Annotated in this window: 59 protein-coding genes and 1 other RNA gene (2 of these 60 running past the window's edge); 38 read left to right on the top strand and 22 right to left on the bottom strand. The window is 47.8% G+C overall.

What is annotated here, in order from left to right; genetic code table 11:
- The 5 genes from B9Y93_RS17360 to B9Y93_RS17335 all read left to right on the top strand — a co-directional run.
- Nucleotides 1–75 carry the 3' portion of a cupredoxin domain-containing protein gene (locus B9Y93_RS17360; RefSeq protein ID WP_085496408.1) on the top strand. The gene continues 303 nt to the left of window position 1, outside the view, so 75 of the gene's 378 nt are visible here — the last part of the coding sequence; its start codon lies off the left edge, out of view; it ends in the stop codon at nt 73–75.
- A gap of 166 nt (nt 76–241) precedes the next feature.
- On the top strand, nt 242–667 hold the full coding sequence (locus B9Y93_RS17355; RefSeq protein ID WP_085496406.1) for a DUF86 domain-containing protein: 426 nt from the start codon (nt 242–244) through the stop codon (nt 665–667).
- 94 nt (nt 668–761) lie between these two features.
- Nucleotides 762–1,433 carry a helix-turn-helix transcriptional regulator gene (locus B9Y93_RS17350; protein WP_085496404.1) on the top strand — a complete coding sequence of 224 codons (672 nt, stop codon included), beginning with the start codon at nt 762–764 and terminating at the stop codon, nt 1,431–1,433.
- 355 nt (nt 1,434–1,788) lie between these two features.
- Entirely contained in the window at nt 1,789–2,235 is a 447-nt protein-coding gene (locus tag B9Y93_RS17340) for a hypothetical protein (protein WP_088549549.1), read from the top strand.
- 64 nt (nt 2,236–2,299) lie between these two features.
- Complete coding sequence (locus B9Y93_RS17335) at nt 2,300–2,725, top strand: YtxH domain-containing protein (RefSeq protein WP_085496398.1); 426 nt, start codon at nt 2,300–2,302, stop codon at nt 2,723–2,725.
- Between the two features lie 80 nt (nt 2,726–2,805).
- Here B9Y93_RS17335 and B9Y93_RS17330 read toward each other — a convergent pair whose 3' ends face one another.
- Nucleotides 2,806–3,123 carry a hypothetical protein gene (locus B9Y93_RS17330; RefSeq protein WP_085496396.1) on the bottom strand — a complete coding sequence of 106 codons (318 nt, stop codon included), beginning with the start codon at nt 3,121–3,123 and terminating at the stop codon, nt 2,806–2,808.
- A 385-nt stretch (nt 3,124–3,508) separates the two neighbouring features.
- On the opposite strand from B9Y93_RS17330, the gene racE reads away from it, so the two are divergent.
- A complete protein-coding gene (gene racE, locus B9Y93_RS17325; protein WP_085496394.1) occupies nt 3,509–4,318 on the top strand; it encodes a glutamate racemase in 810 nt (269 codons plus the stop codon).
- A 248-nt stretch (nt 4,319–4,566) separates the two neighbouring features.
- Here the strand turns inward: racE and B9Y93_RS17320 are convergent, their stop codons facing one another.
- Nucleotides 4,567–5,130 (bottom strand): GNAT family N-acetyltransferase, encoded by a 564-nt coding sequence (locus B9Y93_RS17320; protein WP_085496392.1) that lies wholly within the window; start codon nt 5,128–5,130, stop codon nt 4,567–4,569.
- Between the two features lie 257 nt (nt 5,131–5,387).
- Between B9Y93_RS17320 and B9Y93_RS17315 the strand changes: the two genes are divergently transcribed.
- The 5 genes from B9Y93_RS17315 (at nt 5,388) to hisC (ending at nt 9,009) form a co-directional block, all read left to right on the top strand.
- Entirely contained in the window at nt 5,388–6,599 is a 1,212-nt protein-coding gene (locus B9Y93_RS17315) for a M14 family zinc carboxypeptidase (RefSeq protein WP_085496390.1), read from the top strand.
- A 215-nt stretch (nt 6,600–6,814) separates the two neighbouring features.
- The gene (locus B9Y93_RS17310; protein ID WP_085496389.1) at nt 6,815–7,087 is read left to right on the top strand and encodes a hypothetical protein; all 273 of its coding nucleotides are present in this window, start codon (nt 6,815–6,817) and stop codon (nt 7,085–7,087) included.
- 116 nt (nt 7,088–7,203) lie between these two features.
- Nucleotides 7,204–7,425, top strand: coding sequence for a YuzB family protein (locus tag B9Y93_RS17305; RefSeq protein WP_085496388.1), 222 nt, complete (start codon nt 7,204–7,206; stop codon nt 7,423–7,425).
- A gap of 126 nt (nt 7,426–7,551) precedes the next feature.
- Complete coding sequence (locus B9Y93_RS17300) at nt 7,552–7,818, top strand: hypothetical protein (RefSeq protein WP_085496386.1); 267 nt, start codon at nt 7,552–7,554, stop codon at nt 7,816–7,818.
- Nucleotides 7,819–7,956: 138 nt separating this feature from the next.
- A complete protein-coding gene (hisC, locus tag B9Y93_RS17295) occupies nt 7,957–9,009 on the top strand; it encodes a histidinol-phosphate transaminase (RefSeq protein WP_085496384.1) in 1,053 nt (350 codons plus the stop codon).
- Between the two features lie 76 nt (nt 9,010–9,085).
- Here the strand turns inward: hisC and B9Y93_RS17290 are convergent, their stop codons facing one another.
- Together B9Y93_RS17290 and B9Y93_RS17285 are read right to left on the bottom strand one after the other, a co-directional pair.
- Entirely contained in the window at nt 9,086–11,062 is a 1,977-nt protein-coding gene (locus tag B9Y93_RS17290; RefSeq protein ID WP_085496381.1) for an LTA synthase family protein, read from the bottom strand.
- Between the two features lie 87 nt (nt 11,063–11,149).
- Complete coding sequence (locus tag B9Y93_RS17285; protein WP_085496379.1) at nt 11,150–12,307, bottom strand: THUMP domain-containing class I SAM-dependent RNA methyltransferase; 1,158 nt, start codon at nt 12,305–12,307, stop codon at nt 11,150–11,152.
- An 86-nt stretch (nt 12,308–12,393) separates the two neighbouring features.
- Between B9Y93_RS17285 and B9Y93_RS17280 the strand changes: the two genes are divergently transcribed.
- The 3 genes from B9Y93_RS17280 to B9Y93_RS17270 all read left to right on the top strand — a co-directional run bounded on the left by B9Y93_RS17280 (nt 12,394) and on the right by B9Y93_RS17270 (nt 15,941).
- On the top strand, nt 12,394–13,029 hold the full coding sequence (locus B9Y93_RS17280) for an O-methyltransferase (protein WP_085496377.1): 636 nt from the start codon (nt 12,394–12,396) through the stop codon (nt 13,027–13,029).
- Between the two features lie 178 nt (nt 13,030–13,207).
- Nucleotides 13,208–14,551: a sodium-dependent transporter gene (locus tag B9Y93_RS17275; RefSeq protein ID WP_085496375.1), complete on the top strand. Its 1,344-nt coding sequence runs from the start codon at nt 13,208–13,210 to the stop codon at nt 14,549–14,551.
- A 43-nt stretch (nt 14,552–14,594) separates the two neighbouring features.
- On the top strand, nt 14,595–15,941 hold the full coding sequence (locus B9Y93_RS17270) for a sodium-dependent transporter (protein ID WP_085496374.1): 1,347 nt from the start codon (nt 14,595–14,597) through the stop codon (nt 15,939–15,941).
- Between the two features lie 262 nt (nt 15,942–16,203).
- Here B9Y93_RS17270 and B9Y93_RS17265 read toward each other — a convergent pair whose 3' ends face one another.
- The 4 genes from B9Y93_RS17265 to B9Y93_RS17250 all read right to left on the bottom strand — a co-directional run bounded on the left by B9Y93_RS17265 (nt 16,204) and on the right by B9Y93_RS17250 (nt 21,125).
- Nucleotides 16,204–17,418, bottom strand: coding sequence for an MFS transporter (locus B9Y93_RS17265; protein ID WP_085496836.1), 1,215 nt, complete (start codon nt 17,416–17,418; stop codon nt 16,204–16,206).
- Nucleotides 17,419–17,483: 65 nt separating this feature from the next.
- Nucleotides 17,484–18,566: a Ger(x)C family spore germination protein gene (locus B9Y93_RS17260; RefSeq protein ID WP_085496371.1), complete on the bottom strand. Its 1,083-nt coding sequence runs from the start codon at nt 18,564–18,566 to the stop codon at nt 17,484–17,486.
- A 3-nt stretch (nt 18,567–18,569) separates the two neighbouring features.
- Nucleotides 18,570–19,709, bottom strand: a complete 1,140-nt coding sequence (locus tag B9Y93_RS17255) for a GerAB/ArcD/ProY family transporter (RefSeq protein ID WP_085496369.1) — start codon at nt 19,707–19,709, stop codon at nt 18,570–18,572.
- A 6-nt stretch (nt 19,710–19,715) separates the two neighbouring features.
- Complete coding sequence (locus tag B9Y93_RS17250; protein ID WP_176228969.1) at nt 19,716–21,125, bottom strand: spore germination protein; 1,410 nt, start codon at nt 21,123–21,125, stop codon at nt 19,716–19,718.
- A 231-nt stretch (nt 21,126–21,356) separates the two neighbouring features.
- Here B9Y93_RS17250 and hemE point away from each other — a divergent pair, with 231 nt between their 5' ends.
- From hemE to B9Y93_RS17230, 4 genes are all read left to right on the top strand, one after another.
- A complete protein-coding gene (gene hemE / locus B9Y93_RS17245) occupies nt 21,357–22,418 on the top strand; it encodes a uroporphyrinogen decarboxylase (RefSeq protein ID WP_085496364.1) in 1,062 nt (353 codons plus the stop codon).
- The gene (gene hemH / locus B9Y93_RS17240; RefSeq protein WP_085496362.1) at nt 22,415–23,362 is read left to right on the top strand and encodes a ferrochelatase; all 948 of its coding nucleotides are present in this window, start codon (nt 22,415–22,417) and stop codon (nt 23,360–23,362) included. Before hemE ends, hemH begins: the two co-directional genes overlap by 4 nt.
- Before the next feature lie 18 nt (nt 23,363–23,380).
- A complete protein-coding gene (hemG, locus tag B9Y93_RS17235; RefSeq protein ID WP_085496360.1) occupies nt 23,381–24,838 on the top strand; it encodes a protoporphyrinogen oxidase in 1,458 nt (485 codons plus the stop codon).
- Nucleotides 24,839–25,223: 385 nt separating this feature from the next.
- Nucleotides 25,224–26,522 carry a molybdopterin molybdotransferase MoeA gene (locus B9Y93_RS17230; protein WP_085496358.1) on the top strand — a complete coding sequence of 433 codons (1,299 nt, stop codon included), beginning with the start codon at nt 25,224–25,226 and terminating at the stop codon, nt 26,520–26,522.
- 96 nt (nt 26,523–26,618) lie between these two features.
- Here the strand turns inward: B9Y93_RS17230 and B9Y93_RS24935 are convergent, their stop codons facing one another.
- Nucleotides 26,619–27,374, bottom strand: coding sequence for a glycosyltransferase family 2 protein (locus B9Y93_RS24935; RefSeq protein ID WP_244903454.1), 756 nt, complete (start codon nt 27,372–27,374; stop codon nt 26,619–26,621).
- A 1-nt stretch (nt 27,375) separates the two neighbouring features.
- Nucleotides 27,376–28,197, bottom strand: a complete 822-nt coding sequence (locus tag B9Y93_RS24930) for a glycosyltransferase family 2 protein (protein ID WP_244903453.1) — start codon at nt 28,195–28,197, stop codon at nt 27,376–27,378.
- A gap of 182 nt (nt 28,198–28,379) precedes the next feature.
- On the opposite strand from B9Y93_RS24930, the gene B9Y93_RS17220 reads away from it, so the two are divergent.
- From B9Y93_RS17220 to B9Y93_RS17195, 6 genes are all read left to right on the top strand, one after another.
- On the top strand, nt 28,380–29,423 hold the full coding sequence (locus B9Y93_RS17220) for a ThiF family adenylyltransferase (protein ID WP_280522898.1): 1,044 nt from the start codon (nt 28,380–28,382) through the stop codon (nt 29,421–29,423).
- A gap of 32 nt (nt 29,424–29,455) precedes the next feature.
- Nucleotides 29,456–30,727 (top strand): CapA family protein, encoded by a 1,272-nt coding sequence (locus tag B9Y93_RS17215; RefSeq protein WP_085496356.1) that lies wholly within the window; start codon nt 29,456–29,458, stop codon nt 30,725–30,727.
- Between the two features lie 26 nt (nt 30,728–30,753).
- Nucleotides 30,754–31,431, top strand: coding sequence for a fumarylacetoacetate hydrolase family protein (locus B9Y93_RS17210; RefSeq protein WP_244903452.1), 678 nt, complete (start codon nt 30,754–30,756; stop codon nt 31,429–31,431).
- A gap of 1 nt (nt 31,432) precedes the next feature.
- Nucleotides 31,433–32,269 carry a DUF92 domain-containing protein gene (locus B9Y93_RS17205; protein ID WP_085496353.1) on the top strand — a complete coding sequence of 279 codons (837 nt, stop codon included), beginning with the start codon at nt 31,433–31,435 and terminating at the stop codon, nt 32,267–32,269.
- Between the two features lie 87 nt (nt 32,270–32,356).
- Nucleotides 32,357–32,959, top strand: coding sequence for a TetR/AcrR family transcriptional regulator (locus B9Y93_RS17200; RefSeq protein WP_085496351.1), 603 nt, complete (start codon nt 32,357–32,359; stop codon nt 32,957–32,959).
- A 130-nt stretch (nt 32,960–33,089) separates the two neighbouring features.
- On the top strand, nt 33,090–35,021 hold the full coding sequence (locus B9Y93_RS17195; protein WP_085496349.1) for an ABC-F family ATP-binding cassette domain-containing protein: 1,932 nt from the start codon (nt 33,090–33,092) through the stop codon (nt 35,019–35,021).
- A gap of 248 nt (nt 35,022–35,269) precedes the next feature.
- Here the strand turns inward: B9Y93_RS17195 and B9Y93_RS17190 are convergent, their stop codons facing one another.
- The 6 genes from B9Y93_RS17190 to B9Y93_RS17165 all read right to left on the bottom strand — a co-directional run bounded on the left by B9Y93_RS17190 (nt 35,270) and on the right by B9Y93_RS17165 (nt 40,535).
- Entirely contained in the window at nt 35,270–36,304 is a 1,035-nt protein-coding gene (locus B9Y93_RS17190) for an oxidoreductase (protein ID WP_176228968.1), read from the bottom strand.
- Between the two features lie 37 nt (nt 36,305–36,341).
- Nucleotides 36,342–37,430: a M42 family metallopeptidase gene (locus B9Y93_RS17185; protein ID WP_085496347.1), complete on the bottom strand. Its 1,089-nt coding sequence runs from the start codon at nt 37,428–37,430 to the stop codon at nt 36,342–36,344.
- A 61-nt stretch (nt 37,431–37,491) separates the two neighbouring features.
- Nucleotides 37,492–37,827 carry a LapA family protein gene (locus tag B9Y93_RS17180; RefSeq protein WP_085496345.1) on the bottom strand — a complete coding sequence of 112 codons (336 nt, stop codon included), beginning with the start codon at nt 37,825–37,827 and terminating at the stop codon, nt 37,492–37,494.
- 121 nt (nt 37,828–37,948) lie between these two features.
- The gene (gene pepF, locus B9Y93_RS17175; RefSeq protein WP_085496343.1) at nt 37,949–39,745 is read right to left on the bottom strand and encodes an oligoendopeptidase F; all 1,797 of its coding nucleotides are present in this window, start codon (nt 39,743–39,745) and stop codon (nt 37,949–37,951) included.
- A 297-nt stretch (nt 39,746–40,042) separates the two neighbouring features.
- Complete coding sequence (locus B9Y93_RS17170; protein ID WP_085496342.1) at nt 40,043–40,222, bottom strand: hypothetical protein; 180 nt, start codon at nt 40,220–40,222, stop codon at nt 40,043–40,045.
- 79 nt (nt 40,223–40,301) lie between these two features.
- Entirely contained in the window at nt 40,302–40,535 is a 234-nt protein-coding gene (locus B9Y93_RS17165; RefSeq protein WP_085496340.1) for a hypothetical protein, read from the bottom strand.
- A gap of 229 nt (nt 40,536–40,764) precedes the next feature.
- Between B9Y93_RS17165 and B9Y93_RS17160 the strand changes: the two genes are divergently transcribed.
- On the top strand, nt 40,765–40,962 hold the full coding sequence (locus B9Y93_RS17160; protein ID WP_085496338.1) for a cold shock domain-containing protein: 198 nt from the start codon (nt 40,765–40,767) through the stop codon (nt 40,960–40,962).
- A gap of 135 nt (nt 40,963–41,097) precedes the next feature.
- On the opposite strand, the gene B9Y93_RS17155 is transcribed toward B9Y93_RS17160, so the two are convergent.
- Entirely contained in the window at nt 41,098–42,276 is a 1,179-nt protein-coding gene (locus tag B9Y93_RS17155; protein ID WP_085496337.1) for an MFS transporter, read from the bottom strand.
- A gap of 210 nt (nt 42,277–42,486) precedes the next feature.
- On the opposite strand from B9Y93_RS17155, the gene B9Y93_RS17150 reads away from it, so the two are divergent.
- The 6 genes from B9Y93_RS17150 to B9Y93_RS17125 all read left to right on the top strand — a co-directional run bounded on the left by B9Y93_RS17150 (nt 42,487) and on the right by B9Y93_RS17125 (nt 47,964).
- A complete protein-coding gene (locus tag B9Y93_RS17150) occupies nt 42,487–42,801 on the top strand; it encodes a hypothetical protein (protein ID WP_085496828.1) in 315 nt (104 codons plus the stop codon).
- Between the two features lie 159 nt (nt 42,802–42,960).
- Nucleotides 42,961–43,989 carry a tetraprenyl-beta-curcumene synthase family protein gene (locus B9Y93_RS17145; protein WP_085496826.1) on the top strand — a complete coding sequence of 343 codons (1,029 nt, stop codon included), beginning with the start codon at nt 42,961–42,963 and terminating at the stop codon, nt 43,987–43,989.
- A gap of 23 nt (nt 43,990–44,012) precedes the next feature.
- Nucleotides 44,013–44,984: a 6-phosphofructokinase gene (gene pfkA, locus B9Y93_RS17140; protein WP_085496335.1), complete on the top strand. Its 972-nt coding sequence runs from the start codon at nt 44,013–44,015 to the stop codon at nt 44,982–44,984.
- 239 nt (nt 44,985–45,223) lie between these two features.
- Nucleotides 45,224–46,117 carry an AraC family transcriptional regulator gene (locus tag B9Y93_RS17135; protein WP_085496333.1) on the top strand — a complete coding sequence of 298 codons (894 nt, stop codon included), beginning with the start codon at nt 45,224–45,226 and terminating at the stop codon, nt 46,115–46,117.
- Nucleotides 46,118–46,304: 187 nt separating this feature from the next.
- Complete coding sequence (locus B9Y93_RS17130; RefSeq protein WP_085496330.1) at nt 46,305–47,564, top strand: family 16 glycosylhydrolase; 1,260 nt, start codon at nt 46,305–46,307, stop codon at nt 47,562–47,564.
- A 178-nt stretch (nt 47,565–47,742) separates the two neighbouring features.
- Nucleotides 47,743–47,964: a DUF3906 family protein gene (locus tag B9Y93_RS17125; protein WP_240968258.1), complete on the top strand. Its 222-nt coding sequence runs from the start codon at nt 47,743–47,745 to the stop codon at nt 47,962–47,964.
- A 141-nt stretch (nt 47,965–48,105) separates the two neighbouring features.
- On the opposite strand, the gene B9Y93_RS17120 is transcribed toward B9Y93_RS17125, so the two are convergent.
- Entirely contained in the window at nt 48,106–48,933 is an 828-nt protein-coding gene (locus B9Y93_RS17120) for a YitT family protein (RefSeq protein ID WP_085496328.1), read from the bottom strand.
- A gap of 267 nt (nt 48,934–49,200) precedes the next feature.
- Between B9Y93_RS17120 and cshA the strand changes: the two genes are divergently transcribed.
- Nucleotides 49,201–50,823 (top strand): degradosome RNA helicase CshA, encoded by a 1,623-nt coding sequence (gene cshA / locus B9Y93_RS17115; RefSeq protein ID WP_085496326.1) that lies wholly within the window; start codon nt 49,201–49,203, stop codon nt 50,821–50,823.
- Between the two features lie 447 nt (nt 50,824–51,270).
- On the top strand, nt 51,271–51,843 hold the full coding sequence (locus tag B9Y93_RS17110; RefSeq protein WP_097676226.1) for a C40 family peptidase: 573 nt from the start codon (nt 51,271–51,273) through the stop codon (nt 51,841–51,843).
- Nucleotides 51,844–51,957: 114 nt separating this feature from the next.
- On the opposite strand, the gene B9Y93_RS24760 is transcribed toward B9Y93_RS17110, so the two are convergent.
- Nucleotides 51,958–52,077: a YjcZ family sporulation protein gene (locus B9Y93_RS24760; RefSeq protein ID WP_217809699.1), complete on the bottom strand. Its 120-nt coding sequence runs from the start codon at nt 52,075–52,077 to the stop codon at nt 51,958–51,960.
- Between the two features lie 163 nt (nt 52,078–52,240).
- Here B9Y93_RS24760 and B9Y93_RS17105 point away from each other — a divergent pair, with 163 nt between their 5' ends.
- The 3 genes from B9Y93_RS17105 (at nt 52,241) to B9Y93_RS17095 (ending at nt 53,848) form a co-directional block, all read left to right on the top strand.
- A complete protein-coding gene (locus tag B9Y93_RS17105; protein WP_085496819.1) occupies nt 52,241–53,056 on the top strand; it encodes a YesL family protein in 816 nt (271 codons plus the stop codon).
- 72 nt (nt 53,057–53,128) lie between these two features.
- A non-coding RNA gene (ssrS, locus tag B9Y93_RS17100) (6S RNA) lies at nt 53,129–53,309 on the top strand.
- Between the two features lie 146 nt (nt 53,310–53,455).
- The gene (locus B9Y93_RS17095; protein ID WP_085496323.1) at nt 53,456–53,848 is read left to right on the top strand and encodes a DUF1499 domain-containing protein; all 393 of its coding nucleotides are present in this window, start codon (nt 53,456–53,458) and stop codon (nt 53,846–53,848) included.
- Nucleotides 53,849–53,910: 62 nt separating this feature from the next.
- Here B9Y93_RS17095 and tpx read toward each other — a convergent pair whose 3' ends face one another.
- Nucleotides 53,911–54,429 carry a thiol peroxidase gene (gene tpx / locus B9Y93_RS17090; protein WP_085496321.1) on the bottom strand — a complete coding sequence of 173 codons (519 nt, stop codon included), beginning with the start codon at nt 54,427–54,429 and terminating at the stop codon, nt 53,911–53,913.
- A gap of 145 nt (nt 54,430–54,574) precedes the next feature.
- Between tpx and B9Y93_RS17085 the strand changes: the two genes are divergently transcribed.
- Together B9Y93_RS17085 and gltC are read left to right on the top strand one after the other, a co-directional pair.
- On the top strand, nt 54,575–55,177 hold the full coding sequence (locus B9Y93_RS17085) for a rhomboid family intramembrane serine protease (RefSeq protein ID WP_085496319.1): 603 nt from the start codon (nt 54,575–54,577) through the stop codon (nt 55,175–55,177).
- A 71-nt stretch (nt 55,178–55,248) separates the two neighbouring features.
- The gene (gltC, locus tag B9Y93_RS17080; RefSeq protein ID WP_085496317.1) at nt 55,249–56,148 is read left to right on the top strand and encodes a glutamate biosynthesis transcriptional regulator GltC; all 900 of its coding nucleotides are present in this window, start codon (nt 55,249–55,251) and stop codon (nt 56,146–56,148) included.
- Nucleotides 56,149–56,258: 110 nt separating this feature from the next.
- Here gltC and B9Y93_RS17075 read toward each other — a convergent pair whose 3' ends face one another.
- Both B9Y93_RS17075 and B9Y93_RS17070 read right to left on the bottom strand, forming a co-directional pair.
- The gene (locus B9Y93_RS17075) at nt 56,259–56,942 is read right to left on the bottom strand and encodes a zinc metallopeptidase (RefSeq protein WP_085496315.1); all 684 of its coding nucleotides are present in this window, start codon (nt 56,940–56,942) and stop codon (nt 56,259–56,261) included.
- Nucleotides 56,943–56,996: 54 nt separating this feature from the next.
- On the bottom strand, nt 56,997–57,120 hold the end of the coding sequence (locus tag B9Y93_RS17070) for a MerR family transcriptional regulator (protein WP_085496313.1). It continues 311 nt past the right edge of the window; only the last 124 of its 435 coding nucleotides appear in the window; the start codon falls outside the window, past its right edge; it ends in the stop codon at nt 56,997–56,999.

Below are 57,120 nucleotides of genomic sequence, written 5' to 3'. Positions count from 1 at the left end.
GAGTATGTCATTTACTGTTCGATTATGTGCGGAACAGGCCATGACACGATGAAGTCTGTTCTCGTTGTGGAATAAAGGAATCCGGCTTACAGGATGATGAGGAGGCTTTCGATTATGAGAGCCTCTTCTTTCGTGTCTATCTCCTAATTGTGTAAGCGGTTTATCTTTTTAACTCGATGGATATCTTTTCTTGTTTATTTCCGTTATGCTAGAATGATCAGACGCCAAAGGAGGCTTCTCTATGTATTATGTAGATCAACAGCAAATCAATGAACGACTTCAACAGATTCCTTCTCTCATCGAAGGAGTTGAACAAATAGAACAGAAGTGGGACCATAGTGTACTGATGCATCTTGCCCAAGAGAGAGCAATCCAATTGTCGATCGAAATAGTGACAGACGTAGGCAGTCTATTAATCGATGGCTTCATTATGCGAGATGCAAGCAGCTATGAAGATATCATGGATATCATCGCTCAGGAGGGAGTGCTGGACGCTCTGCTTCATAAGAAGCTTGTCGCGCTGGTGCAGCTGCGCAAGCCTATCGTCCAGCAGTATACCGAATGGGAGCGCTCCAATCTGCACCCATGTGTGCTTGAACTGCCGAGCATCCTGCGTTCCTTTGCAGATTCGGTACAGCATTATCTTGTAAAAGAGCTTCAGCTATAGAGGCTTTGCTTTCCATTTTAGGGATGCTTGATTTACAGTAAGGACATTATAAGATACAATGACGGTATTATCTTGACGCTGACAGGTGAGGCCTATGACGAAAGGACAACGAAAGCCTTCTACGCGTGGGATGCTGCTCCATCTTATTAAAACCAATGGCTCCATGTCTGCTGCGCAGCTTGCGGATAGCCTTGGCATGACAGAGATGGGGGTTAGACGGTACCTTACTCAATATGTAGAAGAAGGGGTGCTTGAGACCGAGCAGGTACGGCAGCCGATGGGGCGGCCTTTGCAGATGTATCATCTATCTTCGTTAGGAGATGAGCGCTTTCCGAAGCAGTATCATCAGCTTGTGCTCGATCTGCTGAAGGAAGTAGAGAAGTGGCCCTCTAAGGAGGATAAGGCTTCTAGCGGCAATAGTCAGATCGGACAATTATTCGCTGGCAGACAAGAGACCCTCTTGAACAAGTATATGCCGCATATGGCGGACAAGAGCTTAGACGAGCGAGTTCAAGAGCTTAGCAATATTCAAGATTCCAACGGATATATGGTTGAGACACAACAACAGCAGGATGGCAGTTGGCTGCTTCATGAATATAATTGTCCCATCGCGCAGGTTGCTGATCGATACGAGGCGCCTTGCGCTTGTGAACTGGCGCTGTTCAAGCAATTGCTTCAAGCCGATGTGGAACGCACCGAATGCTTGGCGAAGCAGGGCAGACGCTGTACGTATCGAATTGCGCCCGCTGGCAAAGAAGAAGTCTAGATGTACCCATGCTAACGGACAAATACCCTATGACAAATACCCAATATCGTGATCAAAAGGAGCCGATTCTTCGGCTCCTTTTGATTGTGTTTGGAGCATCCGAAGTATATGGGGAAAACCCAGCAGAGCATATGAACAAAGCTTTTAGGTCCCTGCCGCTTGGCTGCCCGCTTCAGCGTTCAACAATGTCAAAGTTGCTTGAATTAAGGTAGACAGACTTCATGGGGGAACGGCTTAGAGGCTGTCCATAAAAAAAGTACAGCCTCTAGGAGTGTCAAGACAAGCCCAATCTCCTTATACTGACAGTACGACATGGGCATTCGTCCTGATCAATGCATATAGCGAGGTGAATGGGATGCTGGAATGGAGTGCTGCGGTGGCCGCCGGCGCATGGGTCGTCCTCAGCTTGGTTCTCATAGCTGCTGTTATTCGCGCAATGAGACTGATGCGAAAGAGTGAAAAGACGTTGTTCCTGCTTGAACAAGAAATCCTTCTGTTGGTTCAGCAGCTTCAAGACTTTACCCGCCGAAGCGATGAAGCGCTGAAGAAAGCTGAAGATGCAGCAGGCGAGCTTGCTCAATGGAAGGATACTGCTGTACAGGTGCGTGAACTTGCCGAGCAGTGGAATTTGCGTATCTCGAAGTGGTCTAAGCGTACTGAAGATGCGGTCGAATCCGCACATCGAGCCAATGAGCATCGTATTCAAGAGACGCTGCAATGGTTGGAGCTGACCCTTGCGATCTGGAAAGATATTCAGAAGCGTCGCAGCCGCTATGCCGAGTCACCAGAAGACCATACTTAGTCAGCACTACGATCGTCATGATGATGCAAGATCAACTTGAATGTGAGTAGAGGAGGATACGAAGATGGCATCTAAGAATCAGCAGTCATTTCTAATTGGTGCGCTTGTTGGAACGATTGCAGGTGGAATTACCGCACTGTTGCTGGCACCGAAGGCCGGACGAGAGCTTCGGCATGATATTGCAGCAGGCACGAAACAGGCTTCAGAGAAAGCACAGGAAGTTGTAAAGCAAGTGAGCGAGCGTACAGCTGGTCTTGTGGAGACAGCCAAGGAGAAGACATCCGAATGGAGACAGCGTCTGCAAAGCCTGCGTGCAGGTCGAGAAGAAGAGCTTGCACAAGTCTCAAGCCTTCAGCTTGTGGATGTGCAAGAGGATGAAGATACCGTTCTAGAAGGCATCGAGGTCGCAGAAGTGATAGAGGCAGCAGAGAGAGGGGAAGGATCCTGTGAGGATGCTTCCGATGATCGCGACAGCAGCTTCCAGATTTGACGCGTCTTCTGCATATCCACTCTGTCATCGCTTGCTCTTTCCAAGTGTGGAAACAAGCATGACAGAGTTTACATACTGCGCTATTCCGTCAGGCTGGAGTCCATCCTGCTGTTGAACAGCTTAATCCGCCGCTCTGTCTCGGTTGCACCAATCAGGAACTTGGCCCATTGCTGATTCGGCGTGCCGATCAATTGATCCGCTGTACGTGAACGATAGGCTTCTCCGGCAGGAGTAAAGAGCAGCCAGCCGATCCCGATCGTAATGCCAAGGAGCATAAGAGCAGAAGCCAATTGAAGAAAGGAGTGCCATGCGCTTCTTTGTTTCCTGACAGCAGGCTGCTCTTGTTCCTCAGCATGGCTGAATGACTTCGATTTTTGGGCTTGTATATCGTGCTGCACGACCTCAGCGCGCTCCTGCTTGTGTCTCTTCTTTTTTTGATGAGCAAACCTACGCGGAGGGTATAACGTACTTGGCTTATAATCAGAGTGTTTAGTAGAGCGTTTCTGCATAGTGCCATTCCTTTCCAAAGGATATCATCTGAATTGTTTTCAATAAACGTAATACTGACAGATGCCCAAAAAAGTTTCTGGAAGGATGAGGGATTTAGAGCTTAATCGTTTCGGGTCTGCTGCTTGAACCCACCGTAGATATAAGTTAAGATGATCAAGGTACTTTTTTTATTCATGACTCATATCGTATCAAATACGGTAGTATTCGTGGCATAAAAATGGATCATGAATGATCATAGTCAGTCAAACATGAGATGAAGGAAGCGGTGTTTTCGTGCAGCAAGCTATCGCAATGCTTGATTCCGGTGTTGGCGGTCTGACCGTTGTGAAGGAGGTCATGCGCCAGCTCCCTCGGGAGAAGGTCATATACTTTGGAGATACGGCTCGTTCGCCATATGGACCACGTCAGCCAGAAGAAGTCCGTGCCTTTACGAGACAGATCGTCGATTATTTAATTCAATATCAGCCTAAGATGATTGTTATCGCGTGTAATACAGCTACAGCGGTGGCCCTGGAAGATATTCGTTCGCGAGTGCCGATCCCGGTTGTCGGAGTGATTCATCCTGGTGCACGCGCAGCGATAACGGCGACACGTTCTGGGTACATTGGTGTAATCGGAACGATCGGCACCGTGCAGAGCGGCGCCTATGATCAAGCGCTTCGCAGATTATCGCCTCATGTGGAAGTTGTTAGTCACGCTTGTCCGCGCTTTGTTCCACTTGTGGAGAAGGGCTTGTTCCGCTCAGAGCATACGTGGGATGTTGTGCGAGAATCCTTGGAATCGCTGCGGGCAACACCTATCGATACACTGGTGCTTGGATGTACGCATTATCCGTTCCTGACAGAGCCCATCCAAGAAGTGATGGGAGCAGGTGTGGAACTGATCAATTCTGCAGAGGAAACAGCAAGAGAGATCAGTACGATATTGCAGGACAAAAATCAGCTGTCTACGAAAGATGAGATGCCTGTCCATCAATTCTTCTGCAGTGGGGACCCGGTTATCTTCCAGCAAATTGCAAAAGAATGGTTGAATGACCAGCTCCAAGATGTGCCTGTAATCTGGCAAGTCCCGCATATTACGTAACGGCTATTATTTCGATCATCTATATAAAAAAGACGAAAGCCCTCCTGAATCGTTTATCGGTCAGGGGGGCTTTATCATTTCCTGTTTCGCACCATATATAGAATTCACATGGATTGCAGACTGTCATCAATGGCTGTATTGGCGGTACTGACAACCCGTGATACCGACCCATCTCGAAGCTTCGTCAGGTGCTGCTCGTCTTAGAGCATGACCTTTTAAGTATGGTGGAATCCGAGCTTCACTTCTCATCATCCTTGAGATTCCGACGCATCAATGCTGCGTTTGCGAGGAACCGTGTACACCATTCGTATAAGTGAGGAGGTTGCTCCCTTTACCCGATGATGTCGATACGAGCGATCATGCACATAGCCGCAGTTCATATAGACGCGTATTGCTCTCGTATTGGTTACCTTCACATACAGCTCAAGCTGCTTAAGACCTAGCGTTCCGATTCCAAAAGCGGTCAGGGCGCTGACCATTTCTTCTCCGAAGGATAGGCCTTGAGCTTCTGGGCTGCCGATATATACTTTTCCAAGCTCTGCTGTTCGCATCGTAAGATCGATCCGAGATAATGAGGCAGTGCCGATGGCGAGCTCTTGTTCCATCCATACGGCAACAAACATCATATCGCGCTCGTTCAAGCGGTAACGCTCATAGTCGTTTACTGCTCGGTCAATATCAATAGGCTGATAATCATGAAACCAGATGCGGGTGCTAGCATGATTGGGCCAAGTACGAATGACTTCAAGGTCATGCTCGGTCAGCGGACGAAGCAAGAGTCGTGGGCTGAGAATTCGGTAGGAGTGATCCATCGTAGTGTTTGCTCCTTCCTGTCATGTTCGAGACCGTTCTTGAGACGAAGAGGTTCAGTTGTTGATAATATATACGCCGACAAGGAAAGGAGTGACGAATGCTGGACGTTCACCCAATTGAGCTATGCTTTTCAAGTAAAGGGGCATTTTGGAGCGAAGTTCTGAAGCAGGAGCTTCCTAGTGATGAAGGAAATGATCCGTGCATAGGTTAGGTAAAAGGTATGAACGGCGAATGCCTAGCTGGGAGGGCTTATATCATGACGATTCCTTATGTCATCCAAAAAGGAGATACGTATTTGCGCATATGCCTGCGCTATGGGGTTCATCTTCAATCAATACTACAGGCAAACCCTCATATTCGGCCTGATGACTATGCCATGCCTGGTCATCTTATTCATATTCCACAGCGCCCGCCGAATATTTATGTGGTGCAGCAGCAGGATACATTCTATGAGATCGCTTCAAGATTTCGAGTGCCGGCACAGTGGCTTGCCAATGCCAATCCTACCGTGAACCCTAGACAATTAACGCCTGGACAGAGCTTGGTTATTCCTTATTGGACCGATGAGTGCGACGTTCGGCGCGAGGCGGAATATGGTCCAGTACAGCTGATGAATGACATCAATGGGCTGACAGAGCGCTATCCGTTTTTGAGGCAGGAGCAGATTGGCACAAGTGTGCTTGGCAAGCCTATTATGGCCATCGGCATTGGCAATGGGCCCTTTCGCGTGCACGCCAATGGGGCTGTACATGCAAATGAATGGATAACCTCGGCGCTTCTTATGGACTTCTTGGAGGAATATGCCTCGCATTACGAGAGCTGTCGAAGCTGGCGCGGCTGGGACACTCATGCGGCTTATGAGCGTTCAACCCTGTGGCTTGTACCTATGGTGAATCCAGATGGGGTGGAGCTTGCGCAAGAGGGGATTCAGGATAAAGGACCCTATTCGCAGCAACTATCAAGCTGGAATTGGTATGGGACAGATTTTCGCTTATGGAAGGCAAATATTAGAGGCGTTGATCTAAATGACCAATTCCCTGCGCATTGGGAGGAGGAGCGGGATCGAAGAGCAATCTCTCAACCTGCCCCCATGAATTACGGAGGAGAAGCGGCCTTGACAGAGCCTGAGGCTGTTGCGCTGTATGACTTTGTCGATCGGGCACCTTATTTTGACCTTGCGTTGTCCTTTCATTCTCAAGGCCAGGAAATCTATTGGAACTACCGAGATTATGAGCCAGTGGAATCGCTTGACTGGGCCCAGCGGCTGGAGCGGGCAAGCGGATACCGAGCAGTGAAGCTCTCGGGGAGCGACGCGGGCTTCAAGGACTGGTTCATACAAGCTTATCGTCGGCCTGGATTCACTGTAGAGGTGGGATATGGGGTTAACCCGCTGCCGCTTAATCAATTTGAACGAATAAAGGTAGAGGTAAGCGCAATTCTAAAAGAAGCATTGCTCGGTGCTCGGTAAGCAGAAAGGGTGTTAGGTAAGCAGAAAGAATACAGCTGATGAGTGGATCCAATGAAGAGATCCTCCAAATGAGCATTCCTCCTGATGAATAAGGCCAACGTGACAGCCCCTGCTTCAGTAAAACCAGCATTTTTGCGCAAATAAATGGCATTTTGATATTTGCATTTGACCAATAGGACAACATACACTAAGGTGGAAGCAGGGAGGTGCTATGGATGTCGAATAACAGCAGAACGCCAAGAGGGAAGACAAGGACATTTGCACGACTGTGGATGCTCTTTCGTACTGCGCCGCAGCTTATGTTATCTTCCAAGGTCCCTCTGCATCTCAAGGCGATCTTTGGTGCCGCGCTTGTCCTTTACTGGATTCTTCCTGATCTCATGCCATTCATTCCGATTGATGATATGGTGTTCACGATGATCCTTATCCCGTGGTTCACAAGGATTGCGGAAAAGTATGAGCAGCCTACGCTTCCGACCCGTCCATAAGGTGAGGAAACCATGATTTCATGTGATCTGGTGTTGCGAAACGATTGGAGTTAACTTACAATAGGATAGTAAATCAGCGATTTAGACATATTATTGGGATAAGCGGAGTGACAAAGATGAGCAACGATATACGTATATGTGATAAATGCCGTCATATTAAGATGAAGAGCTTCCTGCCTAAGGTGAAGAAGCTGGATCCGAATGCGGAGATTAAGATCGGATGTAAGTCCTATTGCGGCCATTGCAACAAACGTGTGTTTATATATATCAATGGACGATATGTAACGGCACCTACAGAAGATGAAGCGATCGAGAAGGCAAAGCCTTTTGTGAAATAGCAAAGATACAACGAATAAGCGCATATTTCTGTATCGATAAGACATCCTAACAAGAACAAGACGAGCTTAACCAAGTGACAGCAGCTGCTGTCCGCTTGTCGTTAACGCTTTGAGGAGGGTTAGGACATGTCTAGATACGATTCCAGCTTACAATCGCAGAATCCGATCTCGCAGGCACAGAATGCCGTCGAGAAGGCTCATAATGCTGTTTCTCAAGCGATGACACATCCAACAGAGCAATCAATCACGCAGGCCGAGAATTCCCTGCAGCATGCTGATCTTGCTGTTGAGCAGGCTCAGATGAGCCGTAATGAACAAGCTGTGGAGCTTGCTGAGGAGATGCTTGGAGATGAGCATACAAGACTCGGCTCCTTGAAGGATCAACAGCAATAAGCAATTTTTAAGTCAATGAAAGGGCATCCGAGCTTCGGATGTCTTTTTTGCCTTTACTATTTTTTATATTGTACAAATTTCCAATTTTTGCTATGATTTTGGAAACCAAGTTTCGATTTTCGCTCATGGAGGTCGTCTATGTATATTAAACCATCAATTGCTCAGCTTGCACCATATGTTCCAGGGGATCAGCCTCCGAAGTCTAAGTCTCTTATTAAGCTTAATGCAAACGAGAATGCATATCCTCCTTCGCTTGTCGTGGAAGAATTGCTTCGAACTTTTGATTATGCGAACCTCCGGTATTATCCCGATGCCACTAGTCAGAGTCTTAGAAGAGCAATCGCTGACCGGCATTCTTGTCCGCAAGAGCATGTGTTTTGCGGCAACGGCTCGGATGAGATCATCGCTTACCTATTTCAAGTTTGTTTTGAAGAGCAGGACAGCATAGCAACGCCTTATCCCACCTATACACTTTATAAGACGATAGCTGACATTCATCGCATTCATACAGAGTATGTGCCTGCACAAGAAGATTATTCGATTGATGTGGAGGCCCTTGTCAAGACAAATGCGAAGGGAATCTTTATCGCGAACCCCAATGCACAGACAGGCTTGCTGCTTGGGATGGATGCCATTGAGAAGCTGCTGCAGGCGTATCAAGGATTGGTCGTCATAGATGAAGCGTATATTGATTTTGCGCCTGCTCATGCTTCAGCCGCTTCGCTTGTTGACCATTATCCGAATTTGGTTGTGCTTCGAACCTTCTCCAAATCATATTCGCTCTGCGGAATTCGCGTTGGTTACTGTCTTGCGGATCGATCACTCGTAATGGCTTTGGATAAATGCAGAGATTCCTATAATGTGAGTACCCTAAGCCAGGCAATGGCTGAAGCAGCGCTAAAAGATCAAGCCTACTTGCTGTCAACCGTTCAGCGCGTCATCGCAACACGCGAGAGAGTAAGTCAAGCGTTGCAGCTAATGGGCTTTTCAGTACTCCCCTCTGCTGCCAACTTTTTGCTCTGTACGCCGCCACATGACCAAGCCAAGGGGATGTATGAATATTTAATCACACATCAGGTATACGTGCGTTATTTTAACTCCCCTCGATTGTCGGACAAGCTTCGTATCAGCATTGGAACCGATGAGGAAATGGATGTGCTGCTGTCGCTGTTAAGCAAGTATATCTACTAGACTAGAATTCAGATGTAAAAAGCCCTTGTCCTCATCGTGTTGGAGGGACAAGGGCAGGGTCGCCACGCTGCTATATCTATTTAATTTTGATTTGATCCAAGTAATTATAAGTTATGAACCAATCCGAGATTTGAAGCTCGTTGGCCGCTCGTTTTTGGAGCGGGCTGCATGTATTCACGGGCAGCTCTGCTTCCGTTCTGGCATCGTAACATAATCCATGCTCCACGATTCCATCGGGAGATGGCAAGTAAGAAATCTGGCCATCTGTAAAGGAGCCATCGCGAAGCACTACAAGCGGATCATGCTCATTTTGCAGATGGGTTCCCATGTAGTGCATCTTTGTTGGATCGATGCCGAGCCAGTGAAGGATGGTTGGCGCTAGATCCATTTGTCCGCCAACCCGATCGTATTGACCTGCCTCGCCATCATCCGGCAGATGAATGATAAGCGGCACCTGCTGCTTCGTCTCTCTCATCTTCAAGTCGCTGATCGACTGTCCTAGCAAGGCTTCTACAGGTTCCTTATCCGGGATAGAGTTGTCATGGTCGCCATAGAGAATAAAGATCGACTTATCCCATAGCCCCTTTTCCTTCAACTCTTTAATAAAGGATCCAATGGCTTCATCAACATAATGCACAGCGTGCAGATAATCCCCGAAGATGGTGCCTTCATAGGGTTCTACAGACAGCTTATGCAGCTTCTCAGGCATTGCATAAGGATGATGGCTCGTAAGAGTAATCATAAAGCTGTAGAACTGAGCCTCAGCCTCGTTCATCCGCTCAAGAGACTGACGGAAGAAGGATTCATCGCTTAGAGACCAGCCGAGCGGATCATCCATGATGTAGTCCTTCTTGCTCATGAAGTCATCGTAGGCAAATTCATGGTAGACGATATTCCGATTCCAAAATCCTGCCTCATAAGCATGATAGGCGCCTGTCGAGTAATCATGTTCCTTCAAAAGGGCTGGCAGCACATCGTACTCATGCTTCGGGTATCGGGTGAACACGGAACCGGCTGGAAGAGGATGCAGGCTTGTCTGCACGCTAAAATCAGCATCCGATGTTCGTCCTTGACCAGTCTGATGGTAGAAGCGGCTGAAGTAAAGGCTGTCTTTCAGCAGCTTATTCAAGTTCGGCGTAATCTCCTGTCCATTCAGCTTGTTCGAGATCACGATGTTCTCTAGTGCCTCAACTTGTACAATGATGACATTGCTGCCTTTATACTTGCCAAATGTATCTTGGGGTCCACTCAGCTTGTCTTGGTGCTCGTTAAACCAAGCTTTTATCGCTTTTTGCTGCTCCTCATCGAGCTTCTTCCTGTCAAACCAGTGGTCCTCCGCGTATCTCGCGATATCATAACCATGGAACCCATAAATGCCGGTAATGTTATACAGTGAAGCACTCCACCAGTTCCCATCGAAGAGTCCCTTGGCCCAAGTTGTCGTAGCATGTTGAATGGGATAGAAGAGCAGAACTGTACCGATGATTAGGCTGGCAATCCCGGCAGCGGAGCGCTTCAGCAGGCGGCTTCCCCATGATTGCTTATGGAAGTGAAAGCCTGCTGATGAAGCCTGTGATATCGACTTGCGAATGGATTTCATTTGCAGGATGCATAATGGAGTGAGCAGCACCCAATCCAAAAAGAAATAGAGATCCTTTATGCTGAGTAGGGCAGCAATACTGCCGCCAAGCTCACCCACCTGTCCGGTCTGCTGCAAGACAGGGATTGTAATAAAGTCTTGGAAATAACGGAAATAGACGAGATCTGCGTACAAGATAAGGGTCAGAACCACATTCACAATAAGCAGCGCTGAAGGTCTTAATCTAGCAGGCAGCCATAGGGTCCAGCCGCTAACAATCAAGAGGGCGCCGAGATTGACCATGATATCATAGCGATCCGTTGCCATATTGGGAATCGCTAATAGATGATTGAGCCATAGGCATTTCCACAGCATAATAGGTACGAATAAAAGGAAGGACAATCCCCCAAAGGTTAACCACCTGGATGAGGGACGTCTTGACACATCTATCGTCATTCGCTGATAGGGCCGCATATTCCCCCTCCTTTTTGGATATTGCTCGTTAAATGGGTAACGTGTATGAAGAATGAACGTACCCTAAGATACGTTCATCCAGCTCGACTACTCCTCTTCACGCGGCTTGCGAGGCGGGAGCGGTCCAAAATATTGATAGAATTGACATTCGATATTGCCGTTGTACAGCTTGCGACGCTTCGTCGCGGGTACTCCATAATAATGCTCGAACTGGCGGCTCGGGCTGATCGCAAAGTAGGACCAAGTTGGAAGAGTCTTCATCATGAAGCCCATTTGGCGAATCAGCTTCTCGACCTCATCTTTTTCCGATAAGCGCTCTCCATACGGCGGGTTGGTGATGATTACGCCATATTCTCCATCCGGTCTCGCTTTAGCCACAGGCATTGCTTCAAACTTGATTTCGCGTCCGAAGCCAGCGCTTTTTGCAGCCTTTTTTGCCAGTTCAATCACGTCTTTATCGATATCAGAGCCCATAATCTGCAGATCAATATCATCCCTTACAGCGTCAAAGGCCTCTTCTCGTGCTTCTTCCCATGCGGACTCCGGTATAAGAGGCCAAGCCTCTGAAGGGAAGGAGCGGCGAAGTCCAGGAGCGACATTCCAGCCGATCATCGCAGCTTCGATAAGCAATGTGCCCGAGCCGCAGCATGGATCATAAAGCGGACGGCTTGGATTCCAGCGGCTTAAGAGCACTAGCGCTGCAGCCATTGTTTCCTTCAGCGGAGCTTGTCCGATCAAGTCTTTGCGATAGCCGCGCTTATGAAGGCTCGGTCCTGTCGTATCCAGTACGATTGTGGCAATGTCATGGAGCAGCATAACCTCTATGCGGAAGTAAGCCCCTGTTTCCTTAAACCATTCGGTATGGTAGTGCTCTTTTAATTGTTCTACGATCGCTTTTTTTACGATGCCTTGGCAGGCAGGCACGCTTGAGAGCTGGGACTTGTGAGAGCGGCCTTCAACTGGAAACTCGCCATCTGCAGGAATCCATTCATGCCAAGGGACGGCTTTGGCGCCTTGAAACAAGTCCTCGAAGGTGGTCGCTTCGAATTCCGCCATGCGGATCAGGACGCGGTCGGAGGTGCGAAGCCATAAATTTGCTCGACATACATCCAAAGGGCCGCCTTGAAAGAGCACGCGTCCGTTCTGTATTTCTATATTGTCGTAACCAAGATCGCGCAGCTCACGTGCGACGATGGATTCCATTCCCATCGCGGCTGTTGCGATTAAAGTCCAAGGTTGATTCATACTGTGGGTTCACTCCGTTCATATTCGGTTCTGGCTTGTGTTCATACGGGAACCATCATATCATAATTGCAGGAGGTTGTGAAAAGATGACCAATAGTTTAGAGGAACAATATGTTGATGGCTTATACGCTCCTGATCCGGAGCTTGAACGGATTGTACAACGAATCAAGGAACATGGGATGCCGGCTATCTCCGTAGAGGATGGGTATGGACGGCTGCTGACCATGCTCGGTCGAATGAGCCGCGCCGAACGCGCATTAGAGCTAGGAGCGCTTGGCGGCTATTCTGGACTGTGCCTTCTTCGCGGCTTAACGGGTGAGAAGAAGCTTATCTCGTTAGAGTTGAAGGAGGATTACGCGCGAGTAGCAGAGCAGAATCTAATCGAAGCGGGTTACGGCGATCATATTGAATACCGAATAGGTGCCGCCTTAGACAGTCTTGCTGATCTTGTTAGTGAGGGACAACGCTTCGATCTCTTCTTTATTGATGCAGACAAAGAAAATTATACCCGTTATCTGGAATATTGCATTCAATTGGCGAGTTCAGGAGCGATCATTGTCGTCGATAATTTGTTCTTGAGAGGACGCACATTGGATAAAGCGAAGCAGGGGCCGTCTGTTCAAGCGATCCGCAAGTTCAATGCCATGCTGGCACAGGACGAGCGCTTGGAGACAACCATGCTCCCTGCTTATGACGGCTTGGCCATTGCCATTGTACGCTAGTCGTGTCCTGCGGCCATTTATATAGGTAAGGGTGATTTTGAACGATGGCTAATATTTCCCGTATGTTCGGATCAAATGCCATGTGATATGATAGCAAAAAGCCGCACAGGTTCTGATGTAGACCTAGCATAGTTGAGCAGAGGATAATAGTGGAGTGGAGAGGAAAGGGAGTATAGTGATGAGAACATCTGAACAGTGGACGTCAAAAATTGGATTCATTCTTGCGTCAGCAGGAGCCGCGATTGGACTTGGGGCGATATGGAAATTTCCCAATGTGGTAGCAACCAGCGGAGGCGGCGCTTTTTTTGTTGTGTTTCTATTATTTACTTGCGGAATTGGACTGCCGCTGCTGCTTGCTGAATTCGCCATTGGACGAAGCACGGGCAAAGAAGCGGTATCCGCTTACAAAGACTTGGCGCCAAACAGCAAGTGGCACTTGGTTGGCTATCTTGGAATGGCAACCTGTACGCTGCTGCTGTCCTTCTATAGCGTTGTGGGAGGATGGATCGTCTTGTATTTCCTGCGTTCATTATCCGGTCAGCTGATCCACGCAGGGGAAGAGTACAGTGCGATCTTCCAAGCTACAACGTCAGAGCCGCTCTGGTCGGTAGGCTCTCAAGCCTTGTTTATGCTCCTCACCATTCTTGTTGTGGCTAGAGGGGTCAAGGGAGGCATTGAGAAGGCAAGCCGCATCATGATGCCGGGTTTATTTGTATTGTTTGTCATCTTGATCATACGATCTCTAACCCTTCCAGGAATGGAAGCGGGTCTTGAATATTTCTTGAAGCCTGACTTTAGCCGGCTTGACGGCGAAGCGATTCTGTATGCATTGGGACAATCCTTCTTCAGCCTGAGCGTCGGCGGCTCCTGCATGGTGACGTACAGCTCGTACGTGAATCGCAATGAGCCGATTGGCAAACCTGCCTTATCTGTCGTTGGCCTTAATTTGATGACGTCTCTGATGGCGGGACTTGCGATCTTCCCAGCACTGTTTGCTGCTGGAATGAAGCCAGTAGAAGGACCGGGCCTGTTGTTTATTACACTGCCTGCCATGTTTGAGAAGCTGCCTTACGGATCTATTTTCATTGCTGTATTTTTGGCTTTGTTCCTGTTTGCCACACTGACATCCGCCTTTTCCCTGCTTGAGATTGTCGTTGCGGCCTTCTCGAAGGGCGATGCAGCAAGGAGAAAGCGTGCAACATGGACGTGCGGTATTGTTATTTTCTTGCTAGGCGTACCATCGGCGCTGTCCTTTGGGATGCAAGAACTGTCCTTCGGCGGGAAAACCGTCTTTGAATGGGCGGACTTTGCCGTATCCAATGTCATGCTGCCGATTGGGGTTATCTTAATCGCCGTCTTCGTAGGCTATCGCTTCCCTAAGGAGCGATTAAAGCAGGAATGGAACGCAATTGCTCCAAGATGGAAAAAGGGCCTTGTGCTGTATATGTTTTTACTTCGTTATATTCTGCCTGTTATCGTCTTGATCGTTTTCTTGAATGGAATGAACTGGCTTCCATTCTAGCTGGCGTGTATATGAACATCACGAAAGAAGGGGACACCATGTTATGCAGACAAAAGAACAATGGACGTCTAAGCTCGGGTTCATTCTTGCATCAGCAGGATCAGCCATTGGGCTCGGGGCGATTTGGAAATTTCCCAATACGGTAGCAACCAGTGGAGGCGGCGCCTTCTTCCTGATCTTTATTCTTTTTACTCTGCTGATCGGCATGCCGCTCTTGCTGGCAGAATTTTTTATCGGGCGGAGCACAGGCAAGGAAGCGATCTCAGCTTATAAAGATCTGGCGCCAAAGTCAAAATGGCATTATGTCGGCTATCTGGGGATGGCTACCTGCTTCTTGCTCTTGTCCTTCTATAGTGTTGTAGGAGGCTGGATACTCTTATACTTTGCACGCAGCTTGACGGGCTCTTTGCTGCATGCGGGACATGCCTATGGTGATCTATTTAATCAGACCGTTGCCGATCCAACGTTCTCGGTGCTGGCGCAATTCTGCTTTATGCTGATCACGATCCTGGTAGTCGGTATGGGAGTTAAGCGTGGAATTGAGAGATCGAGCCGCATCTTGATGCCAGGCTTGTTCATTCTCTTTGTGATCTTATTGATTCGTTCCTTGACACTGCCTGGAATGATGGAGGGCGTGCGCTACTTTTTGATGCCGAACTTTGACAACATGACGGGCGCTGCTGTGTTGAATGCGCTTGGACAATCGTTCTTCTGCCTGAGTGTTGGGGTATCGGTGATGGTGACATACAGCTCATATCTCAGCAAGAAGGAGTCTTTGACGCGGTCTGCGATCTCTGTTGTATCGCTTAACGTGCTGACTTCCTTAATGGCAGGACTTGCGATCTTTCCTGCTTTGTTCGCTCTTGGCATGAAGCCAACGGAGGGACCTGGACTATTGTTTGTCACCCTGCCAGCTGTCTTTGAGAAGATGATGGGCGGCGGAGTCTTTATCGCTATTTTCTTGGCGTTGTTTTTATTTGCTACCTTTACCTCAGCGTTCTCCATGCTTGAGATATTGGTCGCAGGCTTTTCCAAAAATGATTCCTTGAAGCGCAAGCGATTGAGCTGGGTATTCGGTGGTCTGATCTTCTTGGTAGGAGTACCGTTTGCTTTATCATTTGGTGTGCTGTCGGATGTCACAATCTTCGGTAAATCTTTGTTTGATGCCGCTGATTTTACGGTGACGAACATCTTAATGCCGCTCGGTGTATTCTTAATTGCGATCTTTGTGGGCTATCGCTTTCCGCGCGAACGTTTGCAAGAAGAGATGAAGAGCGAGCCTAAGCTGTGGCGCAAGGGACTTGCCGTATACATCTTTTTATTACGATACATCATTCCTGTAGCCATCATTATCGTATTTTTGAATGTTATGGGACTGCTCCCCGTTTAGAGGCTTTAGATATTCACTAAGCTCGCAATATTACAAAGGGTTGGCGAAGGTGCTTCGCCAGCCCTTTGTGCATTGAAACAGGTAAGTGTCTTATGTTTCCGGAGCAGATGCCAGCTATAACGTTAAAAACAGCCTCCACCAGAGATCGTGCATCTTCAAAGATCTCAGTAGAGGCTGCATATTGACAGGCTGTTTGCTAGGTGACCTTATTTTAATTGATGGATTCCTGCATATCCGTTCCTAAGGAAGAGTGCTCCTGCAGTTAGAGCGGTCTACCCGCTGCTTGCTTCGTTCGATGAAAAGCAAATTGAACCCAGATGACATTGATGATTAAGAAGATGCCCGACATGATGAACAATCCTTCTATTCCTATAAAGCCAGACAGTAGGCCGCCTGTGACGGAACCGATCGTGTTCCCAAGCGCCATCGTGCTGCTGTTGAAGCTGTAGGCACGGCTCTCCATGCCGTCAGGTATGAACTTGCGGATCAAGGCATTGACAGAAGGGAGCAAGCCCCCCATGAATAATCCAAGCAAGAACCTTACTGCAATCAGCTGCCACACTTCCGTTACGAACGCTTGTGGAATGAGTGCGCAGGCAGCTCCAATCAACGATAGCCTCAATATCCGACTGGACCCAATCCGATCGCTCAATTTGCCAAGCAGAGGAGAAGCAATCATATTGGACAGCCCCGCGACAGCACTTACCAACCCGGCAAGGAAGGCCAGGTTCGCTGTTGTGCCGTGCAGCTTCTGAACATACAGCGGGAGTAGAGACATCGGAGCTATCATGGCAAACTGAAGCAGAAATGTCACGGCATACAAGGACATAATCTGCGGGATGCGGCTTAACTGCTTGAAGCCCTGAATAACAGACACTTCCGGAGCTTTCATCGCTTCTTCCTTGTCGAAGGACTCCTTAACGAAGAGCAGCGCCAGCATCGAGCCCATGAATAGCAGCGTACCTGTAATGTAGAAAATGGGACGATACCCGACCCAGTCTGCCAGCATGCCTCCAATGAGCGGGCCCAAGATATTGCCTGCGACCCCGCCAGACTGAAGCACTCCCATCGCAAACCCAATCTTCTTCTTCGGCGTCGTTGCGGATACAAGGGCAACCGCCGCAGGGTTAAAGCCGGAGATCGTACCATTCAATAGCCGTAAAATCAAGAGGTGCACAGGACTTGTTGCAAATCCCATAAGAACAATTACAATGGCCATTCCAAAGCCAGACCGCAACAGCATAACCTTGCGGCCGTATTTATCCGCGTATTTGCCCCAAATAGGCTGGAAAATAAAAGATGTAACAAAGTTCGCAGCAAAGATCAAACCGGCCCATACGCCAATTTCGTGTTGGTTGGTTAAGCCAATATCATGCTGCAGGTAAAGAGCGAGGAAAGGGACAACCATGGTCATTCCTGCCATAACCAGAAAGTTACCGAACCACAGCACGGTTAGGTTCAACTTCCATTGCTGCATTGCCATTCACCGCTTTCTCTGGTCACCGTCCGTCCATTAACAGCTAACTCCTATGATACCACATTTTAGATTTCATTTTCTAACGTGTACTGGACAATGCAGCGAATATCGGCTTTTTTAAACATCTCTCGCCATGTGTCTTCATCCCATTCTTCGAAGCTCATCCTATTGCGGACAATATGACCAATACCGATAGGATCAGTCCCTGAAGCCTGAACTTTTCTCATAAATTGATTCAGGCCATGTTCTACTGAACGCTCGATCATGTCTGATGTTAATTCCCTAGAATGATCGGTAATATCATTGATGGGTGAGACAAGAGGACCAATGATCGAGAAATAGATTTCAATTTTTGGAATGGGCTTTACTTGAAGAATCCGAATTTCTTTTTTTGACGTAGCATTGTTAACGGCAAAGGGCTGATTGGTCGGCAAAAACGCCTTGGAAATATTCAAGTTGACGTTCATTTTTTTATTTCTGAGCATCAATAGGTATTGAAGTTCCTGCTCATCTATCATGCTGATCGGCTTGTCTTTTTTAAAAAGAAGTGCTCCTTCTATGCCAACACTGCCTTCCTCGATATGAGTTTGTAATAAGATGGGGTCAACGCCTGGTTCCAATTCATTGCGGACAAAGTTAAACAGCGTATTCGTTCCTGTTTTGTATTGGTTCTGCATTTTTCTAAGGAGATTGGAAAGATGGTAATCGGTTAGATCTTCTTTTAGCTTCAAATAATCGCTTGCTTTTCCATTATGGATCATAATTCGGCTCGTAAGCGGGAATTTAGGGTTGTAGAGCAGGGTTTGAATGATCTTGTTGACCCCTACTGATTCTGCAAGCTCCCGACTAATGATAATATTTCGAAGCTGTCCGATTACAAGCGAATATCTGGTTTTTAATTGAAAATGATCCAATGCCTTTGGCAGATTCTCTGCTTCAATACTCAGCGAGAGGGCATTTTGCGTGCTTCCTTTCTCAGGATCAGGAAACATGATGCCCATGCGGTAGATATCTGCTGTGTTCGTCTTATCTACCGTAATGGTCTGGATAAAGCCATTCTGGTTAATGATTTGCTTCGCTAGGCAGGAGGTTAACATGATCGGTATTATGATGATGATCAAAAAAGTCATCATTCGGCGAGCATACATCGTTTACGGCACCTCCTTTGCCATTTCTTCATTTGGGTCCTTGCTTGTAGATGAGTTGGCGGATAGGTCACTGCTATGAGAGACCTTTTGCTTATATGGAAGAACTAGCAGCAGCAAGATACAGATGACAACAATACAAGTTTCAACAAAACCTACCCAGAACGATACGGCTTGCCATGTTCGGGACGAGATGTTTAAGGCCATTATAATAATAAACACAGCGCCGATAAGCACATAATTGGTTCTTGAATGCTTTCTTCTTACGAGCTTAAGCATGCCTTCGTTTGCTGCCCAAATGTATAACGCACTCGACATGATCGCAGAGAAGATAAAGAAAAAGAACAGAAAGTCGGTAATGTACTCGACCGTTGGAAATCTAGAAGCTCCATACAAGCGCAGCGTAATGAATCGAATCTTTGGAATTTGCAGGATCGACACCAGTCCCTGCGATAAAATAATGTACATGGTGAAATACACGCACAACATGAGATACGAATAGGTAACGGCTCGAAATGCTTTTGTAGTCTTGCTGATAAAGGGACTCATCACCATAAGCATTTCAAAGCCCAGGAATGAATAAGTGATTGCTAAGGCGCCTTTCCAGTTGAATTGTCCTCCCCTGAAGAAAAACGGGGTTAATCTTGTTAGCGAAAAATCATTGAACAGCAGAATCTCAATGAAAATGATCCAAAAAGAAATGAGAAACAAGATAATAGATGTCTTGGTCATCGTATACAGTCCATGGCTTGCCACAATAAGTACGGCGATAATGAGAAAAATAGCAACACGTGAAATTCTCACAGAAGAGTCGACCGTAAATTGAAACATCGAGATATATTCATTTATTATGGTAAGACCCACAGCTAAAAAATTGAGTATGAGCAGACATGAAAAAAGCTTGGCAATAAAAGGCGGGAAATGGAGATGCACCACTTCAAAAATGGACTGTTGATGATGCTTCTCCATCCCTTTGATCAGTAGAGCCATGCCTCCCAGCGTCACCAGTACATAAGCGGGAATAAGAATCCAGCTGTTCGTTCCATATATTCTTGTCACTAAGGAGGGAAGCGTGAAAAAGGTTACCCCTCGGATAACAAGAAACATTAATGTTGTAAGACCGAAGCTCTTCAGATGGGGATTCAAACCATGTCACCTCTTGGATTTAGACGGTAGTTTGTTCCACAAGTAAGCGCTCATTCGAGGCTGCTTGCGATAGGATAGAAATGTGAATCTTGGAAATCGGCTAAGCATGATATATTCCTTCGATAATGTCTTGATATGGCATAGGTGAGTAACGAACAAGGTCACGAATAAGAAAATGCCAAAGTAACCTAAGTATCCAGCTAAGATAACATTCAAGAAGCGAAATAGCCGCATGGAGGTCTCCATCGTATAGTTCGGTACGATAAAGGAGGACAAGGCGCTGGCTGCTACTGCGACAATCAATACATCGCTTACTAATCCGGCTTGCACGATCGCTTGTCCAATGACAAGGCCTCCAACGATACCAATGGTTTGTGCGATCTTAGATGGCAATCTTGCCCCAGCCTCGCGCAGCAGCTCTACAACCCCCTCGATCATTAAGGCCTCGATCATCGGACTGAAAGGGACGCGATATCTGGCCTGGATCATGGTCTGAAGCAGCGGGGATGGAATGAATTGATAATGATAGGTCGTTATGGCTACATAGAATGCGCTCAGCATTAGCGAGAGAATGAACACAAAGATCCGGAGAATTCGTATGAATACGCTAAAGTGCCATCTCTCGTAAGCATCTCCGCTGACGGCAAAAAAGTCGAAAAAATGGGCGGGCGCAGCAATGACAGTAGGACTATTGCTTGTGACGATCACTACTTTGCCTTGTTTGAGCTGATCTGCCACCACGTCAGGCCGCTCGGTTCCGAGCCACTGCGGAAATACCGAGAAGGGAGCATCATCAAGACGCTTTGCTAGCACATTGCCATCCAAAGCTTGATTGACTTGTATCCTCTCAATGCGCTTAATGGCCTCATCGACAATTTCTTGTTCAGCGGTATCTTGGATATACAACATAAAGATGTCAATCGGATACTCGCTGCCTATATTGTGCTTGATCACTTTTAGATGGCTCGATTGAATGCGCCGACGAATCAGGGAAAGGTTGGTTGCCCAGTCCTCTGTAAATGCATCATGTGGACCTGTGATGACGGATTCACGGTCTGACGGCATAATAACGCGTGAAGTACTGTGTCCTACTGCTATCGTATACAGGCGTCCGTTGTACACCCCGCCGACTTCACCCCGCAGCACCTTTTCAACAAATTGACCTAAGATGTGCTCCTGATTATGTCCTGTAATTGGATTCCAGACTTGAATAAGACGTTCAAGGCCGTCCTGTCGATCCGCGTCCTCGAAGAACGAAGTAACAAAGCTTTGAAACAGATTATAGTCAAGTAAATGGCGAAAAAAGAAAATTGTCATCTGATTGCCGAGCTTCTCAACCGTAATGTCTTGACATTGGGAAAAGCGCTTATGCACTTCATTCTCCCAATCAATCTCCATCCCATAGTAGTTCGTCATGCTGCTATCCTCCTGAATCGCCATGATTATCTGTTAATATGTGCAGATTCATTTGATTTATGAATGAATAAATGTACGGAAAGTGTCACAAAATAGTTTGGTTTGTCAATAGATTGTCATAGTCTAGGAACAGTCTTGGTTGAGATGAAAGGTGAAAACAAGGATAATAAAAGTTAAAAGCATTCCTAACAAATAGTTAATACAAAATTACCGTTAAGGCGGGATGAATGGATGAGTAAGCAAGATCTATTTCTACGTGCTTGCCGCAAAGAGAAGGTAGAGCGCATTCCGGTCTGGTATATGCGTCAAGCCGGAAGATATGACCCAGACTATCGTAAGATTAAGGAGAAGTATTCGCTGCTTGAGATCTGCCAGCAGCCAGAGCTTGCAGCTGAAGTAACCATGATGCCGGTGAAGAAGCTTGGCGTCGACGCTGCCATTCTATACTCCGACATTATGAATCCTGTGGCTTCTATTGGAGTGGACTTCGATATTGTTGCGCAGGTGGGCCCAGTCATCCATGATCCTATTCGTACACGAGCCCAGATTGAACAATTGAAGCCGGTTGATCCACAAGGTGATCTTGGCCATATTTTAGAGACGATTCGAATTCTGGATCGTGAACTTGATGTTCCGCTTATTACTTTTGCAGGAGCGCCGTTTACAATCGCAAGTTATCTGATTGAGGGGCGTCCTTCCAAGTCCTATATTCGAACGAAGACCATGATGTACGAAGAGCCGGAGATGTGGTTCTTGCTCATGGACAAGCTTGGGGATATGGTGACCCAGTATCTTCGTGCCCAGATTCAGAATGGAGGCAAGGCCTTTCAACTGTTTGACAGCTGGGTGGGCTCTTTGTCGCCGCGTGATTTCCGCACCTATGTATTGCCTACGATTGAGCGCATCTTCACTTCATTGAGCGATCTAGATGTTCCTAAGATATATTTCCCGGGGGTAAGTTCAGGAGAACTGCTGCCTTCTCTTAGAGAGCTTCAGGTTGATGTGATTGGTCTTGACTGGCGTGTGTCGATCGAGGAAGGCAGAAGAAGAGTGGGGGAGCGATTTGCCGTTCAAGGCAATCTTGACCCTTATGTATTGACAGGACCGATGTCTATTATTGAACGTGAAGCGAAGCACATTCTTGATTTGGGAATGCAGCAGCACGGGTATATCTTTAATCTAGGACACGGCTTATTCCCGGAGGCTTCTCTAGACAAGCTGAAACAACTTACTGAATTTGTGCATGCCTATTCAGAGCAGGCGCTTGCTCAAGACAAGGAGGCAAAAGGATGACACAACGCAAGATCGGGGTATTGGTAATGTCTTATGGAACTCCTGAGAGCATGGAGGGAATCGAGGCGTACTATACCCATATTCGACGCGGGCATCCACCTACCAGCGAGCAGCTTGAAGAGTTAAGCTCTCGTTACGAGGCGATTGTTGGCGGCGTATTTCCACTGCGAGAAAATACAAACAAACAGGTTGAAGCTCTTCAGAGAACACTTGATGAGCGAGCAAGGGATACGGATACAGCGTATGTATGCTATCAGGGCTTGAAGCACGCCGCTCCTTTTATTGAAGATGGCATTCAAGCAATGGCACACGATGGGATCAAAGAAGCGATTGGCATCGTACTGGCACCCCATTATTCTGTAATGAGTGTAGGTGGATACCTTAAGCGGGCAGAGGAGGAAGCGAATAAACATGACATCGCGTTCTCTGGCATCAACAGCTATCATCTTCACCCTGCTCTGATTGAAGCTTTGTCCGTTAGAGTGCGAGAGCAGCTTGATGCCTTTGTAGGGGAAGGAGCTCCTCGCGAAGAGGTGCGTGTCCTCTTTAGTGCGCACAGCTTGCCAACCCGAATTCTGGAGATGAATGATCCATATCCTGAGCAGCTATTGGATACGTCTCGTGCAATCGTGAAGGAGTGTGCGCTGCATGATGCTCAGTGGCAGTTCACCTGGCAGAGCGCAGGTCAGACAGGAACGCCTTGGCTTGGTCCAGATATTCTAGATACGCTTGAGAAGCTGCAGGAAGAGGGTACGCGCTACGCCTTGTCCGTTCCGATCGGATTTGTCTCGGATCATTTGGAAGTGCTGTATGATCTCGATATTGAAGCGTCAGGAAAGGCTCAAGAGCTTGGCATCTCATACAAACGCACGCGATCTTTGAATCAGGATCCTTTATATATGAAAGCGTTGGCAGATTCAATTGTCGGTGCGGTGAAGGATTAAAAAATAGAAAGAAGGCGCATGAATGTGAGTGAACAGCAGGATATTGTCATTGTCGGCGGAGGGCTGACAGGCTTATCAGCCGCCTACTACGCATGGTCCAAGGCAGCAGCCAGCGGGAAGATGCCTCGAATTGCGATTGTTGAGCAGAGCGGGCGCTTGGGCGGTAAGATTGATACACTCCATCGGGATGGCTGTGTCATTGAGCGTGGACCGGATTCCTTCCTGGCAAGAAAGCTGCCGATGGTTGAGCTTGCACAAGCATTAGGGATGGAAGACGACCTTGTCGCGACCAATCCCAAGGCTAAGAAGACCTATATTCTTTGCCATGGCAAGCTGCATCCCATGCCTAAAGGGCTGGTGCTGGGTATTCCAACAGACACCCAAGCCTTTCTCAAGACAGGCCTGATCTCGCCGAAGGGCAAGCTCAAGGCGATGCGTGATCTTGTCATCGAGCCTAACATGAGTACAGAGGACGAATCGCTTGGTCACTTTTTGAATCGCAGATTGGGGCAGGAGGTCACAGAAAATATTTCTGAACCTTTGCTGGCCGGCATCTATGCAGGAGACATGAGCAAGCTGAGTCTCAAAGCGACCTTTCCTCAATTCGCAGAGGTTGAACGTGAATATGGAAGCTTGATTAAGGGGATGCAGGCAACGCGCAGGAAGGGCCAATCTGTTCCAGGACTGCCTGATGTGGCCAAGGGAACGATGTTCCTAACGTTCAAGGACGGCTTGGGTTCACTTGTCAGCAAGCTGGAGGAAGTGCTGCAGCCTCATGTAACTATTGTTACGGGTGCTTCAGTCACCAATATCAAGCAATTGGTTGAAGGCGGTTATGAACTGGATTTGTCAAATGATCATCAGATCCAAGCAGAACAGGTGATTGTCACAACGCCATCATTTGCTGCATCGCCGCTTCTTAAGCCGTATGTGAATGTTGAAGCGCTGGATCAGATCCATTATGTATCTGTAGCGAATGTCGTAAGTGCCTTCGATCGCTCGAAGCTTACTGGGGCATGGGATGACGGCACAGGCTTTGTGATTGCAAGACATGAAGGCCGTGCGATAACCGCAATGACCTGGACCTCGACAAAATGGACACATACGAGTCCTGAGGATACGGTACTAATCCGCTGTTATGTTGGACGAGCGGGTGATGAAGAGCGAGTGGATTGGCCGGATGAAGCCCTGAAGCATACCGTATTGAATGAGCTTGCTGAACTGATGCACATTCAGGTGGAGCCGCGCTTTATGGAAGTGACGAGACTCAAGCATTCGATGCCTCAATATCCAGTTGGTCATGTGGAAGCGATAGCATCGTTAAGAGCCGCGCTTAAGCGTGAGCTTCCAGGTGTAGCCATCGCGGGCGGATCATATGATGGCGTTGGTCTTCCTGATTGTATCCGCAGTGGGCAATTGGCAGGTGAGGCAGCTGTAGAGGCTTGGATCTCGAAGCAGCAGACAGCTGCTATTTAATTAGAGCTGCCTATACCAAACAGAACTACCTAATACACAAACAACCACTATAAAAGTTGAACAAAACGATTGTCCGCATAAGAACAATCGGGTGAAATGTTCTCCATAATACGTTTAGCTTATACCGCTTGTTGTTTATCTACGGTGGGTGTTATAGAGGGAAGAGAAGCAGAGGGCAGACTAAGCCGTCTGCTTCTTCGTCTTACCCCTGCCCGCATCGATTTCCGGTTGTTCGTTGCAGCTTGGAATAAGGATTCCAAAAGATGTACAATAATGTACATATCGCATTTGGCTCGTATGAAGCACGAAAAGTGCTATCTCTTCTTATATTTATTGCTATTCCAGCAGAAGTGTGGCAGAGAGATAGGTATCGGAGGCGAAGAGGATGGATAAGGGATCATCTAACTATCAGGATCGGTTTATAAGAAAGGCGCTTAGCGTATATGATGCGGAACAAGTCATTATCGAACAGGTTAAGAGAGAGTCGATTGAGCTCGTAACCATTGAGCACGCTTATATGAGACGATCCGCGCAGACCATTACGGCGAGTGCGCCAGTGCCGCATTTTAGAAGATCCGTTATGGATGGGTATGCTGTTCGAGCGCAAGACACGATAAATGCTTCAGTGGAACATCCCGTTAAGCTTCGAATTATTGCTGTAGTAGACTGTGGCGCTGCATGGAGTGGACAGCTGCAGGAGGGAGAGGCAGTCCGCATTATGACGGGCGCCATGGTGCCGTCTGGTGCTGATGCAGTCGTGAAGCTGGAGCAGACTTCAGATATGGAGCAGGGTGCTCATGGGTTGGACGATGAGGTAAGCGTTAAAGAAGAGGCTCAGGTGGGGGACTTTATCCATGACGAGGGTATTGAGATTAAGCAAGGCACGATGCTCATTGATAAAGGCGATGTGATTGAAGCGGGCAATATGGCCTTGCTCGCTATGTTTGGCCACTCGTATATTAATGTCTACTCTGCGCCAAAAGTGGCCGTTATCCCAACAGGCCATGAGCTCCTGTCTGTTGAAGCTCAGCTTGAGCCTGGCAAGATCCGCAACAGCAACAGCTATCTGCTTAGCGGCCTGATTCGAGATGCCGGTGGCGAGCCGCATCTGCTTCCTGCTCTGCCGGATGACGTGGATGCTCTCGCCTCAAGAATTGAGGATGCGATGCAGGAATATGACGCCGTCATAACCATAGGTGGCGTCTCAGTAGGGGATCGGGATGTGCTCTATGCCTATACGCAGCAGTGGAAGGGCAAGCTGCTCTTCAATAAGGTCAAGATGAGACCAGGGGGACCTACGACAGCGGGCGTTTATCACGATAAGCTGCTGTTTGCTCTGTCTGGCAATCCAAGTTCTTGCTTCGTTGGCTTTGAGATGTTTGTAAGACCAGCCCTGCTTCAGATGCAGGGCGTGAAGACACCTGATCGAGTAAGGCTGCGTGCGAAGCTTGCCAGCGATTATCTCGTGAAAGATACGGTTGTTCGGCTTGTCCGAGGCATCCTATATGCAGATGAAAGGGGGGGCTTGATGGTTCGGGAAGCAGGGCTTGACAGTTCCAATGCAACGATTACGATACGAGACGCGAACGCATTGATTGTTATACCTCCTTCAGAGCAAGACTGGGCAGCCGGAACGGTGGTGGATGTCATTCCAGTTGGGCGGCATTCCATTAAGAATCGATAACATGATCACAAGGAAAGCCTACCATCCTTTTTATAGTAAAAAGGTGCGTAGGCTTTTCACATGCGGTGCATGGTTAGGCGGCAATCATATGCTTTATCACTCTATCCAAGGCTTTAGCGGTGGCTGTTCATCCAGAATTGAATCATACTGCCCCTGATCCCCGTATCTTGCCTTTGGATCAAGCTCCATATATCGTTTGGCCTTTTTGATTCGATCTTGAAGGTTTGCCCAGCCAAAATGCTGAATGCGAGCGGGATGAAGGGCAAAGGGAAGGCTCTCGATCTCTATGGGGAAGCGGCCGCAATGCTGATTCATCCTCGGCCAGCTGAAGTCCTGCTGACCGCGATAGCGCACGAGGAATGGACGGTAGACGCGGTGAGCATACCAGTATTCGTCATCTCGATAATGGCCAGCATCCCACATATCATAGAGACGAAAGCAGAACAAATCCACAAATTGCTGTCGCAAAACATCCTCAATCGTGTTCCCAAAGGCTGTTTCCAACAGCTCATCAGCATCCAGATTCAGTATCCAGGCAGGAGACATTCGAATGGTCTCCCTCCATTGCAGGCTGCGAAGCTCATATTCCTGCTTGAATCCTGATTCCTTGATGCAGAGTATTCGATAAGGAATATGCTGAAGCTTATGGCGGCACAGCTCTACGGTACGATCTGTGCTGGCATCGTCAATGATGATTGCGCGATCGATAAATGGAATCGTCCGATCCAGCATGCTTGACAAGTATCGTCCTTCCTCATTGCGAACCATCATGGTTAAGGTTAATTGGTAGCAAGGAGGACGCAAAGCGCGGGAACTCGTGTGCTGTTCATAGATCTGCTTCACTTGGCCCATCTCATTCCCCCTCAATGCCCGCAGCTTTGAAGAAGGCTCTTACACCAGCAAGATCAGACTCCCGATAGATATGGTATGCAGGCTTTCTGGTATCCACAAACAATGAGAAGCCTAGAGCCGCAGCTCGGATACAAAAATGCCGATCCTCTCCCCAAAAGGACAGGTTTGGGATCTCAGAGAAGGATAGACCAGCTCGAATGGCCTGAGTTCGGATAAGCGTACAGGCACCGAGTCCGCCCACTTCGTAAATGCCAGGCTGCCGAAGCTTGGCAACAAGCTGAAACAATCTGCGCTTTGCTTCTTCTTCCGTAAGCTCCTCATTTCTTCTTTGAGGAATGAGCGTATAGGTGTCTTGAATCCATACTTGAGGAAGCTCCATCGATCCCGGCTCCCATACCGTCCAGAAAATGTTGGAGATAATTTCTTTGTTTGAATGAAGGAGCCGAATCATAGTATCAGGATGAACTAACAGATCAGAGTCGAGAAGGAAGATGGCATCAGCATTCATTCGAACAGCTTGCTGCATGCATTCATTTTTCATGGCGGCGACACGCCATACGAGCTCTTCCTTCCAATAATGGGTGACCTCATCACATTCATATTCAGCGTTGGATTGCGGGTATGAACGAATCGTAACATCTTCCTCCTCGTGCTCGAATCGTTCAAGCAATCGACTTGACCTTGGCTGCTCATTATCGTCATAGAACAGATAGCTGACACGGCAGTTCGTTTTGTCCAAGGCCTTCAATGAGGCGAGAAAAGCCTCTAGGATTGGAGGCTTCTGACGAATGGGACTGGCGACGAGCACATGATTCTCCTGCATGTCTTAACCTCCTGTGCGCTTGTAGTGACCTTACAATTAAGTTATGATTCAGGGGGTGATTCTAGAGTAGGCTTTTGTACAGGGTTCATGTAAAATATAGGAACAGGTCGTTATTTTTATTATGTGAAAATGCTAAAAAGGTGATATTCGTATAGATTGAGAGATAGAGAGGGTGAGCCCTGATGATGAGGCAGCATACGTCTGTACAGGATCGTTATTCCCGTCAAGAGCGGTTCTTGCCTATAGGTGTTGAAGGGCAGCGCCGAATTGAGTCGAGCCGTGTTCTAATAGTTGGTGCCGGCGCGCTTGGTTCAGGTCTTGCCGAGATGCTCGTTCGAGCAGGTGTGGGCTCGGTGACGATCATTGATCGTGACTATGTGGAGTGGAGCAATCTCCAGCGGCAGCAGCTCTACTGTGAGCAGGACGCTCAGGAGAGGCTTCCGAAGGCAGTAGCCGCAGAGAGAAGGCTCAGAAGCATTAACAGCAATGTCCATGTTCAAGGCGTGGTTGCAGACGTTACCGTATATGAATTGAATGAATGGGCGCAGAATCAGGATCTTATCTTGGATGCTACCGATAATTTTGATACAAGACTGCTGTTGAATGATTATGCGATGAAGCATGATATCCCATGGATCTATGGGGCTTGTGTGGGAAGCTATGGCATGTCGGCCTTTTTTAAACGAGGCTTGACGCCTTGCTTAAGCTGCATGATGGATGCGATCCCTGTAGGCGGAGCCACCTGCGATACAGCGGGAATTATCTCTCCTGCAGTGCAAATGACGATATCCCTGCAGGCGGCTGAAGCATTGAAATGGCTCGCAGGAAAAGAGGAAGCTTTGCGGAATCGCCTTGTATCCTTTGATCTATGGAGCAATCAGTACACCTCGCTTGACATCCGCTCCGCAAGGAAAGAGAATTGTGCTTCCTGCGGCAGCGAAGCCAGCTACCCCTATCTGGATGCGAAGCATCATCGGAAGACAGAGGTGCTGTGCGGACGAGACTCCGTGCAGCTTCGGCCTGCCGAGCTTCGCAGTGTAAATCTATCGGAAGTTGCACAAGGCCTCAAAGCGGCTGGCCTTTCTGTTCAGGTCAATCCATTTCTTCTATCCTCCGAAGTAGACGAGAAGCATCGGGTCGTCCTATTCGCAGACGGTCGGATTCTGATCCATGGCACCAAGGATATGGTGCAGGCCAGAATCATTGCGGACCGACTATTTGGATGATGGATTTCATGTAAATAAGGGAGAAGGACATATTGACAACACCCACACGTGCAGATCGCACGAAAAAGAAGCGGCGGCAGCAAAAACGAAGACTCGCCTTGTGGTTTTGGATCAATGGCAGCTTGGCTGCTGCTGTCGGTATCGTTATCGTGCTGGGCTTTTACTTGGATGCGTGGCACTTGCCGGCCGCTTCATCCATTGCATCTGATTCGTTCTCTGGTCCAGGGCTCACTAAAGAGGAGAACGCATCCCCGCTGGCTCCCGCAGCTAACTCCAACGAGGAGAAGGGGGATACAAGCAACAAGGCTGCCAGCACTAAGGCGGTTACAGAAGAATCAAAAGGAATACCAAGTGAAGAAGCGACGGTGTCCTTGACTTTTGTCGGTGATATGATGCATGCCGGCAAGGTGGCGGATGTGGTTAACCGTCTCGGACATGATTACCCATATCGTGATGCAGCGGAGCGCTTCAAGCAGGATGATCTAACGATTGGCAACGTTGAGACACCGATTACGACAAGAGGAACGCCTGCTAAGAATAAATCATTTGTCTACAAGTCCGCTCCGCAGATGGCGCAAGCCTTAAGCGAAGCGGGGATGGATGTTGTGAATCTGGCTAATAATCACATTCTCGATCAAGGAGAGCAGGGGCTTCTTGATACTTTTCAATATTTGAATCAAGCCAATATTGCTTACGTTGGAGCTGGGAAGAATGAGGAGCGAGCTTATCAGCCGGTAATCGTAACAAGAAATGGGATTCGGATCGCGGTGCTCGGGTTCAGCAGGGTGATTCCTGAGGTGAGCTGGTATGCGGGCAAGTCAAAGCCGGGGGTTGCGGCCACCTATGACGCTGCAAAGGCAGTAGCCGCGATTAAGCAGGCTGCGTCCAAGGCGGATCTTGTTATTGTCGTTGCTCACTGGGGCGTGGAGAAGGTCGACAAGCCTGTGGCCTACCAGCGTCAGCTTGCAAAAGCATACATTGATGCAGGCGCCGATCTTATTATCGGGGGCCATCCTCATGTGCTTCAGGGCTTTGAGCAGTACAAGAACAAATGGATCGTATACAGCTTGGGGAATTTCGTTTTTACTCGCGCGACTGAGCCGAAGAGCTGGGAGACGATGATGCTGCAGGCGGAATGCAGCTCCAAGGGAGCATGTGAGCTCCAGATGAAGCCGTATTATACGGAGCTAGGCAGAGCAGTGCCGTTAACTGGGGCGAAAGGCCAAGCTTTAATAAAGCGAGTGGAGGACATCTCCTATCATACTCGCATCACAGATGAGGGCTTCATTAGGCCTAAGCCATAATGCAAGAGGGAATTAGGAGGATGACGATGAATACGAACGAAGGTATAGGAGCATTTTCTATGAACGCAATCCGCAATGTATATTGTATTGGCCGTAATTATACATTGCATGCTGAGGAGCTCGGCAATGCGGTGCCGAGGGAGCCCATGGTATTCATGAAGCCAACGCACGCGGTAACGGTGCTTCATGAGATGCAGGAGCTGCCTCTGCCGCTTCGTCAAGGGGCCGTTCATCATGAGCTTGAACTCGTTATCCGCATTGGCGCCAAAGTGGAGGTTGGCATGTCTGCTGATCAAGTGATTAATGGCTTCGCATTAGGATTGGACTTTACGCTTAGAGATGTCCAAGATGAGCTGAAGAAAAAAGGGCATCCATGGCTCCCTGCCAAAGGAAGGCTGCATACAGCCCCTATTACGCCATTTGTTGAATTTCCGGGTTATGAAGACATTCAGGAAACGCCATTTAGTCTATACCGTAACGATACGCTCGTTCAGCAAGGGATTGCGCGTGAGATGATCTTTGATCTAAACACGTTGATTCAATATATATCCAGCCAATATGGGCTTGATGAAGGAGATATCATTTTTACCGGGACACCAGCTGGAGTGGGACCAGTAGAGGCTTTGGACCGCCTCCGCTTGGAGTGGAATCACAAAGTTGTAGGGGAATGTACGATTAGCGAACGTGCATCTCAGGATCATTAATATGGACTTATTTATTGGGTTTGCAGGGAGTCTTCTAGTTGCAGGCGCGGCATTCTCTAAAAAATCATTGACACTGTCAGGGGCAATCGCTGCGGTGCTCATGGGAACGATTTATTACGGGTTAGGCAGTTTGATATGGTTTGGCTTGCTGCTTACTTTCTTTGTGACCTCCACCTTTTGGACAAAGTGGAAAAAGCGGGCCAAGCGCCAGTTCGATCATGTATACGAGAAGTCAGGGGCGCGAGATGCCTATCAAGTCTTTGCCAATGGCGGCATTGGCATGCTCCTGTGCATCATTCATTATTTCTATCCGCATGAGGGATGGTTGTTTGTGTTTGCAGGCGTTATGGCTACCGTAAATGCTGACACATGGGCCACGGAGATTGGCGGCTTAAGCCGCCGCTCACCCCATTCACTGCTAACAGGCAAAGAAGTGCCAGCCGGCACCTCTGGTGCGATATCTCTGCTTGGCACTCAGGCTGCCATTGCTGGCGCGATGACGATTGGGCTGGCAGCCATGTTGTTTTTGTATATATCTCTAGACCCAGCCTTTGCATTCCCGTATACTTGGCTTTTATTATGCGCAGTCGGAGTTGGAGCTTCGATAGGGGGAGTTGCCGGCTGCTTTACGGATTCATTTCTCGGTGCGACGGTGCAGTCGTCCTATCAATGTACGTCATGCGGAGCTTTGACAGAGAAGCAGCTTCATTGCGACCGCAAGACGCTGTTGAAGAGAGGCTTCCGCTGGATGAATAATGATATCGTGAATTTGCTGAGCTCCATCGTAGGCGGGCTAGTCGCTTGGGGAGCAGGGACGCTGCTCTTGCAGCTCAGTTAACGGTCAAATCGACAGAAGCTGCACAGCGTGTTATATTCGGAACATACACGTACACATCCTGTTTGACAGCTGTTAGGGGGAAGAAAAGTGAACATCTACCAAGGCGATAAGCTTGAAATCATACTTGAGGCGGCGTTTGATCTTTTTGGCTCCCAAGGTTATTATGCGACGAAGATGTCAGATATCGCAGAAAAGGCAGGCATTGCGAAAGGAACGCTATACTTGTACTTTACGAGCAAAGAAGATTTGTTTGCTACGATGTATAAGCGAGACATGGATGCATTCCTGCTTGAGCTAAGCTACGGAATCAAGCGGGGCTCCACGCTGGGTGAACAGCTTTCCTTTGTGGCGGAGCACTATTTGGGTTATTACTATGAGCGCAGGCAATATACGAAATTCTTTTTCAAGGAACCAAACAATGATCCTGCTGTACTGCAAATTTATCGCGAATTTATGATTAATTATGTTGATATCGTGTCAGAATGCATGGCTGCCTCACAGCTGCCTACTCCGATCAGCTATGCAAAGGGCTATGTCGGCATATTGACCTCGATGAAGATGGACATGCTGTTCGATGAATCCTATAATATGGAGGACATGAAGGAAGCAGTAAGGTTCTCAACTCAATTGTTCCTGAACGGTTGCCGTCAGGACACTCGCCATACACAAGCGAATCTGCAGCATCACTAGGTGGATATAGGCTGGAATGAGGAGGGGGACTAGAACGATGGTCCCTCTTCTTTTATGTGGTGAGCAGGCAAATACATGACAGGGATTGCGTTCTTATCGAGCGCATCCCTTATTATAGGAGGATGGCGCCATGCACATCATGACCGTAGAACAGCTAGGCAAGAGCTATGGTGAAAAAACATTATTCAAGGAGGTATCCTTCGGGATATCCAAAGGGGATCGCTTCGGGATCGTTGGGGTTAATGGCACAGGGAAGTCAACCTTTCTTAAGACGATTGCCGGGATTGAACCGATTGAGGAAGGCAAGATTCTAAGAGGCAGTCAAGTGAGTGTTCAATATGTAGCGCAGGAGCCGGAATTCGAGCCCCATGCAACTGTGCTTGAGACCGTGCTTGGTGGGCGTACGCCAGAGATGAGCGCGGTTAGAGCCTACACGGAGCTGCTGGAACAGATTGATGAGCATCCAGACGATGTGGAGCTTCAGCGCCGGCTTGTCAAGGCAAGTGATGATATGGATCGGCTTCAAGCGTGGCAGCTTGAGAGCGAGGCGAAGACAATCCTGTCCAAGCTAGGCATTCATCATTATCAGCGCAAAGTATCGGAGCTGTCAGGAGGGCAGCGCAAGCGCGTGGCGCTAGCAGCTGGCCTTATCCATCAAGCAGACGTTCTGCTCTTGGATGAGCCGACGAACCATGTGGACAATGAGACGGTTGCTTGGCTTGAAGCGCTGCTTCAGAAGCGTTCAGGCGCCCTGATAATGATTACCCATGATCGCTACTTCCTTGATCGTGTTGCCAATAAGATGATGGAGCTTGATCATGGCAGGGCCTTCTTCTATGAAGCGAATTATACTCGCTTCCTTGAACTAAAGGCGGATCGAGAGGCAAGGGAAGCGGCTTCTGAACAGACGAGACAGAATATCTTAAGACAAGAGCTGGCATGGATTCGACGCGGGGCCAAGGCGCGTACGACGAAGCAGAAGGCAAGAATTGAACGCTACGAGTCGCTTGTTGCCGATGAGCCGTTGGCGAAGGATTCCTCGATGGAGATGAGTGCGGCTTCCACAAGGCTTGGACGGAAGATCATGGAGATTAACGGCTTAAAAGGTGAAGTGGACGGCCGAACGCTGTTTTCTGACTTCGAGTATATCGCGGTGCCAGGTGATCGCATAGGCATTATCGGACCGAATGGCAGCGGGAAATCAACGCTGCTGCAGATCATTGCAGATAAGCGTTCTCCTGAGGGGGGGGAAGTGATCTTGGGACCGACAGTGAAGCTTGGATACTTCACGCAAGAGCATGAAGAGATGGATGAGTCGATGCGGGTGATCGAGTATATCCGTGAAGCGGCAGAGACGGTAACCACAGCGGAAGGACAGCGTATTACCGCAGCTCAAATGCTGGAGCGCTTCTTATTCCAGCCATCCATGCAGTGGACCTTGATCGGCAAGCTGTCTGGCGGCGAGAAGCGCAGGCTGCAGCTGCTGCGCATGCTGATGACGGCACCGAATGTACTGCTTTTGGATGAGCCGACAAATGATCTGGACGTGGAGACGCTTGCAATCCTGGAGCAGTATTTGGATGATTTCCCTGGCATCGTGATTGCGGTATCCCATGACCGCTACTTCCTTGATCGAGTGGCCGAACGAATCTGGTCTTTTGAAAAAGGGCAGATTCAGGTTCATGTTGGGAATTATTCAGAATACATGGATTGGCTGGAAAAGAATTCTTCTGATCGTGCTGGCATTAATGCCCCTGAGCAGCAGAAGGGTGGCACTGCCTCCGCAGCTTCTCAAGAGACAAGACAAGAGCGCAAGCCTAAGCTCAAGATGTCGTATAAGGATGAGCGGGAATATGAGCAGATCGAAGGGAAGATCGCAGAAGCGGAGTCACGGCTCGAACGGATTACCGCAGATATGGAAGCCGCCTTTAGTGATTCTGCACGCTTGCAGGAGCTGATGAAGGAACAGTCGGATGCGGAAGAGCAGTTGAACGCCTTAATGGAGCGTTGGGCGGAGCTTGCTGAACTGGCGGAGCAGATCGAGGCTCAAAAGCGCTCCTAGACAGCGCAATTGATTAGGAGCAGTATTCTGCAAGCGCGTATGCTGTGTTCGGTATGCTGAAATCATTCAAATCTATTCAATAAGAGTATTCCGATACTTAATGGATTGAGGGCAGGGAATGATCAGGCTATATCTTCAGATGTTATAGCAACATATCACAAAAAGGAACACGATAAGAGCTGGCTGCTTGGCTCTAGTCGTGTTCCTTTTTTGATAGCTGTTAGGATGATAGCAGAATCGTTCCAGCCTTAGAATTTGATAATAGCTCGACCCAAGGACTGCCCCTGAAGCATCCCCGCAGTCAACGGAGGAACCTCATCTAGGGAGTAAGTATGAACAAAGCCTTCGGTCTGCGCGATCTCTGTCCATTGTCTTGCAATCCGCGTCCAGATCTGCATCCGGGTCTCTTGCGGCGCATAGACCGAATCTATGCCGTATAAGGTGATGCCTCTAAGAATAAATGGATAGACCGTCGTTGGAAGCGTTCCTCCATTGGTCATTCCGCTTGCAGCGACTGCTCCTCCATAGCGAATGGCTGCCAGTGTAGAAGCAAGAATATCGCCGCCGCACACATCTACGGCAGCTGCCCATTTCTGGCGATCCAATGAGCGTGGCCGATCCGGCATCCAGCTGTCACGGCTGATGACCTCTTCTGCACCAAGTGCATATAAGAGAGCTTCCGCTTCTTTTTTGCCAGTGGCAGCCGTCACGCGATATCCTTGCTTAGCCAGCATAGCGACCGCTAGTGTGCCTACACCGCCGCTTGCGCCCGTAACCAGAATCTTGCCATCGTCAGGAGCGATGCCGTGTTTCTCCAAACGCTCTACGGATAAGGCTGCTGTCAATCCTGCTGTGCCAAACGTCATGGCAACCTGTTTGCTAAGTCCCTTCGGAATCGGGATAAGCCAATCGCCAGGTACACGAATGTATTCACTAAAGCCGCCAAAGTGGGTCACTCCAAATTCATAGCCTGTCAGCAGAACGGCTTGACCTGGCTGAAAGCGATCATCCTTCGAATGGATAACGACACCAGAAGCATCTATGCCTGGAATAAACGGGTATTGCTTTACGATATTTCCATTAGGTGAACAGGCAAGCGCATCCTTATAGTTTACACTGGAGTAATGAACCTGAACGGTTACATCTGCTTCTGGCAGATCATCCAGGGTAAGGGTCTGAACTGCAGCTTGAATGGAGCCCTCTGTATCTTGATTGAGGACGAACGCCTTAAATGATGTCGGTATCAAGTACTCTTCTTCGGTCGTATTCTCGTTCGTTGCCATTGCCTCTCCTTCTCTCATCTGAAATAGTAGAGCACGCTTACTCTTGGATATAGGCTGCTAGAAGCGCTGCGGTATTTATAACGGCTTGCTCATGAGTTCGCTCCATGGCATGGCTCGCATGAACGCCAGGGCCAATCAACGCTGCGCGAATATTGTTGCCTCCGCGAAGGGAAGCTGACGCGTCCGATCCATAATGTGGATAGATGTCAATCGCATGTGGAATGCCTTCGCGCATCGCAAGATCGATTAAGCGATTCGTCATAAAGTAATCATAAGGTCCGCTTGAATCCTTCGCACAGATCGATACATCCGTCTCCTTGCAGGACAGATCGTCGCCGATGCAGCCCATGTCGACTGCAATCATCTCGGTGATGTCTTGCGGAAGATAGGATGCACCGTGTCCAACTTCCTCATAATTGGTGATAATCATGACAATGCCGTGCTTAGGGCGCCATTGCTTCTGCTTCATGCTATGCAGCAATCCAAACAGCGCGGCCACACTTGCTTTATCGTCCAGATGGCGTGATTTAATAAATCCGCTCGGAACATGAACAGGGCGTGCATCGAAGGAAACATAGCTGCCAATCTCAATCCCAAGCTTCTTCACGTCATCTGCCTGCTGGACAAGCTCGTCGATTCGCACCATCATAACGGCTTCTTCGCGCTTTAAATCACGCGCACCAGAGAAGACATGCACAGAAGGCTGATTTGTCATGATCGTCCCCGTATATGTCTTGCCAGAACGAGTGTGAATGGTGCAGTACTCATTCTCCATTGCATTTGCCATAAATCCGCCTAGAGAAGTCAGCTTCAACGTGCCGTTGCTGTTAATGGAGCGAACCATCGCACCTAATGTATCAACATGTCCGGATAAAGCAATAACCCGATCAGAGCTTGAATCTTCTCCTTTGATGCGTATGATGCCGCCACCTTTGGCATTGCGCTCCATGGAATATCCGAGTCTCGCGGCTTCTTCTTGAAGCATGACCATAGCATGGTGGGTATATCCTGTAGGGCTCGGCGTGCTTAGAAGCTTAAGCAGCAGTGCAATCACATACTCTTTGTCAATTGCTGCATGCAGGGCTTGCTCGCGAAGAGGGGCGTAAGGTTGATCGAATGAAGTCATCGTAGGACCTCTCCTTTCAGATGTTAGGTATGAAGTAGCCAAGATATATGAATTAAGAAAATTAAGAAGGATCTTTCAGGTCTTGCTCTGCTTGTGGATCACTTGTGAAGGGTTCTGGAATTTGCTCTGGCTCTACATAGCCTGTAACCTCGACAACATGAGCAAGCTTCGCTTCTAGCTGAGCAAGCTTGCGCTGCGTGCGATATTGAAGATACAGCCCATAGGAGCCGACAATTATGGCACCAATGAGGGTACAGCCGAGAATAAGCAGGATCAGTGGGACGTTGACCGTCCCGAATAAGAAGTTAACCTCTACGGGATTAACGTTAATGACAGCGAAGATCGCGGTAATAAGGGCGAAGATTAGCGCTAAGATGAGTGTCCATTGCAAGCGCATAAAAAGCCTCCTTTGTCAGGCAAGTTGTTCATTGATGTAGATAGGTATTGACATAACATAAGAAAGGCGGGGAGGTTCCCCGCCTTGCATCATCTTGCGATAAGCGCAACCAGAAGGTGGATTAGAGCTGATCCGCCATTTTTTCCATCTCCTCGATTAAGGACTCGAGCACGCTCATGCCTTCCTCAATCGGCGCAGGAGTAGACATATCCACGCCAGCCTTCTTCAGGATATTAATCGAGAAGTCGCTTCCGCCGCTCTTCAAGAATCCTAAGTAGCGTTCAACCGCAGGCTGACCCTCGTCAAGAATTTGCTTAGCGAAGCTTTGCGCAGCCGAGAAGCCGGTCGCATATTTGTAGACATAGAAACTGGAGTAGAAGTGAGGAATGCGAGCCCATTCAATGGCAATATCCTTGTCTACAACCATCTCGTCACCATAGTATTTCTTGTTGAGATCATAATAGATGTCACACAACAGCTGCGGAGTCAAAGACTCGCCTTTTTCAGCTTGCTCATGAATCAACAGTTCGAATTCGGCGAACATCGTTTGACGGAACACTGTTGTGCGGAATTGATCGATGTAGTAAGCAAGCAGATACATCTTCTCTTTTACATCCGTACTCTTCTTCAGCATATAATCCATCAGCAGCGCTTCGTTCAGCGTCGATGCCACCTCAGCGAGGAAGATCGTATACTGAGCATCGCGATACGGCAGGTTCGTATCGGAATAGAAGGAATGGAGCGCATGGCCCATCTCATGGGTCAGCGTAAACATGCTGTTCAAGTTATCTTTGTGGTTCAAGAGCACATAAGGGTGGGTGCCGTAAGCGCCCCAGCTGTAAGCGCCAGTACGCTTGCCTTCATTTTCATAAATGTCGATCCAGCCCTCATCAAAGCCCTGTTGCAGATTAACCAAGTAATCCTCGCCGAGAGGCTTCAAGCTTTCCTTCACGGTCTTCTTCGCGTCCTCAAACGTAATATCCATATCGAACTCTTCTACAATCGGAGCAAACAGATCATACATATGCAGCTCGGATACCTTGAGCAGCTTCTGGCGCAGCTTCATGTAACGATGCATCAAAGGCAGGTGCTTATGAATGGTGTTCACAAGATTCGTATAGACTTCCTTCGGAATGTTGTCGCCATAGAGATACATCTCTAGTGACGATGGATATTTGCGCGCGCGCGAGTAGAACAGGTTCTTGCTGACATTGGCATTTAAGGTCGCTGCGATTGTATTGCGCTGCTTGTTGTACGTGCTGTACATCGCTTCAAACGCCTGTTTTCGAACCTCTTGGTTGCGGCTCTCCAAAAATTGAATGTAGCGCCCGTGTGTAAGCTCGACTTCCTCGCCCTTGTCATTTTTGACCTTCGGGAACTTCATGTCCGCATTGTTCAGCATGCTGTAGATCGTCTCAGGCGCCTTCGACATGTTGCCAACTTGAGCCAGCAAAGCTTCTTCCTGCTTAGTTAGAACATGGGCCTTCTGGCGCTTCATCTCCTGAAGCGTGAATTGGTAGGCTTTTAATTCCTCGTTGCTGATGTATTGGTCAAGCTGCTCATCCGTCAAGGACAATACCTCTGGCGTAATAAAAGACAATGCTTCGCCGACCTGGACACTCAGCTTGGCAGCCTTCTCAGACAACGCTTGATAGGATGTCTCTGCTGTATCCTCATGATGACGCATGTTCGCGTATACATAGAGGCGTTCTGTATGTAAGGAAATATCGTCTTCGAGCTCAAAGCAAGCCTTGAGGGTCTTGGCTTCATTCAGCTTGCCCTCAAATGTTTTGATCTTCGTAAGAAGCTGCTGAACGAGCGCATACTCTTGGTCCCATTCTGCCGAAGATCCAAACAGATCCTCAAGCTTCCAACGGAACTCTTGTGGTACTTCTGAGCGTTTCGTCACGTGTTGCATATGTACCCTCCTCGTATCCTTATATATCGTGAACTCACTTGTCGTTTCCCGCTCGGCTATCCTGGTTGGCGTCAGCATCGCAGCTGCTGTGGTCTTAGCGGGGATCGTTGCGGCAAGGAGACAACACGTTAATGCTGCAAGCAGCCCTCTTCTTGGCATCAGTCTGTTCTCTCCTCCTGTGCTTGGCGTTGCACCGATTCGTTGCTAGCACAGGTAGTATAGCCGGAACATATCTAACTTATTTGGGAAAAGGAATGACCGGTCAGCTGCTTCGTCCATTGAGAGAGGCTGCAAGTGCTACATGCCTGCGGTCGCAAAAGAATAGACGATAAGGAAAAAGGCAAATGCGATAAAAACAAGCGCGACTACCGCCATCCAGCGTCTCATCGCAGCAGGAATCGTTTCCTTTTTCCATACCAATAAACCGCCGAGCACGAAGGCTAAAATGATAAATATCAGGGTTGTGGATGCATCCATGTTAACCCGCCTTTATGTCGTTATTTACCCGCTTCATAGGCTATTGATTCAGTTGAAGCCATAGTACGCAGGAAATGCCTTATATCGCCTTGAAAGCTGCGATAATCTCTTCCCATTCTGCTTCATTGCCTTCAAAGTCAGACTTCGGAAAACGCTTCGACACCCACTCCATCAACTCTGGGCGGCTAAGGAAGGTGTGGCAATCTTCTCCCCATTGATCGGATATTTCTCTTAGCACAAGCTCGCGACCGCGCGCTTCCACCGTCAGCATATTCCAATTATCTTTTTTGTAGATGACATGCTTCTTTGCCATGATTACTGCAAAACCCCATTTCTGTAATCGCCGTAAATTCCCTTCTAATGAAGGGTTTTCTAATGTATTGTACATCTTCTTCATCATACCCCAGCACTAGGGTGAAATCAAATAAAAGGGAGGGGATAAACGCTTCTTTTCGTTGGCCAAGTTGCATTTCTAAAATGGCTCCAGTATAATAACCGTATTCGCCTGCTCAATAGGCGAACAGTGTGAGGAGGTTTTTTTCTTGAAAGGTACTGTAAAATGGTTTAACGCAGAGAAAGGCTACGGCTTCATTTCTGTTGAAGGCGGCGAGGACGTATTCGTACATTACTCTGCTATTCAGACTGATGGATTCAAGGCATTGGATGAAGGTCAAGAAGTTGAGTTCGAGATTACCGATGGCAATCGCGGACCACAAGCAGCTAATGTCATTAAATTATAATGATAAACCCTTATCATTTATAAATAGTGTACAATAGCAGGTAAGAGCAGCTCTGGATCGATGATCGGCCGGAGCTGCTCTTTTTTGCGTGGTTATGTTCTTGTGAATTGCTTGTCAGTCATGGCTAAGTCGTGGCTAGATGGATTGACGCTTATGTGCAGGCTTCTTTTGGCCCGCCCAGGACATCAAGAAGAAGCCGATGCCTGCTACAATAGCGAATCCGCAGGCTGTATAGAACACCGTATCCTTGCCGTAGGCTTCAAGCAGCGGACCGCCGATAGCGCCGCTTAGCAAGCCGGCCATGCTTGACCATACGATCGTATAGATCGCCATCCCAGTGGCGCGATATTGCTCGGGGATGATATGGCTCAGATGGCGTACCGCTACGAAGTAGAAGATGCCGAAGCTGACGCTGTGCATGGCTTGTGTTCCCATCAGCAGATAAGGGTCTGACACCGCCCCTGCGATGAGGAAGCGAAGCGTGTACATTACAGCTGATACGGTGAGCAGCGGAAGCTCCCGGAATCGGTCGCCATAGGCATTTAATAAGAAGAAGATCGGGATCTCGCTTACGGCAGAGATCATCCAGGCATAGCCTACGATGGATTCCGGTCCTCCAAGCATGATAATGGACAAGCCAATGAAGGCTTCGTTAATCCGATGAGCGACAGCGAGCAGCAGCGCACAGAGGAAGAAAAGCAGCACGTCCCGCTGCTTAAGGATTGTCCATAGCCCGCCGAACTCCATTTTCTTGACAGATGCTTTACGGTCCTTCATAAACGAAGCAAGGACAAGGGAGATCAGGCTCAGCGTCAAAATGACATAGATCGTATAGCCAGCCCCCAGCCTGCCAAGCAAAAAGCCGAGCAGCAGGGCGCTTACAGCAAATCCAATCGACCCGAATACCCGTATTCCGATAAAGCTCTTTCCTTGCGCCTGAGCGGTTACGATGGATAAGCTGTCGGTCAGCGGGAAAATGGGGTAATAGAAAAAGTTAAATGCGGACATCAATACAATAACAGCCGCATAAGACTGAGCAGTTGAGACAAAGAAGGCCATAATCGTTACAGCCGTTAACAAAAACAAAATGACTTTTTTAATCGTTTGAAGCCGGTCGCTTGTGACGCCCCAAATAAAGTTTGATACAATAGAGATGAGAGGTCCCAAAGAATAAAGAAAGCCAATCTGAATGCTATCAAAGCCTAAGGACTTAAAGTAAAGCGGCATATATGAAATAATGACGGCTGATATCATAAAGATAGCGAAAGTATAGGCTCTTAGCACATGGGTCTCTTGTCGATCAGATCGGTTCATAGCCTGTGAGATGCTCCTTCCGGCGTTCCTGCTCTTGATGATTGTATTCAGGCACCAAAGCCATAACCAGTAGTATAGCATGCTATGGCTTGCCGTTGATAGATGCAGGAGAGGAACAATTCACAGATGTTCGTTTGATCTGGATCTATGATATATTTTGATAACGCAGCAAGTGATCAGTGAAATGAGTGTCTGTAAGGAGTTGTCATGGTGGAACCATTCTTTGTATGGGATGAACGGCTTGGAATCCTTGTGCCAATGCTAGAAGGACAATGGGGCCAACTGAGCCAGCAGGAGCAAAGTCATGTCCTGCACAGATGGGAAGAAATTCGCGGCGCGATTCCAGACCGAATCAAATCGATTGAACATGTTGTCATTGAGAAGCAGGAAGCGTTATTTGAAGAAGAAGACTTTGAACAATCGTGCAAGCTGAATCAGGAGATAGCTGATCTTGCGAGCACCATCCATGACCTCAATCTGTGGTACGGCACCCAGCAAGAATTAGATGCCAAATCTCACCAATAGAAGTTTGTGCAGAATGTTTGTGCAATCTGTCACTTCGTAATATAATAAGTTTTGGCTAAAATGTATAACGAGTCCGCATCTTGATAGTGAGGAGAACGGAGGCTATTCTTGTACCGGCAATTACATGCTCAAAGTGCTCCAAGCGAGCCTTTACGTTTAATGTATCGTGTATACAAATATTTGCTGCCTGAAGTCCGTCAGGAACTGGCCAGATGGTCAGCGAGAGCGGCTTCTATTCCGAATGAGGAATTGCGGCAGCAGGCTTTAGCCAGTTTAAGCACAAAACAATTCCATTGTGAAGGTGGTTCCGTATATGCCGCGATTTATCCGGAACAACGGGACATCCTGATTCCGCTTATTGTCGCCTTTCAGACGATTAGCGACTATTTGGACAATTTATGCGATCGCAGCACTTCGTTAGATCCGCGCGACTTTCGGCTACTGCATCAATCGATGCTGGATGCAGTGCAGCCTGAACGCCCGCTCACGAATTATTACGCGCTCCGAGAAGAGCAGGATGACGGCGGTTATTTGCATGCGCTGGTCATGACCTGTCGAGACTCTATCGAGAAGCTGGAGGCGTATGATCAAGTTCGAGAAGATATTGTCCAATTGGTTACCTGGTATACAGACCTTCAGGTGTATAAGCATATTGATAAGACGAAGCGTGAATCCGCACTGCTTACATGGTGGGAGCCTTATCAGCATGACTTTTCTGAACTTGGGTGGAATGAATTTGCTGCAGCCACAGGATCAACGCTCGGCATGTTTTATTTATTTGCTGCTGCCGTTGATAAGAACATGACTAGGGAGCATGCCCGTATCATACGAGAGGCCTATTTTCCGTATGTATGTGGTTTACATATTCTGCTTGACTACCTTATCGATCAGGAAGAAGACCGCATCGGCGGTGATTTGAATTTTTGCAATTATTATCCCGATCAAGAGACGGTTATCTTAAGGATTGAGCACTTTGCGACTAAGGCGAAGCAGGCGACAAGCAAGCTGCCCAATGCGCGCTATCACCGCATGATTATTGAAGGGCTGCTGGCGCTGTACTTGTCTGATCACAAAGTAAGGGAGCAATCAGAAGTATTGCAAGTTTCCAAAAGGTTGATGAAGGGAAGTCCTCTGATGAGGATCTTTTTCTGGATCAACAGCCACTGGATTAGAAAACATATGTATTAGAGGATGACAGGGAGGAATCAATGATGTCTGCTGTAAAAAAAATTGCCGTTCTCACAAGTGGTGGAGATTCTCAAGGAATGAACGCTGCCATTCGTGCAGTTGTCCGCACAGCCCTTTTTAATGGCCTTGAAGTGTTTGGGGTTCAACGCGGTTATCAAGGACTATTGAATGACGATATGCGTCAAATGGATCTTCGCAGTGTAGGTGACATTATTCAGCGCGGCGGCACTGTGCTTCAATCCGCTCGCTGCAAAGAGTTTACAACGCCAGAAGGACAGCAAAAAGGTGCTGAGATTCTTCGCGCACGCGGCATCGATGGCTTGATCGTTATCGGTGGTGACGGATCGTATCAAGGTGCGAACAAATTGTCCAAATTAGGCATTAAGACCATGGGTCTTCCAGGTACGATTGACAATGATATTTCTTTTACCGATTATACAATCGGCTTTGATACTGCAGTAGGCGTCGTTGTGGATGCGGTGAACAAGCTGCGCGATACAATGAGCTCCCATGAACGTTCCTCTGTTGTTGAGGTTATGGGACGCCACTGTGGCGACATCGCATTGTTTGCGGGTCTTGCAAGCGGTGCGGAATCGATTCTCGTTCCAGAAGTGCCATTTAATCTCGATGACGTAGCTGAACGCATGAGACATAACTTCGAGGCAGGCAAGCGCCATAGTATTGTGCTTGTAGCAGAAGGCGTAGGCAAAGGCGAGGATATCTGCAATGGCATCATCGAGCGATGCCCGACGGTTGAGCCTCGTGTAACGGTGCTTGGCCATATTCAACGCGGTGGATCCCCAACGCCGTTCGACCGCATTCTGGCTAGCCGTCTTGGCGACTTCGCGGTTCAACAATTGATGTCAGGCGTGTCCGGCAAAGGCTGCGGCATTATCAATGGCGAGCTTGTTGCCACAGACATCGACCTTGTTGTGAACACGAAAAAGGAATTCAACATGGAATTGTATGAGCTTGCAACTCGCTTGTCTCAATAATTCATGAGCGTATTACAGAGGAGTCTCTTGGATATCAAGAGGCTCCTTTTTTGTCATAAAAGAATTTGTAAGTTGTGTCATAGTATTAGAACCTGGAACCCATTGTAGAATAGGGATTAATGGTTATGGAATCAGACATGAGCGATGATGGCGAGCGATAATTGGCATAAATGACATCATAAGACTAGGCCATCATTTTTGTTTAATTGCTCACTAATTGCAAAAAGGAGGAAGATGTTATGGACAGGCTTCCTGTCATTGAACCGGAAGAAACGCTGCAGTACCTAGAGAAGCGGTTCTTGTTTCCCCCATACATTACATTGGCGCATATGTTCAAGCCGCCTGCAAACTGGTTTATGTCTCCTCAGGTCGTTCCTCAATATCAGCTTTTGTACGGGGTTGAAGGTCGGGCAGAGCTTAAGCTGGATCAGCATAGCTATGTGATTCGCAATGGGGATGCCTACCTTGTTCCGCCTCATACGCTTCGATCGCTGCACCCGTCTGCACAGGAAGCCTATTGCGGCATTACGGTGACCTTCCACTTTGGGTCATCACGCTCACCAGTGGATCATTTGCTAGGGCAGCATGGTTATTTAGGGCGCTTGCAGGACACTGCAGTGCTGTTGTTGCTGTTGGATCTCATTCAAGGTATCGAGCAGCAAACGCCGGCCAGCTGCATGAAGGCACAAGGACTGCTGCTTCAAGTGCTGGCGGAGCTTCTTGGACATAAGGCGCCAACATGCACAGCATTGGAGGAGAAAAACAAAATTCCTGTGAGCATCGTACATATTTGCAACTATATGAAAGAACAGTACCCTTCCACGATTCGATTGGATACCTTATGTGACATGTCGGGCCTAAGCCGCAATTATCTCATTCGTCAATTTCGCGAAGCCTATGGACGAACACCGCTTGATTACTTAACCGAGATCCGAATGGATAAGGCGAAGCAGCTGGTCATAAATACGAGATGGAGCATGAGTGAGATAGCGGAGCAAGTGGGTTATGCGGATGTTCATTCTTTCAGCCGCATGTTCAAGAAGAGACTTGGGCTTAGTCCTAGCCGGTTTGCTTCCATGGTTCGCTCTTCTATGGATCTGGCTTCTCCACTTGAACTCTCAAGTGAAGCCTAATCGCATTTATCTCATTTATCTCATCCATCTAATGAAAAAAAGCTAGCTTTGACCGAGCTACTGTAATTATCGGCTACATAAGTGTTACTACAGGCTAAATACATCTGCTTGCAATCCAAGTACACTATAGGCATCAGAACCAAGGCTTGCCTTTGTATCAGCTGCACTTGAGAGGAGCGGTTAATGGATGTCTAACATGGATCACAAGCTTGACAAGCCAGGCTGGAGCTTAGTCTTTCACGAGGAGTTTGAAGGCCCTGTCCTGAATCCCTCTACTTTCTCGCCCTATGGCATATCGCATTGGAAGCCCAAAGAAGAGGCATTGGCAGATTACGAATTCAAAGACAGCTGCATTGTTTTAAGATTATCAGACGAGAATCAGCACATCTCAGCAATTACGACAGGGATGCGAGATGGGATGCATCGATATTCCGACCAGCTTAGGATTGATCATCATGATCGTGCAGTGATGAATCTCGTTACACAATACGGCTACTTTGAGCTGCGTGCTAAGGTGGCAAAGGGAAGCGGGCTGAACAGCGCGTGGTGGATGATTGGCTTTGAGAATGAAAAGGAACAGAATGCCGAAGTTGATATTTTTGAGCTGCTCGGAAAAGATACTCATTTACTAAATACCACTCTTCACGCCTTGCGTGATTCCAAGCTGGAGTATGCGCATATTCCTTATCAAACAGCAGTGGATTTATCCGAGGACTTTCATACTTATGGACTGGAATGGGATGAGACCGGTATGAAGTTCTATCTGGATCACGAACTATATTGGCAAATCAATCAGTCGCCTAATTATCCGATGGCTACCCTGCTACAAATTAATGACGGCAATGGGGGATGGATTGGCGAACTGGACGAATCCGTCCCCTATCCAAAAGAGTTTTATATCGATTACTTCCGTGTTTACAAGCGCGAGGGCATGCCAATGCAATGCGTCGCTTCTCGTTCTGAGGCAGCAAGCGCCAATCTTGCTTCACAAGCAGTCAGTGGTTTAGGCAATGATATCTCCTGGGGAGATTTGTACAAGGCGGAATCTCATATTTGCTACATCAATGATGGCCAACCGGACACGAGGCTTGAGAGCATGGCTCGTGAGCCGCTCCCCCACGCATACTATCTGGATTGGAGTACGCCGCAGACCTTGGACTCGGTCGCATTAACCGTTCTTCAAGCCGCAGCGAGCGGTCCTACCTCCTGGGATATTGAAGTATCTGAGGATGGCGAATCGAATTGGCGCAAGGTGCATGAAGTGCGAGCTGCCGTCTGGGAGATAGAAGCGGGACAAGATGGAATAGGGACGGTAGAGTCTGTATTTGAGCCCCAGCAGCATATCTTATCCCTTCGCATCATCATTCATGATTATGTGGGCAGGAATGCAGGGGGAAGCTACTTCATCCAAGACTTGAGCGTTTATAATCAGGCCGCAGCGAATTAGTCTGATGTTGTGCAGATTCAGACGCTCTTTTCTTGAGTGAGATGTTGCTCACAATCTAATATTTATGCATATAAAGCTGTTTCATCATCGATTATTTTAGCTTGCATCTGTAGATGAGTCGGGTATAATGTCAAATATTACAGATGGATGTATTTTCCTGAATGAAGGAGATTAGCGTATGGAAATGTCAAGCGTGTACTTATATCGATTGGAAGCAGCTACAGCGTCTCATACCTTGGATTGCGTCGTGGTGGCAAGCTCTGAAGAAGAGGCTTTCGCACAAGCAGAGGTGCTGATGGATAAGGGAATGATGGGGATGGAATGGAATGAGTTGTCGATCGTCGAGAAGAAGCGTATTTCAAAGGGCGCAGGCTATGTATTTGTGAAGAAGCTCCCTTAGCAGTTATTAGTTATATGTAATATTTTAGGATATTTAACTGTGATTGAATTAAAAAAGCTCATGCCTCATGCTCGATGAATCGGCTTCGTAGAAGAAGCTTGCATCTAACATGAAGGCGTGAGCTTATGTATATTTATTCGATTAGAAGGCCCTTGGCTTGCGGAAGTTCCCGATGACCCCCACGGTCTCCACGATGTTGACAAAGGCTTTGGGATCCGCTTCTTTGATCACCCGCTTCAGATCGGACAGTTCATAGCGTGTGGTTACGGTCATCAGCATATCCCGCTCAATATCTGAGAAGGCGCCTCTCGTCTTGATAACGGTTATACCATGCGGCAAGGAAAGCAGCCTCTCCATTAAGGCTTCTTTATTGCATGTGATGATGTATACCGTCACCTTGTAGTGGTTGATAAAAATAAAGTCCATGACTTTGCCTGTCGTAAAAATGGATACCATGGAGTACAGGACAAGCTCCCAGTTCATGGTCAATATCCCATGGGTAATGATGACGACACCATTCATAGTCACCGAGATATTTCCGATAGGAAAATCGCGATACTTGGTAACAATAGATCCGATGATGTCAAATCCACCTGTGGATCCGCCAACCCTCAAGGAGATGCCAACGCCGATGCCGACAAAGGTTCCTCCGAATACCGCGCATAATAGCGGCTCATTAGAGAGCGAGATCGCAGGAATCAACGAAATGAAGTAGGTGGTAGCAACAACGCTGATGATCGAATAAGAGATGAATCTTCGACCAAGGGCGAACCAACCCCAAATCATTAAAGGCAAATTGAGTGCAAAATAAAGAATACTGATGTTCCAGCCGGTTAGGTAACTTGTGATCATGGATACACCAGACACACCGCCACTCAAAAAATGATTAGGGACGAGGAAAACCTTGATCCCAATGGCCATGCTGAATGCACCAAGTATGATGACTAGAACGTGAAACAACCTTTTCAAACCATTCACCCCAACACAAACGAATTCAAATCTTCTTACTGGAAATAAGTTAATTAAATATGTTATACTGGTTTAGATATTCTTGAGTATGCTTCATTTAGATGAGATGTACGCATGAGCGATTAAGCGGGTGAACATAAATGATGGCTTCACTTCGCATTGTATATGATAAGACGAGGGGTCGATGTGCCATTCGTCACCTATGTCACGATACTTAAGAATATAGATAAGGCAGTGGTTTGTCCACACAGAAGGAGCATGAATATATTGAAAAATTTTGCAGAATTTGGTTTGGAGCCTAAAGTGCTTCAAGCGATTACAGAATTGGGATTTGAAGAATCTACGCCAATTCAGGAAAAAGCGATTCCTGTTGCGCTATCAGGCAGCGATATGATCGGACAAGCGCAAACAGGTACAGGTAAAACAGCAGCATTCGGTATTCCGCTTATTACGAAGATTGATACGAGTGAAGAACGTGTAGTTGCACTCGTTATGACTCCAACTCGTGAGCTTGCGATCCAAGTATCTGAAGAGATCGGCAAGCTTTCCCGCTTTAAGGGTGTTCGTTCACTCGCTATCTATGGCGGACAAGATATCGGACGCCAGATCCGCGCGCTCAAAAAGCGCCCTCAAATTATTATCGGCACACCAGGTCGATTACTTGACCATATCAATCGCAAAACCATTCGTCTTGACGATGTCAACACTGTCGTGCTGGATGAGGCGGATGAAATGCTTGACATGGGCTTCATGGATGACATCACATCTATCTTGAAGCTGGTTCCAGATGAACGCCAAACAATGTTGTTCTCCGCGACAATGCCACCTAACATTCAGAAGCTCGCGAATACATTCTTGAAGAATCCTGAGCATGTATCCGTAATGCCTAAGCAAGTGAGTGCACCGCTTATTGAACAGAACTATATCGAAGTGAATGAGCGCTCCAAGTTCGATGCGCTTAGCCGTCTCTTGGATATGGAATCTCCGGAGCTTGCGATTGTATTCGGTCGTACGAAGCGCCGTGTAGATGAATTGTCTGAAGCATTGCAAAAGCGTGGTTATACAGCGGACGGCCTGCATGGCGACCTGTCTCAGAACCAACGCGACGCGGTTATGCGCAAGTTCCGTGACGGCAGCATCGACGTGCTTGTGGCTACCGACGTAGCTGCTCGTGGTCTTGATGTTTCCGGTGTAACGCATGTTATCAACTTCGATTTGCCGCAAGATCCTGAGTCTTATGTACACCGTATCGGCCGTACTGGACGCGCAGGTAAAGAAGGCAGCGCATGGTCCTTCGTAACTCCACGTGAGATGGATCATCTTCACTTCATTGAGCGCGTAACGCGCCATCGCATCAACCGCAAGCCAATGCCAAGCTTGGCAGAAGCGATCGAAGGCAAGCAGCGTGTCGTTGCTGATCGATTGATCGATGTCATCCATGGGGATGAAGAGCTGAATGAATACAAAGCAATTACGCTGCAGCTTCTTGAGCAATATGATTCTGTTCAATTGTTGAGCGCAGCCTTCAAATTGCTTACAGGCGAGAAGAAGGATGTACAAGTCAATCTTACGCCAGAGGATCCAATCCGTGCGAAGCGTCGCAAGCCGGACATTCGTTCTAATGGCCGCAGACTCAATGCACCATACGGCAGAAGCGGCGGCGGCCGCTACGGCTCTGGTGGAGGCGGCAGCAACTATCGTGACAACAAGGATCGTCGCGGCGGTTACAATAATAACCGCGGGGATAACCGTAACAACAATTACGGCTCCCGCCGCGAGTATGACCGCGATCGTTCCAGTGGCGGTGGCGACCGCTCTGGTGGTGGGGATCGTCGACCACGCCGCAGCTATGAGAATCGTGAATCCCGCTTCAATTCGGATTCTGAATAATCAATAAGAGCAATGAATCAAATAAGACCGCTGAAGAAGTTGTGATTGTTCAGTGGGGTTGAGTCATAAAAAGGCGACACCTACCTCGTTTTGGGGCAGGTGTCGCCTTATTTATGCAGCAGCTATTTTCTTTATCACTGTCAAGCTTTATTTTACCTTATCCTCCTGATCCTGATACGAAGAGAGTATCGGTGCTGATAGGCAGAACTTTGACCAACTTGATGCTCGAAAATGATTCATTTCATACGTGCTTCGCCCTGGGTGTAGAACAACTTTTCATGCACTTCGGCGTCTAATTATGTACAATGGGGATTGTGGATATGATTACCTTTCATTTCATGATCCTCGACTAAAGTCTGGATTGGAATTAGGCTCTAGGTTGTATCCAAACATCCCCTTTAAATATACAATAAGAATAACTCATTTTATTCGTATCGGGTGATATCAGTGCTGGAACAGAAAACGATCTATATCTTATTAACGGATACAGGGACCTGGCTGTCCCAGATGATTAAGCTATACACGCGTCAACCCCTCAATCATGTCTCCATCGCTTTTGATCGAGAACTGACGGAAGTATACAGCTTTGGCAGAAAGGATCCTGCCAACCCTTTTATCGGGGGCTTTGTACGTGAACAGTTGTATGGCAGTCTAATACGCTCTGATCACCGTCCTACTCAGTGTGCGATATACAAAATGACGGTTTCGCTGGACGTCTATGAGCGCCTGCGTAGAAGGATTCGTCATATAGAGCACGATCAGGAACGTTATCGCTACAACTTATTAGGCTTGATCGGAATTGTATTTCGTGTGCGCATTGAACGCGATAACGCCTTTTTTTGCTCGCAGTTTGTCGCTTCGGTTCTTCAATACAGCGGATGCGATCTGTTCCAAAAACAAGCAGAGTGGGTGACGCCTGAGGACTTTAGGCAGTGCGCGAGGCTTGAGATGATATACTGCGGCGATCTGAAGCAGGCCATTCTAAATGGTCAGGGAGCGAAGCTGATGAAACTGGCTTAATCCTGCCGGATTTGTAGCCAATGGATTGCAGTGTGCTTAGTTAGGAGAGGAGCAGGAGGGGAATCCCTCCTGCTCCTCTGATGTGTGATAGACGTTATGGGGTATAAAGTAATATTAGTAGCAGAATGCGCGGCTAATGATAACGAGCAGGATGAACAGTACCAGAATAGCTCCTACGTTAGTACCCAAACCGCCTACTCCACAGCAACCACCATATCCTCCTAATTGACCCATGTGGCAATCCTCCTTTGAGTGCTGATCTCTTCTAGACACTGTACATCATATGGCAGTGGGTCTTTTTCGGCATAGACGTTGACCTAGATGCATGAAAATAGGCACTGGTGTACAACCTCCGTTTGTATTATAGTTAAGAGACAGGATGATGGAGGTGTCTCGTTTGGAATTTAGAGGGTTAATGGGTGGATTTTATCGCATCTCAGAATGGATTATGCGATTTTCGGTCACCAATCTTTTGTGGCTAGTATGCGGACTGCCGTTTTTTGCGGCATTATTCTTGAAGCTCCTGTTTATGGCAGGTGACTTCCCGAATGAATCCTTGCAAATGAACTGGGCCATGGGAATTTTGGCACCGTTTACTTTATTCCCTGCCACTTCAGCGATGTTTTCGGTAGCACGCAAGTGGATTATGGGTGATACGGATGTGAAGCTGCTTAAGACGTTCTTTGGCTCCTACAAGGAGAACTACAAGCAGGCGATGATCGGCGGGATCTTCTATACGCTGTTGTTTGTCATTATGTACATTGACTACACCGTCTACATGACGCAATTGACATCCATGCGCATGATTGGTTATGTGATGCTTGGATTGCTCATCATTTTATTTGTTTCATTATTCAACTTCTTCTCGATGGTATCCCATTACCATATGAAGACTTTTGATATTTTGAAGAACAGTATTCTGCTTACTGTATTCCGTCCAATTCGAGTGGTGCTGACAGCGGTTGTAAGCGGTGCGATTCTGTACTTCGGTATTAAGTACCCGTTCATTATCATTTTCTTTGCAGGCGCTGTGATTGCGTATTATGCGTTCTTTAACTTCTATTCCACGTATCAGAAGATGCAGGAGCAGCAGGCGAAGATGGCTGAGCAGGGCAATGAGGACAGTGAGTCGCCAGGAGATGAAGCGCTGTTATCCGGGGAAGAGCGTCGTGATCATGATGGGGACAAGCCTTCTTCGGATTCCAAGTCTTAGAAAGTGCATGTTTCGATAAGTCACAGCTTTACTTTTGTCGAAAAGCATTTTATAATGAGTCTACAACTTAAAAGACTCCTGCGATGTGCGTTACGGCTTTCGTTGTTTTGAACCAATGATGGTTTCTAGGGAGTTCAACATTGAGTCTCTGCTGACAAGCTCTTCACTGAGTAGTCAAACGTGGCTTTGAGGGCACCCACCTGTGAGAGCAGGTTCAGAAACATTAAAGTCGAACGGCATTCGCGGGTTTTCTGGAAAAATGACACTTTCTGTTTGAAGACTCTTCAAGCAGAAGGTGTTTTTTGTTTGTTCTGTCGTTTAGCTCTTTTCTCTATACGCGTTCAATGATACACTGTAATAAGTGAGCAACGGCAGTTCATATAAAGGAGGAAGACGCTTTTGTCACTCAAACGAACACTTGCTGGTGTTATTCGCAGTTTCGAAACGACCAGTGATCGAGCTAAAGATCCAAAACTGAAAACGCATTATTACTCCTTATCAAAGGACAAGGCTTGGGCAGAGGTTTCTTCTACGCTTAAGAAGATTCAAGGATATAAGCTCTTGCATGAGGTTCCGAATGTAGGGGAAATTACATTAGAGAAGCGGACTGCAACCGGAAGAACGATGGATATAACCGTATCTATTGTATCGGTAAGCCCTGTGAAGACAGCGGTTGATATATACTCCGCCTCAAGAGGCGGGATGGGGGATCTTGGTGCCAACTACCGAGTGATTCTCGATCTTTATTCTGTATTAGACAAGAAGCTGTCCAGTCATCTTACACAACCTTAATTCGAGAGGAACAGCTGAGCGAGAGAAGAGCCACAGCTCTGCTCTCGCTTTTTGTGTGTAGATTAGACAAGGGCTTTAACAGCTTCGATGGCAGCATCGTAATTAGGATGTTCTGTCATCTCAGGAAGATACTCCGCATAAGTGATCTTATTGTCTGCATCTAGGACGAAGATCGCTCTCATGTCGAGCTGGAACTCCTTAATCAACAAGCCGTACGCTTGGCCGAAGCTGTTGTTCTTGTAATCGGAGAGCATGACGACTTGGTCAACGCCTGCTGCACCACACCAACGCGCTTGGGCGAATGGAAGGTCAGCACTCACTGTAAGCACGACAACTTGCTCGCCGAGCTTGGAAGCCTCTTCGTTGAACCGGCGAGTCTGCATGTCGCAAACGCCAGTATCGATCGAAGGCACGACGCTGATAAGCTTGATCTTGCCTGCGAAGTCATTGAGGCTTGCTGTCTCAAGCAGGTTCTTGTGTAAATTGAAGTCAGGGGCTTCAGCACCGACTTGTAATTCAGGTCCAATAAGTGTAATTGGATTTCCTTTGAAAGTAGCAGCACCAGTGCGTTCTACAGTCATGATAGGTTACCTCCTTGCGTAACTGATCTAATAATTGGCAAAACTCTGATACTATTATAATCGTACAAAACTTAAGTTGTCCAATCTTCGTTCGCTATGAATGACAGTTCAGCTTGAGAATGATTGCTGAAAGGAGTGTGAGGCGATGATTTTTATTCGCTATGAGAATTGGCGAAGCTACCTGAAGCAGTTCCCTGTCACGAGCGCATTGATTGTCGTGAACATCGTGATGTTTATTATTCTTGCAATGAATGGGGGCTCAACGAACGGGGAGACGCTGCTTCGATTTGGGGCGGTGTTGAAGTGGGAGCCATTTGTGGAACAGACGTGGCGCTTGGTAAGTGCGATGTTTCTTCATATAGGATTTGAACACTTGCTGTTTAATATGTTCGCTTTGTTTGTGTTTGCACCGCCGCTAGAACGCATTCTCGGACACGTTCGGTATGCGCTGTTGTATGTGCTGAGCGGAATTGTAGGGAATGCATTCAGTGTCTATGCCTCAGAGTGGGGGACTCTGATGGCAGGAGCATCCAGTGCGATATATGGTCTATACGGGGCGTACTTATTTATTGCGATCTTCCATCGTCAGGCGTTGGATGAAGCTTCACGCAAGACCTTGTACATTATTCTTGGTCTTGGTGTGGTACAGTCTTTCCTCATGACTAATATTAGCTGGAGCGCTCATCTTGGCGGTTTGGCAGCAGGCTTTATTCTCTTTGCTGCTATGCGCTGGATTCATCGCCGATAGCCTCGGCGGTATCCTGATATAAGAATAACTCATACAGAGCAGTATAAAAAAGAACGGAGCGTTGAGGGATTGTGGAGCTTAGGCAGTTGTATTACTTTGTGAAGGTTGCACAGAAGGAGCATGTGACGCAGGCTGCGGAAGAAATGCATGTTGCTCAGTCTGCGGTTAGCCGGCAGATTCATCAGCTTGAAGAAGAGCTGGGTGTGAAGCTCTTCTTACAAAAGGGGCGTAATCTTCAACTGACGCCAGTTGGGCAGCTTTTTCTCAAAAGAGCTGAGGCTATCTTGAAGGAGCTTGAGAAGGCGGTTCAGGAGATTCAGGAATTCATTGATCCGGAGCTTGGCGAGATTCGAATCGGGTTTCCGCACAGCTTGGGTATTCATTTAATTCCGTCCGTTGTTGCAGCATTTCGCAAGCTTCATCCTAATGTCAAGTTTCGCTTTAAGCAAGGCATGTATCCATCACTTATTCGCGATGTAATTAACGGTGAGATTGATCTGGCTTTTATCTCTCCTTATCCGGAGAAGTGTGAGCAGGTAACCGGTGAGATTCTGCTCACGGAGGAGCTGGCAGCGATTCTGCCACCTAATCATCGATTGGCGAACGAGGAGGAGATCCATCTCTCTGAGCTCAAGGATGATACATTTGTGTTATTTAGTCAGGGTTACTCGCTCAGGCCAATTGTTTGGGATGCCTGCGTTCAGGCTGGATTTTCTCCGAGCATTGGCTTTGAAGGCGAGGAAACGGACACGATTAGAGGTCTTGTTGCAGCAGGAATGGGTGTGAGTTTGCTCCCAGAGATGGCACTACGGCACACATCAGAGCTTCAACCTGTCAGTGTGCGCATCGCAGAGCCTAAAGTGACGAGAACAGTGGGGCTTATTCGCAGAGTAGATGAGAAGCTGCCGCGGGTTGCCGAGACCTTTCAACGCTTTCTCCTCGAATATTTTAAAGATCATACGACAAAATAAAAATGGCATTCGCCCAATTCAAGACCGGCTTCATACAACATTGTACTGCACGTCAAAAAGCCCTGTTGATTCGATAATTCGAATCAACAGGGCTTTGTTGTGGCTTGGTGTTAGTCGCGGTTATTGGCAAAGATCATAATATACTTGAGCAATTCAAGCAGTGAGATCAGAGCGGCGGCTACATAAGTCAGAGCAGCGGCGTTCAATACCTTGGCCACTCCGCGTTCTTCATCGTTTGTGATGAAGCCCTCGGAGATCATCAGATCGCGAGCTCGACTGCTGGCGTTGAACTCAACAGGCAGTGTAACCAGTTGAAATGCGACCGCGGCGGAGAAGAAGATGATGCCAAGGCCGATTAAGCCGGTTGCTTGGAACAGGAAGCCTGCAATCAATAAGAAAGGCGCAATGCCTGAGGCCAAGTTCACAATTGGAAACATGCGGTGTCGAAGCACAAGCATCGGGTAGGATTGCTGATGCTGAATCGCATGTCCGACTTCATGGCACGCCACGGATACAGCAGAAACAGAACTTTCATAGTATACGGGCTCAGACAAGCGAACCACGCGTTTGATTGGGTCATAGTGGTCAGATAGCGTTCCGCGCACAGGTTCTACCGGTACGTCGTGCAGGCCGTTATTGTCGAGCATGCGGCGTGCAGCTTCATAGCCTGTCATGCCGCTGTGAATTCTTACTTTAGAGAATTGGTTAAACGTTCCTTTTACTCGGAACTGCGCCCAAAGAGACAATCCAAAGGCGATAATGATAAGGAAATCCATAGGGTGAAAAAATAACATATGTGTTCCTCCTTGTTGATCTAGCTTCAAATTAGGGGTATCTTCGACGGTGGCTTACATAAGATGCTGTTGTTTATCTAGAATGGCTACTAGCACTTCAATACATGCAGCACCTTGTGGACCGATGCGCTGAAGCAATGATTTGCGCTGCGTGGGCTTCATCTTCTCAAGCATAGGC

It is taken from the genome of Paenibacillus aquistagni (genome assembly GCF_900177815.1).
In the GTDB taxonomy this organism is placed as follows: Bacteria; Bacillota; Bacilli; order Paenibacillales; family Paenibacillaceae; genus Paenibacillus_B; species Paenibacillus_B aquistagni.
This window is presented reverse-complemented; position numbering and strand designations above follow the sequence as displayed.

Excerpts from the sequence above, each read along its gene's own strand:
- B9Y93_RS17355 (WP_085496406.1), top strand. The coding sequence starts at position 242 with ATGTATTATGTAGATCAACAGCAAATCAATGAACGACTTCAACAGATT.
- B9Y93_RS17350 (WP_085496404.1), top strand. The coding sequence starts at position 762 with ATGACGAAAGGACAACGAAAGCCTTCTACGCGTGGGATGCTGCTCCAT.
- B9Y93_RS17340 (WP_088549549.1), top strand. The coding sequence starts at position 1,789 with ATGCTGGAATGGAGTGCTGCGGTGGCCGCCGGCGCATGGGTCGTCCTC.
- B9Y93_RS17335 (WP_085496398.1), top strand. The coding sequence starts at position 2,300 with ATGGCATCTAAGAATCAGCAGTCATTTCTAATTGGTGCGCTTGTTGGA.
- B9Y93_RS17320 (WP_085496392.1), bottom strand. The coding sequence starts at position 5,130 with ATGGATCACTCCTACCGAATTCTCAGCCCACGACTCTTGCTTCGTCCG.
- B9Y93_RS17315 (WP_085496390.1), top strand. The coding sequence starts at position 5,388 with ATGACGATTCCTTATGTCATCCAAAAAGGAGATACGTATTTGCGCATA.
- B9Y93_RS17310 (WP_085496389.1), top strand. The coding sequence starts at position 6,815 with ATGTCGAATAACAGCAGAACGCCAAGAGGGAAGACAAGGACATTTGCA.
- B9Y93_RS17305 (WP_085496388.1), top strand. The coding sequence starts at position 7,204 with ATGAGCAACGATATACGTATATGTGATAAATGCCGTCATATTAAGATG.
- B9Y93_RS17300 (WP_085496386.1), top strand. The coding sequence starts at position 7,552 with ATGTCTAGATACGATTCCAGCTTACAATCGCAGAATCCGATCTCGCAG.
- hisC (WP_085496384.1), top strand. The coding sequence starts at position 7,957 with ATGTATATTAAACCATCAATTGCTCAGCTTGCACCATATGTTCCAGGG.
- B9Y93_RS17290 (WP_085496381.1), bottom strand. The coding sequence starts at position 11,062 with ATGCGGCCCTATCAGCGAATGACGATAGATGTGTCAAGACGTCCCTCA.
- B9Y93_RS17285 (WP_085496379.1), bottom strand. The coding sequence starts at position 12,307 with ATGAATCAACCTTGGACTTTAATCGCAACAGCCGCGATGGGAATGGAA.
- B9Y93_RS17280 (WP_085496377.1), top strand. The coding sequence starts at position 12,394 with ATGACCAATAGTTTAGAGGAACAATATGTTGATGGCTTATACGCTCCT.
- B9Y93_RS17275 (WP_085496375.1), top strand. The coding sequence starts at position 13,208 with ATGAGAACATCTGAACAGTGGACGTCAAAAATTGGATTCATTCTTGCG.
- B9Y93_RS17270 (WP_085496374.1), top strand. The coding sequence starts at position 14,595 with ATGCAGACAAAAGAACAATGGACGTCTAAGCTCGGGTTCATTCTTGCA.
- B9Y93_RS17265 (WP_085496836.1), bottom strand. The coding sequence starts at position 17,418 with ATGCAGCAATGGAAGTTGAACCTAACCGTGCTGTGGTTCGGTAACTTT.
- B9Y93_RS17260 (WP_085496371.1), bottom strand. The coding sequence starts at position 18,566 with ATGTATGCTCGCCGAATGATGACTTTTTTGATCATCATCATAATACCG.
- B9Y93_RS17250 (WP_176228969.1), bottom strand. The coding sequence starts at position 21,125 with ATGACGAACTACTATGGGATGGAGATTGATTGGGAGAATGAAGTGCAT.
- hemE (WP_085496364.1), top strand. The coding sequence starts at position 21,357 with ATGAGTAAGCAAGATCTATTTCTACGTGCTTGCCGCAAAGAGAAGGTA.
- hemH (WP_085496362.1), top strand. The coding sequence starts at position 22,415 with ATGACACAACGCAAGATCGGGGTATTGGTAATGTCTTATGGAACTCCT.
- hemG (WP_085496360.1), top strand. The coding sequence starts at position 23,381 with ATGAATGTGAGTGAACAGCAGGATATTGTCATTGTCGGCGGAGGGCTG.
- B9Y93_RS17230 (WP_085496358.1), top strand. The coding sequence starts at position 25,224 with ATGGATAAGGGATCATCTAACTATCAGGATCGGTTTATAAGAAAGGCG.
- B9Y93_RS24935 (WP_244903454.1), bottom strand. The coding sequence starts at position 27,374 with ATGGGCCAAGTGAAGCAGATCTATGAACAGCACACGAGTTCCCGCGCT.
- B9Y93_RS24930 (WP_244903453.1), bottom strand. The coding sequence starts at position 28,197 with ATGCAGGAGAATCATGTGCTCGTCGCCAGTCCCATTCGTCAGAAGCCT.
- B9Y93_RS17220 (WP_280522898.1), top strand. The coding sequence starts at position 28,380 with ATGATGAGGCAGCATACGTCTGTACAGGATCGTTATTCCCGTCAAGAG.
- B9Y93_RS17210 (WP_244903452.1), top strand. The coding sequence starts at position 30,754 with ATGAATACGAACGAAGGTATAGGAGCATTTTCTATGAACGCAATCCGC.
- B9Y93_RS17205 (WP_085496353.1), top strand. The coding sequence starts at position 31,433 with ATGGACTTATTTATTGGGTTTGCAGGGAGTCTTCTAGTTGCAGGCGCG.
- B9Y93_RS17195 (WP_085496349.1), top strand. The coding sequence starts at position 33,090 with ATGCACATCATGACCGTAGAACAGCTAGGCAAGAGCTATGGTGAAAAA.
- B9Y93_RS17190 (WP_176228968.1), bottom strand. The coding sequence starts at position 36,304 with ATGGCAACGAACGAGAATACGACCGAAGAAGAGTACTTGATACCGACA.
- B9Y93_RS17185 (WP_085496347.1), bottom strand. The coding sequence starts at position 37,430 with ATGACTTCATTCGATCAACCTTACGCCCCTCTTCGCGAGCAAGCCCTG.
- B9Y93_RS17180 (WP_085496345.1), bottom strand. The coding sequence starts at position 37,827 with ATGCGCTTGCAATGGACACTCATCTTAGCGCTAATCTTCGCCCTTATT.
- pepF (WP_085496343.1), bottom strand. The coding sequence starts at position 39,745 with ATGCAACACGTGACGAAACGCTCAGAAGTACCACAAGAGTTCCGTTGG.
- B9Y93_RS17170 (WP_085496342.1), bottom strand. The coding sequence starts at position 40,222 with ATGGATGCATCCACAACCCTGATATTTATCATTTTAGCCTTCGTGCTC.
- B9Y93_RS17165 (WP_085496340.1), bottom strand. The coding sequence starts at position 40,535 with ATGGCAAAGAAGCATGTCATCTACAAAAAAGATAATTGGAATATGCTG.
- B9Y93_RS17155 (WP_085496337.1), bottom strand. The coding sequence starts at position 42,276 with ATGAACCGATCTGATCGACAAGAGACCCATGTGCTAAGAGCCTATACT.
- B9Y93_RS17145 (WP_085496826.1), top strand. The coding sequence starts at position 42,961 with ATGTATCGTGTATACAAATATTTGCTGCCTGAAGTCCGTCAGGAACTG.
- pfkA (WP_085496335.1), top strand. The coding sequence starts at position 44,013 with ATGTCTGCTGTAAAAAAAATTGCCGTTCTCACAAGTGGTGGAGATTCT.
- B9Y93_RS17135 (WP_085496333.1), top strand. The coding sequence starts at position 45,224 with ATGGACAGGCTTCCTGTCATTGAACCGGAAGAAACGCTGCAGTACCTA.
- B9Y93_RS17130 (WP_085496330.1), top strand. The coding sequence starts at position 46,305 with ATGTCTAACATGGATCACAAGCTTGACAAGCCAGGCTGGAGCTTAGTC.
- B9Y93_RS17125 (WP_240968258.1), top strand. The coding sequence starts at position 47,743 with ATGGAAATGTCAAGCGTGTACTTATATCGATTGGAAGCAGCTACAGCG.
- B9Y93_RS24760 (WP_217809699.1), bottom strand. The coding sequence starts at position 52,077 with ATGGGTCAATTAGGAGGATATGGTGGTTGCTGTGGAGTAGGCGGTTTG.
- tpx (WP_085496321.1), bottom strand. The coding sequence starts at position 54,429 with ATGACTGTAGAACGCACTGGTGCTGCTACTTTCAAAGGAAATCCAATT.
- B9Y93_RS17085 (WP_085496319.1), top strand. The coding sequence starts at position 54,575 with ATGATTTTTATTCGCTATGAGAATTGGCGAAGCTACCTGAAGCAGTTC.
- B9Y93_RS17075 (WP_085496315.1), bottom strand. The coding sequence starts at position 56,942 with ATGTTATTTTTTCACCCTATGGATTTCCTTATCATTATCGCCTTTGGA.